Consider the following 57,671-nt stretch of genomic DNA (forward strand, 5'->3'; position numbering starts at 1 on the left):
TTTTTTCTATGAAGCTGCATAGTCGCAATATTAATGCCCTGCTTTCCAAGAAGGCTTGTAACCTCGGTAATATAGCCCGGCTGATCCACATTATGAACTATAAGGGTTGGACTCTCACCTGAGAAAGAAACATCCACCCCATCAAGATGGCACACTTCTATTCTTCCTCCACCAAGGGATGCCGCCACAACCTCAACAACAGCTCCGCTGGCACCAGTCATAATTATCTTTGCAGAGTTTGGATGAGCATCACCCAAATCAATAGCACTTATGGTAAAATCCAAGCCCTGCTCTTTTGCAATCTCAAAGCTCTCTGGAATTCTAATATCATCGACTTCCAGCCCCACAAGACCTGCAACCAAAGCTTTATCTGTACCATGGCCTTTACCTGTCTTTGCAAAGGAACCATGCAAATATATCTCTGCCTTCTTTATTTTCTCACCCATAAGCTTGTAGCATACGTTGCCAATTTTCGCTGCACCAGCTGTATGGGAGCTGGAAGGGCCAACCATAACAGGCCCAATAATATCAAATAAATTCATTTGTTTCTCCTGATATATGAATTAATAACATAGATTAATTCTACATCACAGTATTATACTGTCAACCATCCACTCTGATAATTAATCTACAAACAAAAAAGTAGACCATTCATAAAAAATGGTCCACTTCATAGTGTATGAACTATAACAACTCAAAGATTAATCACATTTTGTCAATGACGCTCCACCGCTATATGTATCTGCAAATTCATCCTCTGACCATGTGCCATAATACTCCATAACACTAGGATCTTCTTCGCTGGTTTGGTAGATATATTGTATACCTTTTGCAGATTCAGCCTTAACTCGGTAAATTCCCGTAGATACTTCTTCCATGGAATCAATCTTATCAGAGTGATCTACTTCAAATTTCCCATCATCGGTCATTGAACCATAATTAATTTCTGAGTCAGTAAATTGAACATAATATTCAGCAGGATATGCCTTATCTTCACCTGTCATTGAAATAGACTGCCATGTTCCACTTAATGAAGATGAATCTGTCGAGCTAGTGACTGTCTCCACTTCCTCAGAAATCTCGGTAGAGTTATCCGACTCAAGGATTTCATCTACTGGTTCTTCCTTGACACCACAGCCTACAGCACCTATTACCATCGCTGCAACAAGTAAAGTCATTATTTTTTTTCTCATTGTATTTCTCCTTCGTAAAACATAAGGTGGAGTTACATTGATTTGTCATAATCCCCGCAAGCTATTAATTATATGCTTACCACCGTACTACTCAAGATAATACACTAGAAGAATCTATTTTGCAACTCACATCCTTATTCAGCTTTCCTTGTCCGTGCCGAGCTTACCATGCTTTTCGTAGTTGGTGATACGTGAGGCTTTGTTGTTGTCGTCCACGAACACAACCTTTGGTTTGTGGCCTTTTGCTTCATCGACATCCACAGTGCAGTAGCACATGATTATAACATGGTCGTTTACTGATACACAGCGGGCTGCTGCACCGTTGAGACAGATTACTCCGCTTCCTCGTTCACCTGCAATAGTGTATGTCTCAAAACGATTTCCGTTTTCCACATCCACAATCTGAACCATCTCATATTCTAAGATGCCTGCTGCATCAAGAAGATCCTCATCGATGGTGATGCTTCCTACATAATCAAGCTCTGCCTGTGTTACTGTTGCTCTGTGTATTTTACCCTTAAGCATTGTTAAATTCATAATATTACGTCCTTCCTATTCAACAATAAAGTTATCAATTAATCTAACCTTTTCTCCAAAGTACACAGCAACAGCTGTAAGGATAGGTCCATCAATCTTGTCTACCTTCTGGAGCTCATTCCAGTCAACGATTTCTACGTAATCCACTCTTGCAAGAGGCTCAGACTCAATAATGTCTGTAACTGTATTGATTACCTTAGTTGCATCCTTCTCGCCAGAACGAACCATTTCCTCTCCCTTTGTAAGTGCCTGGTGAATGATGAGAGCCTTTGCTCTCTCTTCCTCTGAAAGATATGTATTACGTGAGCTCTTCGCAAGACCGCTTTCCTCACGAATGATTGGGCAGCCAACTATCTCGATGTTGAAGTTTAAGTCACGAACCATGCGCTTTACAATTGCAAGCTGCTGCGCATCCTTCTGTCCGAAATAAGCCTTATCTGCCTCTGTAATATTGAAAAGCTTGCTGACTACAGTACAAACACCATTAAAGTGAATTGGACGGCTCTTGCCGCAAAGCTCCTGTGATAAAGTATCCACCCCTACATATGAATGGAAACCATCAAGATACATTTCAGATGGTTCTGGATGGAAAATCAAATCTGTTCCAAGACCTTCGCATAATTCACAGTCAGCCTCGAAGTCTCTTGGATATGTAGCTAGATCCTCCTTTGGTCCAAACTGAATAGGATTTACAAAATCGGAAACTATTACTTTGTCGCACTCCCCACGTGCACGCTTTATAAGACTGGCATGTCCCTCATGTAAATACCCCATTGTTGGTACAAGACCAATTGTAAGTCCTGCCTTCTTCCATTCCCTAACATTATCCTTCACTTCTTTGATTGTTGTAGCTTTAATCATGATTATCTCCCTTTATAACATTACCTTTGAATCATCAATAGTAACCTTGAATTCTGTAGTTTTAGCGGCTTCACGAACAGCCTCCATAACCTCTGAATCGATCTTGAAATTGTGCTCTTCTGTTGGGAATGCCTTAGACTTAACCTCTGAATCATACTCCTTGAAGGCACGCTTCATTTCTTCTCCAATATTTGCAAAGTGCTTTACGAACTTTGGCTTGAAGCCTGAGAACATACCAAGCATATCCTGATATACAAGCACCTGTCCGTCACAGCCTGAACCTGCACCAATACCGATTGTAGGAATTGTAAGCTCCTGAGAAATAAGTGTTGCAAGCTCTTCTGGAACACACTCTAAAGTAACCATGAATGCCCCTGCTGCTTCTACAGCCTTTGCATCCTCAAGAATCTGAAGAGCACGCTCAACGTTCTTTCCCTGCACCTTAAAGCCACCAAAAGCATTAATTGACTGAGGTGTAAGACCGATGTGTGCAACAACTGGAATATCCGCATTTACGATAGCGCTAATCTGCTCACAAACAGAAGCTCCTCCCTCTAATTTAACAGCCTGTGCATGGCCTTCCTTAATAAGACGTCCTGCATTTTTAACTGCATCATAAACTGATGTCTGATAAGACATAAATGGCATATCTGCCACAAGAAATGTATCCTTAAGGCCTCTTGAAACACTTGCACAGTGATGAATAATATCATCCACTGTAACAGGAAGTGTATCGCTGTAGCCCATCATAGTCATTCCAAGGGAATCACCAATCAAAATAGCATTGATTCCTGCTTCCTCCATAAGGCATGCTGTTGAGTAATCATAACAAGTAAGCATGCTGATTTTTTCTCCGTCTCTCTTCATCTGCTGAAGAGTAGTAACTGTGTTTTTCATTATTCTTCTAAGTCCTCCTGGGTGTTTAATAAAGCTTCCAAATCACTGTAATCTCTGTTAGAATTCTTTCTCTTTGCAATCTCAACAGTTTTCCTTGAAAGAACTTGATAAATGTCTCTATCAATTCCATCAAAGGTATTTAAATGCTTTTGCACTGTTCCAACATCATTTCGCTCTATTGGACCAGTCAATGCATTTTCCGTACCCACAGCTAAAACCTTATTCACATTGCCTAGCAATAAAGGCGCTATTGCATCACTTAATTGCTCCTCTGAGAATCCGCATATACGAAGTTCATCCTCCGCTGCCTGAATAAGAGCAACTACAAGATTTGAACAAAGTACTGCTGCACCGTGGTAACGTGTTTTCACATCAGCATTAATCACTGTGTACTTCAAACCACTGGCTTCAAGTAAAGCCTTGATATCACTAATGTGACCTTTTTCTCCTTCGATTGTAAAAAGCGATTTTGGAAGTTCCTGGTATGATTTGTATCTATCTGATACAGCCAGTAATGGATGGACCGAGAAACCGAACGCGCCAGTTTCATCAATACCTTTAAAGATTTCTGAAGATAAAGAACCGCTGCAATGACATATCATTTTTCCAGCTATAGACATATGCTTAAGCTGCTCCCACACCACTGAAATTGCATCATCGGGAACAGTAATAAACACTGCATCACATTCTTTAATTAATGTCTCTAAATTTGAAAAATGTTTTGATTTGGTAAAATCCGCTGCCTCAGCGGCGGACGAAGATGTGCGACTATAAAAGCCTACAAGATTGTGCTGGGTAGTGGCAAAAAGCATTCCAAGGGAACAGCCTACTTTACCAGCGCCTACAAATCCAACCTTCATGGACACCACCTCCCTTTAATTAGCAAGGTGACACAGTCTCGTTCAAAAATGATACAAGCACTCCAACGGGTCTACAATTTTAAACTTAGAAATCATAAGGGTATAGTTTCTTTCGAATACCATCCGAGGGACACTATACCATTTGTGAGGCACTATGTAAAGACCTCCCAACTACATAAGTCTTTTTACTATTCACAGTCTATATGAACTCTAAACCTGAAGTAACCTCCTACTATGTAGGTATAGGTTCAATCACAAAATAATGATTCTCTAAATGCCGCATGTAGCTTTTCTTATTGTGGGCGTTCTTTCAATTCTTTGCACTTTGGAGCTACTGTATGTATTGCTCAGACACACTCTATTTTCGGTAATGCTCCCCCTCAGGGTATATAACTATCAGTTGCTGGAATTTGAAATGCGCTTAGTAAAATAAAAAGCAGGTTTTGCATGTATAGGCAGCAGCCGCTAGGACGGCGGCTGCAGTGGTCACTTGAGACACGATGTTGAATGTGCCACGGTGACTATACATTCAAAACCTGCTTTTTTAATTTTACTTAGCAAATGGAGTATGGAAGCAACTGATAGTTATATACCCTGAGGGGGAAGCATTATTTATACTTACAAGTGTCTGAGCTATACATACAGTAGCTCCAAAGTGCAAAACCAATGAAAGGACACCCACTAAAAGCTACATTTGCAGCATTAAGAGAATCTATTATTTTTGCTCAAATTCACCTATACCTACATAGTAGGAGGTTCCTTCAGCTGTTATATTATAAGAAGACTGTGAATAGTAAAAATGACTTCCTGTGGGCTGCTTTACGGTAAGCCCACAAGAAGTTATTTTTTTAGTATGCTACGTCAATTTCCATGGAGGTTTTGATTGGTTCGCCGCCTGCTAAGATATCGTAATCGATGAGGATTTTGATGGATGTGCTTTGCTGCATCACATCGTAGCGTTTGGTGAACACCTCCAGGTCCAGGGTTCCTACAGGAGTGCTGTAGGCATTTACAGTCTTTTTACCTGGGAAGAGCTCGAGCTTTGAACGAAGAGCTCCCTTCTGGGACATGGAAAGACTCCTTCTGTCGAAGGAAATGAGACAATCTATATCTCCATCCTCTGTAACACGTTTGTAGGAGATATATCTTTTGTCTTCACGATCCATAAGAACCCCAGCGTATTGTTCTTCGGTAGATTCCTGTTCTCCGCCCATCTTTTGTGTTGAGCGAAGATAAATCACACATTTTTGTCCTGCCATATTTTATCCTTTATTTTTGTTCTCTGATGACTTCACGCACAGCATTGATTTGATTAGAAAGATGTGTGTGAATAATGTTTTTAAGGAAGTCAACATCTCTTCTGTCGAAGCCGTCGATAATAGTTTTGTGCTCCTCAATAAGCTGAGAGTACACTGAAGGATTCTTTACATATTCATATCTGTAACGATACATCTGCTCACGAGCAGAGTTTATAATGTTTTCAAGCTTTGGGTTTGCAGCTGCTGCATAAATCACATCATGGAAGGCCTCATCAGCCTCTACAATACTTCTAACATCGTCTGTTCTTGTGGCAGCTTCAAAAGCCTTCATGGCTTCCTTAAGCTCTACAAATTGAGCATCTGTCATACGCTCACATGCACAGCTGACAGCAAGGGCATCAAGAGCATCTCGTACCTCAAGCACATCCTGTAAGTCCTTTTCTGTCATCTTTGCAACCTGGGCTCCCTTGCGAGGAATAGTTACAGCAAGCCCTTCCTGCTCTAACATTCTGATTGCCTCTCTGATTGGAGTACGGCTAACACCAAGCTTATTTGCTAGGTGCATCTCCATAAGTCTCTCCCCTGGTTTTAATTCCCCCTTAAGTATTGCCTCTCGAAGCGTGTTGAACACCACGTCTCGAAGTGGCAAATAATCGTCCATCTGTAGTGTAAGATTTTCGGTCATTACGTTCTCCTTTTCCGCTAGTTTTTGTTGTTAAACAAAGTAGTAAGATAAAGCTGCTTAACCATACCGCTTTGAGTTAAAGCCTCCTTTGCAGCGCGAGCTGTCTTATTATCTTCAAAAAATCCAAATACAGTTGGGCCACTACCACTCATCATGGCACCGACTGCCCCATTATCCATCATGTTCTGCTTGATATCAGCAATGATTGGATGCATAGGAATGGTAACCTCCTCTAATACATTACCCATATGACCACAAACAGCCTTTAAATCCTGGGCTGTAATATCTTTAATAAGCTGGTCGATGTCTGGATGCTTTACATTATCAAAGCATGCATCCAAAGACTCGTACACCTGCTTAGTGGATACCGAAATACCTGGTTTTGCAATTAAGACCGGGCATTTAATCATTGGTGGAAGAGGGCTTAATACCTCTCCAATACCCTCAGCTAAGGCTGTGCCACGCATAACACAATATGGCACGTCTGCTCCAAGCTTAACGCCACGAGTCATTAAATCATTTCTTGATAAACCTAGATTAAACAGTTTATTCACTGCAAACAGAACTGCTGCACCATCTGTAGAGCCACCGGCCATACCTGCAGCGACCGGGATGTGCTTTTCCAAGGAAATATGCACTCCCTCTTTTATTCCAAATTCTTCAATAAGAAGCTTTGCAGCCTTTATACAAAGATTATCATCATCTACTGGAAGGAACTTAAGATTGGTACTCATAGAAACTGTACCATCCTTCACCTTTTCAACAGTAAGCTTGTCGAAAAGATTGACAGTCTGCATAATCATGCGGACCTCGTGATATCCGTCCTCTCTAATGCCTGTAACATCAAGGCCTATGTTAATTTTTGCTAATGCTTTTACATCAATTTTATCCATATCTAATTCACTATTGCACTTTCTTGTACTTTGTATTCAATCTATATAAAATTTTAACAAAGTAACCACACATTTACAAGGATTTTGTATTAAAATAAATACAATCTTAAAGGTAAATTATTCTCAACAAGTTTCCGATAAAAAGAATAGGAAAAGGATTTCCATCTGGTTTAGTAATTTAGCCACAGAACAAGGAGGTTTTTATATGGATATTAATACTCTTGGAAATGTTACTTCTAACATTTCAACCACCTATACCAAACCAACAGAAACTGAAGAGCCTAAAAAGGAAGCAGCTGATACTGGGGCAGTTGCCTATGACAAGGATAAGGCTTCTAAATTCTCAGATACTGCTGCTGTGTATGAAAAATCTACTGAAGATACAGCTGTAAAATCTGACAAGTATTCGAAGGCAGATCGCACAGCTCTAATTCAGCAGCTTAAGGCTGACCAGGAAAAAATGATGAACAATCTTCTTGAAATCGTTCAGAAGACCATCGCTGGTCAAGGAAGCACCTTTGCTATAGCTTCTCAAGATGATATGTGGAAATTCCTTGCAGAAGGAAAATTCACAGCTGATCCTGACACTATTGCAAAAGCAAAAGAAGATATCTCCGAAGATGGATACTGGGGCGTTGAGAAAACCTCTGATCGTATCCTTGAATTTGCAAAAGCACTTTCTGGAGATGATCCTGAAAAAGCCGACGAACTTTTAGCAGCCTTCAAGAAGGGCTATGAGCAGGCAACTGGTACATGGGGAAAGAAGCTTCCTGAAATTTCTTCTCAGACCTATGATGCAGTTGTTAAAAAATTCGAGACTTGGAAAAACGGTGGCAAAGCTGATAACACAGAAGCTTCAGAAAAAGCTGAAGCTGCTGCAAAATCAGAAGGATAAGACTCCTTGAATATTGCTGACAAGTAAGTCAGCAACCTATATAGATTGCACCCAACCTGTTTTCAATAAACGGGCTGGGTGCTTTTTTGTTTTGGTTTTATTAATGTGTAAAACAGAAATTGAAATTGTAATTGAAATAATTAATAGTTACTTAACCTCTGTATAGATAGTCTTTCCAATGCTGCCACTTCCCTGGAAACCAACTTCAATAGACTGACCATCAGCTATTGTCTTGTTCCATTCTACAGGTGTGATTACATAATAATCACCTTCGGTTTTAACACTCATATTCCAGCTAGAATCGATTTTAACTTCGCTCTTCTTAAGCTTAAGTGTCCAACCGTTCACTGAATTACCAGTGTTGTTTGTAAGCTTAAGGCTTACATTATAGCCGCTACCCCAGCTGCTGATTGACTGGCTAACCTCAAGACCGCTGGCCTTTGTCTGCTCTTCCTTAGGCTGAGTCTCCTGCTTTGGCTCCTCCTTAGGCTGCTCCTGCTTAGGCTGTGTTTCTGGCTTAACTTCCTGCTTTGTTTCCTGCTTTGGCTGGCTCTCCTGCTTTGTAGCATTCTTAGAACCACCATTTACAGGCTCAAAAATCCATTCCTGGTTTGGATTACCATAGAATGACCACTGGCATACATTTGTACCATCTGTCTTACCGTGGTTGTATACATCGATGTACTTTGTCTCTGAAGAGCTCTTTGTACCGATTGTATATACACCGCTGTTCTTTGTATTCTTTACGATGAACTGCTGTGCATCGTGACCATAAGCTGTGTAAATCTGAAGATTTGCACCATCCTCATCCTTGCCGTTTGCTACGTCAAGCATGAAATTACCAAGGCCTGACTTAAGAGTGATGTAACCATTACCCTTATTTTCAACATACCACTTCTGGCCCTGTACACCTGTACCCTTGCTGATGATTACATTTGTTGCAGCCTTTGCGCTGTCACCTTCAACAGTAAGGTATCTCTGAGAGTTTGTGTTCTTAAGGTAGTACCAACCATCTGCAATAGTTGCTGTTGAGTTTTTATTTACGTTACCCTCTGTTGGCTGTGGCTGTGGAGCTGGCTCCTGTGAGCTACCGCTTCCCTCGCCTGCCTTCCAACGATCGAATGCAAATGTTCCACGGAATACAAAGCAAATATCCTTTGTTCCAGAAATTGAGCTGATGTTTCCTGTAAAGTCCTTGAAAGAACCGTTTGTGTTTGAAATATTGATAGTTCCAAGAAGCTTTCCAGACTGGTTACCTTCTCTTACTTCAATGCTTCCGTTTCCGCTACTCTGTACAGTTGCTGTAATAGCGTTTGCGCCCTTTGAGAACTTAACGCCCTTAACCTTTGTGAAATCACCGTTGCTGATATCAGATACCCATGCTGAGCCGTCTCCGTTACCCTTGCAAGTGATTCCTGCCTGAGTGAACATTGTCTCTGCCTGTACCCATGAATATGGATCAACAGAAGGATTCATTGGCACACCAGAAAGTGTCTGGTTAACTGTGCTGATTCTTCCGTTTGATACGTTAACTCTATCAATATGAGTTGTTCTATAACCTAAGTTCTGACGAACTACCTGTGACTCTACTGTGTGAGTATGGTATGCCATATAGTAGTTGCCCTTGAACTCGAAAATCTGGTGATGGTTGTTACCATCTGAACCTCTAAATGAAGAACCTGGGTTTGCCATGATTTCACCCTGGTGAGTGAATGGTCCCATAGGGTTCTTACTTGTCATAACCTGGATAGTTGCATTTCTAAATCCATTTCTGCAGTTCCAGTTTGAACAGTATGAATAGTAATAAGTGTTACCAATCTTGTTGATACCTGAATCCTCGAAAAGATATGGAGCATCAATCATAGCTGCCTGGCCAACTGTACTTGTCATATCGTTGCCAAGTCTGATAACACGTGCTGTCTGTGGATGTGCATCTCTTCCTGCTGGAACACCACCACCGAAGTAAAGGTATCCTGTTCCGTCGCTATCTACTAAAACAGCTGGATCGAAAAGCCATTCAACGTTACAGTTTGGTGTAGACTTTGTAATGAAAGCATGTCCAACTGGGTCACGCCATGGACCTGTTGGGCTATCTGCTGTAAGAACGCCGATTGAGCTTGCATTGTTTGCAAAGTATAAGAAGAACTTATCCTTGCCGTTGATTCTCTTCCAACATACTGTTGGAGCCCATGAGTTGCTTGCCCACTTTGCAGCACCATTTCTTCCTGCAATGTTGAAAGCACCATGGTCTGTCCAGTTAACCATATCCTTTGAAGAATAGCAATTTAACTGATTAATCTTTGCATAAGTGTTTTTGTTGTTACCAGCAAATTCCTGTGTGTCATTTGTGGTGTAAACATAAACTGTATCATTGTAAACCATAACACCAGGATCTGCTCCATAGCTCTGGGTTACTATAGGGTTGTTCTCATTGTCCCCCTTTACATAGCTTCCGTTAATAACAGAAGCTGCCTTTGCATCAACGCTAAGACTAAAAAGCATAGCACCTGTTAATGCAAGGCCAAAAAATTTCTTTATGTATTTATTCATGATTATCCTCACATGTTTTGTGTTCTTTAAAAACAGAGTCCAGTTTTGTAGCTCTCTAGCTAAAATAAAAGAGTGGCAAAACCGCATTTGACACTCTTTTATAGTTTACTTGAGGGATGAAGTATTATTTTTGTTTATAGTTTTTTTGATTACTGAAGCTTAGCGTCGATAGAACTTCCAATGCTTCCGCTACCCTGGAAACCGAACTCGATTGACTGACCATCTGCGATAGTCTTGTTCCAATCAACTGGTGTGATTACATAATAATCACCCTCAGACTTAACGTTCATGTTCCAGCTAGAATCGATTTTAACTTCGCTCTTCTTAACCTTAACTGTCCAGCCATTTACTGACTTTCCAGTCTTGTTCTCAAGCTTAATGTTAACGTTGTAGCCGCTTCCCCAGCTGTTGATTGACTGGCTAAGTGTAAGTCCGTCTGCTGCTGGCTTTGTCTCTTCCTTAGGCTGCTCTGTCTTTGGCTGTTCCTGCTTTGGCTGCTCTGTCTTAGGCTGCTCCTGCTTTGGCTGTGTCTGTGTAGTAGGCTTTGAGCTAGAGTTGTTTACTGGCTCAAAGATCCATTCCTGATTTGGGTTACCATAGTATGTCCACTGGCATACGTTTGTGCCATCTGTCTTACCGTGGTTGTAAACATCAACGTACTTTGTACCCTTAGAAGACTTTGTACCGATTGTGTAAACGCCGTTGTTCTTTGTATTCTTTACGATGAACTGCTGAGCGTCATGAGCATAAGCTGTGTAAATCTGAAGATTTGCACCATCCTCATCCTTGCCGTTTGCTACGTCAAGCATGAAATCGCCAAGACCAGACTTAAGTGTGATATAACCATTTCCCTTGTTCTCCACATACCACTTCTGGCCCTGTACGCCTGTACCCTTGCTGATGATAACGTTTGAAGCTGCCTTTGCGCTGTCACCTTCAACTGTAAGGTATTTCTGAGAGTTTGTATTCTTAAGATAGTACCAACCGTTAGCAATGTTTGCTGTAGAGTTGTTGTTTACATTCTCTGTGCTAGGCTTTGTCTCTGGCTTTGGCTGAGGCTGTGTCTGGCTTGAAGCGCCACCAAATGTCTCTGTGTAAGCCTGGATAGCCTTGTAGTAAGACTGCTTTGGATTACCTGGTGTAGAGAAAAGTAATGGCTTAGAGTTGTTGATCCATGTTGTCTGATCTGAAAGACCCCACCATGTGATACCAGTGATCTTTCCACCATTCTTCTTAGCACCGTTAACCTGCTTTAAGAGGTTGTATGTGTAGTTAGCCATATCAGCATCACCCTTGTTAGTGATGTCAAGCTCTGTAATCTGAACCTCAAAACCAGCTCTAAGGAATGCGTTAAGAGCTGCCATGTAGTAATCTACTGAAGGATAGTTTGTTCCAAGGTGTGACTGCATACCAACACCTGCACAAACCTTCTTGCCCTGGTTGATATAGTTAACAAGTGTAATAACCTTGTCTTTTTCAATGTAAGTATTGAAATCGTTATAGAAAAGCTTTACAGAATTTGTAAGCTTGAAGTACTCAAGTGTCTCATAAGCATAGTTGAATGCTTTCTTTACGTATGTAGCATTTGTCTTGTTGCTACCGTAAACTGCTTCCCATCCTGAGTTCTGTGCATGAAGAACTTCGTTACAAACATCCCAAGCATATACAACGCTACCATACTGGTTTGTGTATACGTGGTTCATAACTGTCTTAACATACATTTCAAGACGAGCGTCCATTGTCTGCTGGTTTACAAAACCCTGTCCGCCGCTGTAACCATTACGGAAGAACCATGATGGTGTCTGTGAGTGCCATACAAGTGTATGAGCTCTCATCTTAAGACCATTGTTGTAGCAGATCTTCATAACTTCATCAACTGTGTTGAAGTTAATCTGTGGTACGTACTGCTCTTTGTAATTGTCTGGGATATAATAGCCCTGATTTTTTGCCTGTGAAACTGAGATAAGTCTTGCTGAACCACCAAGTAAAGCATCTGGCTTCATCTCATTTTCGAGAGTAATAGAATTGTAGTGCTGCTTTAGAATTGAAAGCTGCTTTGCATCACGAAGCTGATACAAATTGATACATGTTCCTGAATAACCATACTTTGCACCGTATGTGTTCAGGAGAGTTTCATTAGCTGCCTTAGCATCTAATGTCGATACTGAGACGCACATTGTAAATGCGCACACGAGTACCAGGAGTTTTGAAACAAAACTCTTGAAGATGTTCTTTCTCATTTACAGTATTCCCCCTACTGAATTAGATTTTTTTCTAACTCCGCTCCCTCAAGTAATACAATTGTAACTTACTTAACATTTTTGTAATTTACAAATCTTGCGCTATTTTTAGCAAATCTTGTTCTATTTTGCACAAAAATAAAACTCATGGGGTTTTACGCCCATGAGTCAATAATATTATATATATTTTTCATGATGTTTTTATGCACAATTTATTAATTTTGTTTCATTTATGTATTTTCTACTATAAGAGTTTGAATAAAATATTCGTTCTTCATTTCTGTCATCTTATTAACATTAGGGTATCTACGCAATATCTCACTTACATTACTAAGCCCTATGCCTCTTCCCTCACCTTTTGTACTTACAGCATGTTTTTCCATTTCATTAATAGCAATGCCTTTATTTATGAAGGAATTCATAACCACTATAACTACTGAATTACTGTCTAACACCACATTAAACTTTATTTCCTTACTCTCAGTCTCCAATGCAGCTTCCACAGCATTATCAATATATATACCAAGTATTCTTGTTAAGTCGATTACACCCATAGAAATACTTGGAATGTCATCTACAATATCTACAAATATCTTTAACCCCATATTCATAGCATTTATCAGCTTCGCTGACAGCATTCCTTTAATGGCTGGCTCCTGAATTCTGGAAAGCTTGTGCAAATGATATTTATCCTGATTAATCTTTTCATTAGTAGGAAGGATTGTATCCTGATAATATTTGCGTAATCCATCCATATCATTATTATCAATATACCCAGATAACGTCAAAAGAACATTGGTGTAATCATGTTTGAAGGAACGAAGTTCTTCATACATATTCTCTATCTGACAAGTATACTCCACCAGATTTCGATGGTTTTCATCTTCATGTTTAGCTTTCTCACTTGCCTGTATACTTTTTGTTACAGCAATGAACACTACCATAATAATTACAGCTTGAATAAAATAAAGCAATCTGTACCAATTTTCAGTTTTAAGATCAAGTTGAAGATTACGTAGCTGCCACCCATTAATCAAAAAAATAAGTGTAGAAACTGCCAACATTAAGCTTGTAGATATAACAGCTTTTCTTGAATTGGTAAATTGCAGTGTATTGAAATAGAAAACAAATATTTTTCTAATTAATAGTGACACCAGTACGAGAAGTATGGTAGTCAAAATACAATCAAGCAATAAAATTTGTCGAGTTGCATTATAGTCTATTGAAAATAGAGCAAATATCATATTAACAAACTGGTTAGATAACACACCTAGCATATACGTTCCAGGAACCAACAGTATCGTTAATAAATCTCTTCTAAAGCAGAAAAAAAGAATCAAAAAACTGATTGGGAAAAAAATAACCACTTTTAACTCTGAGCAATTATCAGACATGGTCAATATAAATGCAATCATCATTAACACAATACTTAAGATTCTATTTTTAAATTCTATTTTCTTTGGCCATAATATATTTGCCGCCGCTGGCATCCATATGCTAGATATAATCAAATCAAAACTAATCATATCTTTCACCTTACTCCCTACTTTTCTCTAATGTATTCTACTCTATCATGTAATATTACTCAATACGAATAATCCGCCTTTTTATTCTCGAATGTTTCAAAATTGTTCATTTTATAATTAATTATTTACTTTTAAGACTAGATTAAGACATTTCATTACAATATTTTGCATAAACAGATATACCTAGTACAATAATACTCGTAACAAGCAATTATTATTTATCCAAGGGGGAATAAAAAATGAGAAATCAAATTAAAAACGAAATCAAGAAACTAGGAACTAACGCATGTCAAAACCAGAAAAAATGTGTAACATTATTTCATTCAGTTCCAATTCCAGAAACCTTAAAGAAGAGCAATTGTCAAAATACTCCTAAGTAAAAGAAGGCATCCTGATTACTCATCAGGATGCCCTCTTTTTATCCACATAATTTCCGTACATATTTGGACAGCCATTATACTTCCTATAGCGTTTATTCCAATGCTAAAATATGCTATTCCCATGCACGCCAACAATAAAATAATATACACTATTATCTGGACATAATATCCTTGCTCATGGTAGTTGTAATATACTCCTATACCAATAATGCTTAGTAAGATTATGCCTATGGATGCATAAAGAATACGTACAGGAATATCTATATGTAAAAATATAACTGGTGCGATAAAACAGGTAAATACAGAATAAAATGTACATATTACATTATTAGAAAAATGTCGCCCCTGTATAATCTTCCTTGATAGTAACACAAAGAATGTGCTTAACATCGATATTATTAGATTTCCTGTCAACACTCCCAATATAAATATTAACGTGGCTTTTAAAAACTCATTCAGGAATACTTCTATGCCATAGACAGTCAGCGTTCTATCATACTCAGAGTCCGTTTCATTTATAATAAATTTCGCTAAATATTCTGCTAAATTATGTTGCATTTTCACACCTCATATTTACATATTACTTTTGACTATATACCCTAAAACAAGTAAAATAGTCTTAAATTACACATTTACTAGTTATTGTAACTAAATACACGCAAGGAGTCTATATGCTAAACATTTATATTTGTGAAGATAATCCAGAACAGCGCAATTTGATAACCAATTATGTTAAAAATATTATTCTAATTGAAGACTATGATTTAAGTTTACAATTATCAACTGACAATCCCCACGAAGTTTTAAAAGCAATAGATGAAAATAAAAATGTTGGCCTTTATTTTTTGGATATTGATCTAAGCTCTGACATTAACGGTCTCACTTTGGCTCAACATATACGCCAGAAAGACCCACGAGGCTTTATTGTATTCGTCACTACACATTCAGAAATGTGCTATATGACTTTTACTTACAAGGTTGAGGCGATGGATTTTATTCCTAAGGACGACAAGGATAATCTTCATTCTCGTATACATCAGTGTATAAACAATGCGTATGCACGCTATTCTTCGTCAAACAATCATTCCAGCAAGATATTTGCTGCAAAGATTGGAGATAAAGAATACTGTATTCCACAGGATGACATTCTTTACATTGAGACGTCTCCTACTCCACATAAGATTATTTTACACACAGAAAATAGCTCTCTAGAATTTAAAGGAAAAATCAAAGAAGTTCATAATGCATTGGGTAATAAATTTGCCATTTGTCATAGATCAACTGTTGTAAATAGAAATCATATCAAAGAAATAGACTTAAAAGAACGAACTGTTACACTTAGCAACGGTGAAGTTTGCATCGTTTCGTCTAGATACATTCATTCTTTGTATAAATAATATGACATATCCTCAACAGCAAAAAACTCTTAAGTAATTTTTTTACTTAAGAGTTTTTTATACGCTTTTCTTTTCAAAATATCTCAATCCCGATTTCAGTCTTATTGACATGGGACATTCGCTTCCATTGGATAAAATCACCTGATTTTTATTATAATCAACGCTGGATATTTTTTCTTTGTTAATTATAAAGGATCTGTGGCATCGATAGAATTGTTCATCTAACTTACTTTCCACATCTTTCATATTTCCCGCAAACTCTATTTCACAATTTTCTCCATGTAAAAGAATTTTACGGCTAGCTTCAGATACTTCAAAGTATAATATATTATCCACTGGAACCATCTTGATTTTATCACCTAGCTTTACACTAAATGTTTTTTCATCATCTTCTGGATTCTGATTGCTTAGACAATCACAATTAAGGAGACAATTTTTAACTCTTGAATCCATATCTCGATAATTATCCTTGATGATGAAATCCATTGCTTCCACCCTATAATTAAAGGTCAGATAAGACATCTCCGAATGAGTGGTCACAAATATGATAAAACATCTTGGTTTGATTTTTCTAAGCTCGCTAGACAATTCAATTCCATTCATTTCTTGACCCAAATCTATATCTAGGAAAAAAATGCATTCATTATCGTCTTTACGAACCAGCTCCAATATTTTGTATGGATTATCCGTATCACATACCACAGTAAACCTTAATTCTTCTTCTTTAATGGCTTTATCTACACTTTTAACTAAGGCTTCTCTCTGATTTAATTCATCTTCACAAATGTATATGTTCAGCATATTATTTCTCCATACTTGTCAGCAAATATCTTCTCTGTCTTTTTGCATTTTTATAATATCATCTGACAAGTAATATATGGAGAAACTGTCCTGAATGGCTCATATTAGGTTCTGAACGTAACAATTAGCTATCTAGCGCTTAGAGTGTTGCCATCAGAATCAATAGTGATAGTGCTGCCCTCGTGGATATCTCCACCAAGGATGATTTTAGCAGCCATGGTTTCCACATTCTTTTGGATGAAACGCTTAAGTGGTCTAGCACCATATACTGGATTATAGCCCTGGTCAATTACAAACTGCTTTGCAGCATCTGTAAGCTCAACCTTAAGCTGTCTGTCAGCAAGTCTGTCGTTAAGCTCTACCATAATCAAGTCGACAATGCCACCAATGTTGCCCTTTGTAAGAGGCTTAAACATAATAATTTCGTCGAGACGATTTAGGAACTCTGGACGGAAGGAATTTCTCACCTCATTCATTACCATATCATTTGTGGCACTGGTTATCTCGCCAGTGTTCTCATCAATACCTTCAAGCAGATACTGAGAACCAAGGTTTGAAGTCATAATAATGATTGTGTTTTTGAAATCCACAGTACGTCCCTGAGAATCTGTAATTCGACCATCATCAAGTACCTGAAGCAATACATTGAATACATCAGGATGTGCCTTTTCAACCTCGTCGAAAAGAACAACTGAGTATGGCTTACGACGAACTGCTTCTGTAAGCTGTCCGCCCTCATCATAGCCTACATATCCTGGAGGCGCTCCAATAAGTCTAGATACACTAAACTTTTCCATGTACTCGGACATATCAAGTCGAACCATTGCGTTCTCATCGTCAAAAAGTGCCTGTGCCAAGGTCTTTGCCAACTCTGTCTTACCAACACCTGTTGGTCCTAAGAACAGGAATGAACCGATTGGCTTAGATGGGTCTTTGATACCGGCCTTTGAACGGATGATAGCTTCTGATACAAGCTTAACTGCATCATCCTGTCCCATAACTCTCTTGTGTAATTCCTCGTCCAAATGAAGCGTTTTGCTTCGCTCTGTCTCATTTAATTTAGCAACTGGGATGCCGGTCCATCTTGAGATGATTCGAGCAATCTCATCCTCAGAAACATTTTCATGAACAAGATTTGCATCACGGCTCTTTAGCTTTTCTTCTGCTTCTGCAAGCTGAGCTTCAAGCTGTGGCAGACGACCATACTGAAGCTTTGCTGCCTCCTCCAGATCATACTTTTGCTGAGCAATTTTTATCTGGCCCTGAACATCATCTAGCTCTTCTCGAACCTTAGTAACATCCTCTACCAGCTTCTTCTCATTATCCCATGCAGCCTTCTTTGTGTTGTAGTCATCGCGAAGCTCTGAAAGCTCCTTTTGAAGGTCAGCAAGTCTATCCTGTGAAAGCTTATCTGTTTCCTTCTTAAGGGCTGCCTCTTCAATTTCAAGCTGCATAACTCGTCTGTTCATTTCATCAAGCTCTGCAGGCATTGAATCAAGCTCAGTCTTAATAAGAGCGCAGGCCTCATCCACAAGATCGATAGCCTTATCAGGAAGGAATCTGTCTGAGATGTATCTATTTGAAAGTGTTGCTGCTGAAACAAGAGCCCCATCGGTAATTTTTACACCATGGAATACTTCGTAGCGTTCCTTCAATCCACGGAGAATTGAAATAGTATCTTCTACCGTTGGCTCATCAACCATAACAGGTTGGAAACGACGTTCAAGTGCAGCATCCTTTTCAATGTATTCTCTATACTCATCAAGAGTGGTGGCACCGATACAGTGAAGCTCACCGCGGGCAAGCATAGGCTTTAACATATTGCCTGCATCAAGGCCGCCATTGCCATTTTTTCCTGCGCCGATGATTGTATGAAGCTCATCAATGAAAAGAATAATCTCTCCATCCGAGTTTTTAATCTCATCAAGAACTGCCTTTAATCTTTCCTCAAATTCACCCTGATACTTGGCGCCTGCAATCATAGAACCAATCTCAAGAGAGAATACCTTTTTATTTTTAAGTGCATCTGGCACATCACCACGAACTATACGCTGAGCCAACCCCTCAACAACAGCCGTTTTACCAACACCAGGCTCACCAATAAGAACCGGATTGTTCTTGGTCTTACGGCTAAGTATACGGATGACATTTCTGATTTCCTCGTCACGACCGATAACAGGATCAAGTTTGTTTTCTCTAGCTCGCTCTACCAGGTCATAGCCATACTTTTCAAGGGTGTCATAGGTAGCCTCAGGATTATCCGTATTTACGGTTTGATTTCCACGAACTGTAGCAAGCACTGCAAGGAAGGAATCCCTTGTAATACCAAACTCTTTGAAGATGTTTTTAATTGGAGTGCTAGGCTTTTTAATCATAGCAAGCATCAAATGCTCCACTGAAACATAGCTGTCTCGCATAGCCTTAGCTTCGTCCTCAGCGTAAGTAAGAACATAATTCAAATGCTGACCTACCCTCAGCTCGCCACCTTGTACCTTTACTCTGGCACTTAGCGCTGCGTCTAACGCATTTACGAATTGATTAATATCAATGTTCATCTTGCTAATCAAGGATGGAATTAACCCATTTTCCTGACGCATTAACGCCATCAGCAAATGCTCCTGTTCCAACTCCTGATTGCCATACTCCATTGCTATCTTTTCACAGCCATTAATGGCCTCTATAGATTTCTGAGTAAATTTTTGGATGTTCATAAACTCTCCTTTCCCCTAGGCTTCCCCTTGAGGGGAAGCTGTCAGCAAAGCTGACTGATGAGGTGTTTCTCTAATAACTTCCTAACTTAATTATGTTATAAAACAAAAATTAGCACTCGTCAACACCGAGTGCTAATAATTTATATTTTTTTAAGAATTATTATATTAAACTGCTTCAGAGATATGCTTCTCCTTAACAATATTCTTGCAAGCCAAATATGTGACCGCAAAGTATCCACCATATATAACAAGAATAATTCCAATTGTAATATAACTATTTGTACTTATATGCAGATGCATGAAATCTTCAACCAGTTTGATGATTTTTGATACAGCATATAAAGAAGCAATTAATGCTGGAATCAATGGTGCAATAAAGAATATATCAATCTGTTTGAACAAAGTGTGGAATAATAATTTATTATCAACACCTAATTTCTGAAGCAATCCATATCTGAAAACATTGTCTGCTGTTTCTGCCAACTGATTTAATGAAAGGATTGCTGCACAAATTATAAAGAATATCAATCCTATATAAATAGAAAGAAGTATTACAACTGCTACCATACCATAATAGGTATCATATAGAACTGTTTTTTCTGTATAACGATAGCCTTCTGTTTCCCATTCTAATCCAATTGGAATCATCTTATTCAATACTTCCTCGGTATTGGTCTCAGGCTTATAGTTTACCAATAGATAATTTGCTTCTTTATTAAGGTTTGCTACCACACTATCTGGAACAATTATTGTTCCTCTGTCATTGTTTCCTATGGCTGTCATAAAGTATGTTTCTTGTAATACTTTATCAAATGCATTTGTTAATTCTTTTCCTCCAATTTCCAATGGACTATTGCTATTAACAAATTTAGAAATATACTTTATCGTTCCTTCATAGTTACAATTTACTGCATATTGATTATCGTAAAGAACTATTCCTTCTTTGCCTTGCATCTCCAAAGACTTATTGAAATCAGAAACAGAAATGATACTAACCTCACAATCAGGAATAACTTTGTCCATTCTCCATAGCTTTACATTTTGATTTTTAAATAAATCCTTATATTTTATATCACTATTATAACAACTAATCTGTGTGTACTTTTCAGCATAATTGTTAAAGTCTATATCACGTCCTGCAAAATATTCAATTACGTCTTTATCACCAGATATCTTTACTTGATCTTCAATCATAAGATCAAATGGAGTTGCTGACTGGGCTAACTCGTTTACTGTAATAGCTGTACTTATTCCGGCTGTTAATCCACATATAGCAATAGTTAGGATTCCACAAATAACCGCTAATATTAAATAGTTTGTTCTAATCTTACTTCCAATCTGCTGTGCTAAAAATACATTTAGCTTTCTATAATATAGCTTTTTGTTGGATTTCAAAATATTTAAAATTACAACCGCCGAAGAATAAAACAGTAATATCATTCCCATTGCCACAAGACATACCGCCAAGTGATATAGATAATTACCTTTCTTTGGCAACAATCCATATTTGTTAAATATCATTCCAGCAACCACAAATGATGCTATTGAAATCACAAATAAAAGCACCTGCAGATAGATATTATTAAATTGCAATACTTCGTTTTTACGTTCTGCTCTAATCAAATCAATTGGTTTTAAACTAGATATGCTTTTCACATTAAATAAAAGAATAATCAAGAATATAATTACAAAGCAAATTATAGTTTTACATATTGCTGATTTTGAAAAAACAAATGTATACTTCCCAACATCAATCGCAAAAAGTTTAAGAGCAATCACTCCCAGCCCCTGAGAAACTAATAGCCCAATAGCTAATCCGAAGACTAAGGAAATTGCGCCAACACAAAGTGTTTCCCCTGCAAACAATCTAGCAATCTGTCCCTTTTCCATTCCAAGGATGGTATATACTCCTAACTCTTTTTTTCTTCTTTTCAAAAGAAAACTATTTGCGTATACCATCAGGAAACCAAGAACAATTGCTATCACAACAGACAATACAGTAGTCATCTGGCCTAAAGACTCTGAAAAAATACGCTTGGTTGAGGATAACTGTGTGAAAGCCGGCTGATCCTTTATAGAATTAAATGCATAAAACATGCTTACGGATATCATAAGTGTTAAGAAATATATGGCATAATTCTTCACATTTTTCCTAACATTTCTAAATATTAATTTAAGCGATGTCATTTTCCTCACCTCCTAACACGGATACAATCTCCATTATCTCGTGAAAGAATGTTTTACGCTCCTTATTGCTTCTATGTATTTCTTTAAAAATCTTTCCATCCTTTATAAAGAGAATTCTCTTGCAATAACTTGCCGACATTGCATCATGTGTTACCATGAGTATTGTTGCTTGCTTCTTTTCATTTAATTCATCAAGCATTCCTAACAACATCTTTGATGATTTTGAATCTAAGGCTCCAGTTGGCTCATCTGCTAGAACCAACGATGGATTTGTAATCATGGCTCTGGCAGCAGCTACTCGCTGCTGCTGTCCGCCTGACATCTGATATGGATATTTATCTAATACCTCCGTGATATTCAATTCATTAGCGATCTTATCAATACGGTCTTCAATTTCAGAAGCATTAACCTTATTAATGGAAAGCGCCAATGCAATGTTTTCTCTTGCTGTTAATGTATCAAGCAAATTGAAATCCTGGAAAATAAAACCTAATTTATTCCTTCTAAATGTAGATAAGGCTTTTCCCTTCAAGGATGTAATATCTTCATCATCTACATATATATGACCGCTGGTTACGTTATCAATAGTTGAAATACTATTTAAAAGCGTTGTTTTGCCTGAACCAGAAGCCCCCATAATTCCAATAAACTCTCCTTCTTCCACATTGAAGCTTATATGGTCTACTGCCTTTGTAATGTTCCCATTTTTTCCATAATGCTTTTGAATGTCATCTACTTTTAAAATAACTTTTTCCATTCTGTCCTCACTTCCTTTGCTAAAACACTCTGTTTACATATACTATGCGGACTCCTGATAGAGTTCTTTGTATTTTCCATTCTTTTCTATCAACTCATTATGCTTACCAATTTCTACAATTTCGCCCTGATCTAAAACTACAATTAAATCTGCATCAATAATTGTTGAAAGTCTATGGGCGATAACAATCTGAGTTGTTCCCATTTGTTTTATTTCATCTGAAACGTTTCTCTCATTTATGTTATCCAACGAACTAGTCGCCTCATCAAGTAACAATATTTTTGGTTCTCCAATGATTGCTCTAGCTAAAGCTATACGTTGTCTTTGGCCACCAGAAATATTAAGTCCCATCTCAGATATTCCTGTTTGATATTTCATAGGCATGCTTTCAATTTCATCATCAATATTCGCTATTCTACATGCCTTTCTCACATCTTCTAATCCATAATTTTCTCTATTCATAACGATATTGTCATAGATTGTATTGCTGAATAGTACTATGTCTTGAGGAACAATTCCCATTTGTCTGCGTAAAGGTCTTTGTGCCCATTTATCTATCTCTTTTCCATCAAAGAATATATCTCCTTCAGATGGCTTGTATAAACCAACCAATAGCTTTGCTAATGTGCTCTTACCTGACCCAGATTTTCCAACAATTGCAACCTTCATGCCCTTATCGATATCTAAATTTATATTCTTAAGAATTACTGGTGAATCTTTTGTATATTTAAAACAAACGTTTTTAAGCTTAATATTTCCTTCGATTCTTTCTTCTCTTGGGATATCCTCTACTACCTCTTCTTTGCACTTCATGATATCCACCAAGCGTTCAAAAATAATGTTGCTGTTAATCATACTCTGCCACATATTTAGAACCGATGATGATACCCCGAAGAAAGTAGCTCCTAAGGAATAGATTGCCACTATAGCTCCCATCGTGAGTCTATTCTGTTCTACAAGATATATTCCCCAAAATAGTAGAAATGCTGGCGATGCAAATTGTAGTAAAGAATTAATAGTTCCTATAAGGTTAGATACTTTTTCATTTTCCCAGTTCTTATCATAATATTTCTTATAGGCACTGCTCCATGTGTCAAAAATGTCATCCTCTATTGCACACATTTTTATTCCCATCATGGCGTAAACAGTTTCCATTTGAATGCTTTCAACCTTGCTCTTGCTTGCAACAATGGAACGATTATTCTCTACAATAATATCTTTAGTTACACCAATGAAAACAACATTAATGACAAATAATATTGCAGCCGCAATTCCTAATTCTTTTGATAAGGATAAAATATAAGTAAAGATAACAATACCTGCTCCACAATCTAAAAAAGATGTTATAAATTGATTGGCAAATATATCCTTTATTCTTAAGCTACCATTTAATGAATAAATAATATCTCCACTACTTCTAAGTGCAAAAAACTTAAATGGTATTCTCAATAAATGCATAAAAATATTAGTATTAATTGATTTATCAATCACTACTCGCAGCTTTGCAAGGCTAAAATTTCTAATAAGGCTAACTATAAAATACATAATACTTAGCACTGCAAAACCTATAAACAATGCATTTCCTGTATTTATCCCTTTTTGCATCATTAAATCGTCTATTATACGTTGTATAATAATCGGAACTCCCAAGGTAAATGCGTAAACGATTAATGATAAAAATAGAATCCTGACGTATAATTCTTTATTTTCAAAGATATACCTAAGAAAATATTTCCACGGTTGTGTCTTTTTTTTGTTAGGATGAAAATGCTCTCCTGGACGAGGCGTAATCGCATAACCTGAATAGCCAGCCTCCAGTTCGCTTAATGACAAATGATATCTTCCTATCGCCGGATCAACAACTGTCGCTTTACCATTTTTCATTTTTTCCAAAACGATAAAATGCTTGTTTTTCCATAGAATAATGGATGGATTATCAAGTGCATCAAGTTCATGCACAGGGATTTTATAACTCTTTACAATAAATCCCTTTTTTTCCAACAATTGCTTTATTTGTAAAAAAGAACTTCCATCTCGTCCTACTTCTAAATCTTTACGTAATTCTTCCATGGGAATACTATTCTTATAGTATCGATTTATCATACATACGCATGTCAAACCACATTCAGTTTTTTGCGATTGTGCCACAAAAGGCACTCTCCTTTCATGCTTTATCACACTCATTTATAACTCCAATCTTTATAACAGTGATTTGTTGTTAAGTAAGACTTAAAATATCAATCAATTCTTCATCTGCGATTAAGGATAAACCTACTCCACTAAGCCCGGTCATTAAACTCCAGTCTTCTTTGAGTATTAGCTTATTCCAATATCTATACAAATACCTATTCAAAAAGTTTTGCTCGGTATTTACACATTTTTCAAAAAGATCTTTATCTTTTAAGACTCTTGCACTCTGTTTAAGGAGTAATATACTGCCCATATCACCATGACAAATACTACTATCATTTCCAAACCCAGTTCTTTTAAGCTGGGCACATAACGTATTTATTTCATCGAGAAGCATATCATCCTTCCACTTTAAGTCCTTTAATATGAGCTTTTCTAATAGTAAGCCCCCAATTCCATTACACCAGGAATAATAGTGAGCTCCTTTTCTAAATCTCCATTTTCCTGTTTCTTTATCAAAACCATTTTCCCTCTCATAGCGTAGTGCTTTGTTAATACAATCTTTCAGCACATCATTTTTTGTAATATCGTATAAACGAGCCATTTGAGAGATAACACCAGCATTTCCGTGTGCATAGCCTATATTATCTATAAACCAGGTATTTTTATCGTCATCTACCTCCTGGGCACACTCTACAAGCATATTTCCCAAATATTCTAAGAAACACGAAATAGAATTTTTCTTCCCCCTAAACCCTAATTTGTATGCCGCTATATATACACCAAGTATTCCAGTCATTCCGGAAAGAAAATCAATTTGGTTTTCATTCTTAATGTATTCTTTTAACGGACATATATTGTTTTCTAATATATTTTCAATAACTTCTGCATTTAATTTGGAACTAAAACCGTTTTTATAAACATATAACGCCATATACAACTCAGACGCTATTCCTGTAAAAGCTCCCCAACCTTCATAATCTTCAGGAACTTCATGTTCCAACAAATGCTTTAGAACTGGACCGAAAGTTTTTTCAGCCATTCCTAGATACTCTTTTTTTCTAGTCTTTTTATATAATTCGTAATAAAAATAAGCCAAGCCTCCATTACCACGATAAATAGAAAGACCTATTGGAGTGATTCTATAATAATCATTTCCAAATCCCATCATTCCAATCCACATAGAATGATTTTCATTTTCTATAGCCTTATTAATACTTCTTTGACCACATAAGTTTGCTATCTTTTCTGCCGTAGCAATATTACCTTCATGTATTTCTATTTCCTTATCATTTTCAACAAAAACTGTTTTTGTTTTTTCAGGTAAATCAGTTTTTATCTTGCATCCCAGAAAGCTTTGATTAATAAGTGCTAGTTGACGTTGGCAATCTGTTAAATCCATAGTTTTTACTTTCTTTTCTAAAGTATCAACAACAGTCTGCCCTTTATTTATTTGATGAAATGCCTTCCCATCATTTGTATATAATTTATCCTTATTAGCCACAACAAAAAATATTGGTATATCGCCTCTATTTAACTCATTGTACTCATATTGATATACATTCTTATATTTCCATTCATCCTTTTGAACTAGAAACATTCCTAATCTGCATAAATAAATATTTCTATCCCATTTATTGTGTAAAAGATCTGGATGAAAACCTGTTTCGATTAGCTGATTATACACATTGGTATTTTTAATAATCGCACGGCTTTCTATATCACCAAAAACCGATTTAATTTCAGCTATATAAGCTTCTTTATTACACTCTATCCAGTTATATACTTGCTGAAACCCATCTCTTATTACCTCTAAATAATCTGTGCAGCCCACAGGCTTTCCATTGATTACTGGATGATTTTTGTTTGGAAGGATTTCCTTATTTACAAACTCAATTCTTACATCAGTAGACCCTACATTTCTCAAAACTTGAGTCTTGAAAGGTGAAAATTGTTTACAAGCTCTACCTATTCCACCAACTTCCATAACTTCATTGGTTTTCATATTAGGCAGCAAAGTCGGTAACAAGGCTGTTCCAATTACAGACTCTTCAATCTTTTTGCTCACCTCAAAGATAATGTTTTCTTGTAGTTCATTCTCAAAAGAAACATGCAATAATGTCTCCATATCAATTAAAACTGGCGTATTTCCGTCAGCTATTACATTTTCGCTATGGAAATCTTTAGCATTAAACGTATAAAGCACGCATAATAATTGACCAATTTTATAATAAAACTCGTTTATCTCCTGGTCAGATTTGCATTCATTATTATCAATCTGTTTCATAAATCCTGCATTTCCAACATCCCAAATTTTATATGTAAAATCTGCTTTATATTCTGGACAGTTCTCCTTTAACCATTTTTGAAATTTAATAAAAGATTTCTCTATTTTCATGCTTCGTGGCTTGTAGTAAACGTTTCCATTATTAAACGTTAATTTCACTACACTTCTACCACCATTATGAGTATCCCCCTGGCCAATTTCTAATTCTTCCAATGTATCAAAATTGAAATCAATAGTTCTATTTTTTGCACATTCAATATTCTCAAAAATCTCGCCAATATAAACGTATATATCTCGAACTCTTATATCTAATAAACGTATAAGTTCAGGATAGATACTATATATTTCTTTTAAATATTCAGGATTTCTTAGTAGTTGCTTGCAATAGTACTCATTTTTTTCTTCAGAGTTATTTCCTTTTAATAGATTTTCCTCCTCAGCAATTCCTGTTTCCTGTACTAGGGTTCTATATCCCATGTTCATAAGCTTAAAATAAATATTTTTGAATAGCTTCTCAGTAAATTGCTTTTTATCCTTTATGAATTCAGCACTATTAATCAATTCAACATATTTTTCGTAGTATCCAGCCACTATAGGTTCAAAGAAATACAACCACTGACAATACTTTTGCAAAACATCATCTAGTTTCTGCATCTCGCTAGGAATATGGTTAAATTTTCCAAAATATAACGCATTTATGTCTTGTGCGTTCTCCTTTTCGCGGCATTCAATCACTTCTTCTACAGTCTTATCTAAAATGGTAGTGATAATTCGATTGTAGTCCTCATCATTTTTTATCTCAGGAAAAAAAGATCTCCAAAATGCCGCTACTTTTTCTCGTTCCTCATTTACAACTTGTTTCATTAAATTAAAGACCTCCAAACCATTTATCTCATTACATTTAGTCTTTTAGAGATATTAATAATTTTTTTTAGGTGGACAACAAGCACTTGCCATTGTTAACGCATCATCGCAACATCTTCCAGCTAAGGTAAGTCGTAATGCTGTAACTACTCCTCCACCTGAAGTACCAACCAAATCCTGATCATCAATCTCATAAGCTACTGCTCTATTATCTTCTTTTCTGTTAAATGGATTTCTCCAAGTCTTCTTGTTCATGTTTTCTCCTTAATTTATAAACAACTGCTGCAGTGCTCACACACTGCAGCACATTAAAAACTATTATTATTGTTCCTTATTTATTTTTTAGCCGCATGAAACATGGCTTGATGTGCACTCGTAAGAAATTGTAAATCCTCTTCCGCACTTACCAGCAAGTGTTAACTGAATTGCTGTACCAGCTCCTGCTCCTGACTTACCTGCGAGATCCTGCTCGTTAATCTCACGTGCTACTGCCATTTCCTCTGTTCTTTCGATTGGGTTTCTTTCTGTCTTCTTGTTCATAATATTTTTCCTTTCTTAAATAAAATTTGTTTTAATTTGTTTACTAATCGACTACATTTAATTGTTCTTATCTAATTACTTATTAGCCGCATGAAACATGGCTTGATGTGCACTCATAAGAAAATGTAAATGCGCCGCCACACTTACCTGCAAGTGTTAACTGGATTGCTGTACCAGCTCCTGCTCCTGACTTGCCTGCAAGATCCTGCTCGTTGATCTCGTTCTGTACTGCCATAGTATCTTCTGGTCTTTCGATTGGGTTTCTTTCTGTCATTTTGCTCATAATTTTTTTCCTTTCTTAAATAAAATATTTTTTTTGTTTTTTCTAAATTGCAATTTATTAATTTGTGTTTCTGTAACTGTTACAAGAAGAATTCTAGCACCTATTATCTTTAATTCTTAAAACATGCATAAAACGATAAAAATCTGCATTTTTCGTTCCAACCAGATACGTTTATGCGAAAAATACACAGTAATTTCATAAATTAAGGGTACACTAACGAAATATAGTCAATAAACATTGATAACAAAGGAGGAGGATTATGAGGAAAAGATTCGCTTTTGCAGTAGCTTTACTACTAACAACTGTTACGGTTATCAGCCCTTTGGGTACCGTGAATGCTCAAGCCAAGGGCAGTATTGAGCAGCTTGTTTCAGAAATGCCACTAGAACAGAAGGTGGCGCAAATGATTATGCCTTCTTTTAGATATTGGGGCACCGGGGATAATAAGAAGGGTGTTACTGAATTAAATGACCTACAAAAGGCAACACTGACAAAATACAACTTTGGTGGTGTTATTCTTTTTGCACAGAACACTCAGGAAGCTACACAGACCACAGAGCTTGTTAATGAAATGCAAAAAGCCAATCTTCAAGGCGGCGCAAAGTCATCACTACTTATTTCCATCGATCAGGAAGGTGGCTACATTACTCGACTTCAGACTGGAACACAAATGCCTGGCAACATGGCTATCGGTGCTACAGGTAATCCTGAAAACGCCTACCGTGCTGCTAATGTCATTGGAAAAGAGCTTGCTATACAAGGAATAAACGTGGATTTTGCTCCTGTAATGGATGTTAATAACAATCCTGGAAATCCTATTATCGGAGTTCGTTCATTCTCCGATAACCCAAATACAGTTGCAAAGTTTGGACTTAAATATATAGAAGGTCTTCACAGAAATGGCGTAATGACTGCCCTTAAACATTTTCCAGGTCATGGAGATACTGCCACAGACAGTCATACTGGCTTACCTCTGATTAACAAGACCTATGACGAACTGAAGCAAATGGAGCTTATTCCTTACGCTGCAGTTGCAAAGAAATCAGATTTTGTAATGACAGCACATATCCAGTATCCAAAGATTGAAACTGGAACATATACTTCGAAACTTACAGGCGAACAGATTAATTTACCTGCCACTCTTTCAAAAACAATTCTTACAGGAATCCTGAGAAAGGATTTATGCTTTGATGGAGTTATTATTACTGACGCCTTAGATATGGATGCAATTGCAAAGCATTTTGACAAGATGGATGCAACAAAGCTTGCTATCAATGCTGGTGCAAATATGCTTTTGATTCCTCTGGATTTGTCCACTGAAGAAGGATTAAGGAATCTGGACACTTACATTAACAATATAGTAGCCGCAATTAATGCTGGAGAAATATCAATAGATGCTGTAAATGATTCAGTTACAAGAATTTTAGAAATGAAGGCAAAGTATGGTTTATTAGTAGATGATACTTTAAACACTGTAAGCAAGTGGTCACGAATTCAGCCTTCAGCAATGGCTGCTGAAAATATTGTTGGCTGTAAAGCACATCATGATACTGAATGGGATATTGCACTTGAGGCCATTACCTCAGTGAAAAATGATAAGGCATTTCCTATAGCATCAGATAAAAAGGTGGTAATCCTATATCCATCTGATAGCCAACAAAAGTCCTTTGATTTTGCAATGAATAAGCTAAAGGAAAGTGGGGTTAAGATTAACAAGAAAAATATAACTACAGTTTATGTTGAAGATTATGACAAATTTAACGTAGCTCAAAATATTGCTGGTGCAGATGTGGTTATCTGCCTTTCCGCAATTTACTCGGCAGAAATAGATAATAAAGCTTTTGTAACAAATGTTATTTCTGAAGCACATAAAATTAATGCAAAGGCAATTGTGTTAAGCGCACATTTACCTTATGACACTGCTTTGTATCCAGATGCTGATGGCATTGTAGCCTGCTACAACGCTAGAGGAATGACAGAGCTTCCAAGCTACAAGCCAAATACAAAACAATATGGACCTAATCTTCCTGCTGCAATCTATGTATTGTTTGGTGGCGCCGGGGCGAAGGGAAAATTACCTGTACAAGTAAAATAATTTTTTAGCTTTACAACGCCTTTTCATAGCAATACATAGGTTGCTCGAAGATTTCACATTCGCCAACCTTTTCAAAATCAAATGACGAATAACATTTCAAAGCCTTCACATTATTTCTGTTTACCAGAAAGTGGAGGCTTTTGAAACCTCTTCTTTTAATTTCCTTCATACCATATATCACCATTTCTTTTGCGATTCCCTGTCCTTGTAGACTGGTGTCTACCGCAAGACGTGATAGCTCTGCACCTGGTAGAAGTTCGTCTGTCCAGTATGGCAAAGATGTTACTTCCTCATCGTCATCAATAGTGATAGCAGCAATAATCTTTCCATCATCCTTCATAACAAAAAGAGAATCTCTGGATAAATCAAAATCTATTTCTTCCATCTCAGGATAATATTCATTCCAAGGACAATACTCTCTTCCTAATTGAGATTTATATAGTTTTAAAATTTCATTTTTATCTGCCTGTGTGGCTAGCATTATTTCTCGCACGTAAATCCTCCCATAGTTCTGTACCTCATTACACCTGATTTCTATAAAATATAGATTAACCTTTTATAGTTTGTCAACACAATATAATCATTGTCTTTTATGTGAGAAATATAGTAATATCGTTAGCATAGGAATTCATGAAAATGCCGTTTTTATGATGAAAAAATAGGATGTAAAAAACCTTTTACATCCCCATTTTACGCCATTGTAAAAGACTTTTGATGGCAAATACATCTTGCTTTGACTACTATTGAGACAACAACAGGGAGGACACAAATGGAACTAGGAAAAAGAATTAAGGATTACAGAAATTCACTCAATTGGAATCAGGACGAACTTGCTGAGAAGATGTTTGTATCACGACAAACAATTTCTAATTGGGAAAACGAAAAGAGTTATCCTGATATCCAGAGCTTACTTTTACTTAGTACTCTATTTGATGTCTCTATTGATCAATTAGTCAAAGGAGATGTGGAAAAGATGCAAAAGATTATTAACGAACAAGATGTAACTCTAATGAAGTTCTACGGAAAAGCAATGTTACTGTGCTTACTTATTTTAGCCTTAACCGGTGGGCCATTATATCTATTAATTGGTGCCTGGGCATTTATTCCTGGGGGATTACTTATGATAGTAACATTTTATTTTGCTACAAAGCTTAACCAGATTGAAAAGGAAAACGATGTAAGTACTTATAAAGAAATTGTTTCCTTTATGAATGGAAAGACACTTGATGATACTGCAAAGCAGCAGGAAATCGGAAAACGTCCATATCAAACTGTAGTTGTAACATTAGCTTCCGCTTTGGTAGCAGGTGTAGTAAGTTTTTCAGTAGTATTTGTATGTAAAAGATTTTTAGGATTATAAATTTATATAAGAAAAGGAGAATAATAAAAATGAAAAATACAATGAATAAAATTAACGGATACGAAGTAATGGCATTTATCGGTATTGTAATGGTTTTAGCAATTAATCATATTGTTCACAGAGAATACTATATTGGTTTAGCTCACGGAGCTGGCATATTCATGTTCTTCTATGGACTTTTTGCAAACATAGTTGTCAATATGAGAAATAATAAGAAAGAAGCATCTGAAGAGTAGAATTCTTTATATCCCAAACAAGGCTGCCTTATAGGCAGCCTTGTTTCATATTTAGCATCCATTTCCATTAATGTCGCAGCTGGATGTTTTCTCCTTATCTAAGTAGATGATAGAAATCCCTTTGTCTCTAAGATACTTCTCCCAATCAAGATCTACAGTTAAGTCTTCAAAAACAATTGCAGGGATACCAACATATCCATTTGCTTTTGTATTATCAAAAGCTAGATTAGTATCTCTCAATTTCAGGAATGCTTTTAAATTAGCCATACTTTTATGGATATCAATGTATTCATATTCAATATTATTCTTTGTAAGATTATGCTCAAAATTGATGCAATCAGGACAAAGACTACTTCCATATACTTTAATCATGGGCTTTTTACCTCCTATGTGTCGATTAGAACTATTGCTACATCATTTACATTTGTTCCTGTAGCTCCAGTCATAATCAAGCCATCTGTTACTTTAAGCGCATTGTAGGCATCATTATCTTGTAGAACATCATAAATATTTATACCGTTATCTTCAAGCGCTTTATATGTATCTGAATCAACATATCCACCTGCAGCATCTGTTGGACCATCCGTTCCATCGCTACCCACAGAAGCAATTGCTACATTGGGAAGATTTGAAATATATGAGGCAGCACTAAGAGCCAGTTCCTGGTTTCTTCCTCCTTTGCCATTTCCGGTCAAATGTACAACAGTCTCACCTCCAGCAATAAAAGCCAGCTTTTCTGTGGTTTTACAGTGAGTTTTAGCAATACTTGCGAGAAAACAACCGGCATCCCTAGCCTCACAAACCAATTCATCAGTCAGGATAGTTGTTTTATAGCCTAGTTCTTCACATACTTTAGAAGCAGCTACACATAGTTCTCTAACAGAACCAGTAATATAAGTTTCTACGTTATCAAGTTACTTAGGTGTTTCCTCATTTAACAGAGTTTTGGCTTTATCGGACAGCTTGAGACTATACTTTTTAACAATTCTATTTGCATCTGCGCAAGTTGAAGTATCAGGATAGGCAGGACCGCTTGCAATCATATCAAGTGGATCACCTACAATATCGCTAAGGACAATGCTAAAGACCTTTGCAGGAGCGCATTTCAGAGCAAATCTTCCCCCCTTTACCTGACTGAGTCTTTTTCTTATTGTGTTTATTTCCACAATGTTAGCACCGCTAGCTAGTAGCTGTTTAGTTATATCTTGGAGCTCGTCAGCATCGATAAGGGGAAGCTCAAATAAAGCACTACCGCCACCGGAAATCAAAAAGAGTACTGTGTCATCCGCTGTAAGGTCTTTTACTAATTCGATTGCACGCCCTGTTGCCCTAAAGCTATTTTCATCAGGGATAGGATGTCCCGCTTCTATGCATTCGATACCATCAATGGACCCTTTTACATGGTCATATTTTGTAATTACTATTCCGTAATCTACATACCCCAAAGCATTTGTTGCAGCCTTGGCCATCTGCCACGCAGCTTTTCCTATTGCAACTAACACATTCTTTCCTTTTGATGGAGTATAGCTTTCTAAAGCTTTCATTACAGCCTCATCAGGAAGCACTGCCTTTATTGAGTTTTCTACTATGTAATCAATATCTTTTCTAAGCTTTTGATTCATTGAAGTTCCTTTTGAGCATCATCTTCTGTGTATGCTAGATATTCTACCTCACCGATGATTCTGTCTGCTGTCTCTTCATCTCGCCCTATAACTTTATGTCTCCATCATTTATATGCTGTATTCCAGTACCACACAATGGACATTTTTCAGTTGCTTCTGTCGATTCAAGTATCGGTGCAATTACCAATAGAGCTTCCAATAATCTACTGTCATAATATATGCCGAGATTACTATCCAAGCTTATAGAAGTCTGATTATCTGTTACATCGTAACAAGATTTATTAATAATAAATGATTCGTGATAGCCCTGAATATTATCACCATACACTACACTAAGCTCACAGTTATCTATATTATTTCCATTAGTCGATACTGTCATCAATATTCCCCAACCATTTATTTCAAAAGTAACATATTCTTCATTTATTCCAACAAAAGTACCCCTATAGTCTATATAGTCTTTTATATTGAAACTTGTCTTATCATCGTTATAATACTTTTCAGCCGCAGCATCTTTTTCTACCGCAACTGTATTTCCAACGACAGTTTCCTGTTCAAATGTTTCCTTTGTTTGATTCTGCTCACCGCAGCCCAATAAACTCAGACACAATAATATTGATAATAGTATACCCATGCTGCGTAAGTTCTTTTTTATCATATTTCAGCCTCCTTCAGGATGTTTTTCAAGGTTATATTCTTTCTTAAGTATGTCTGCTCTATTCAAGCTTGTCTATAGTTATTCCCTCTCCCCCCAGTTCTACTTATTATGAACAATTAATGCTCATGCCTGTAGAATCATCATTTGATGATGCTTCATTATTTTTATAGTTGTTGTAAATTTCAGCTATTTCTTCCCTTGAAAAATCTGGAAAGCAAGAATAAAGGGTTTCTAAATCCATCCCTGTGCTCACAAAGTTTTCTACTGTCATTTGGTCTTTTTTGTTCATATCCAGCTTCCTTTCCAACGTATGGATTAACTTGATGTGGATTTTCTTTTTCAAAAATCAGGTTGCCATCGTAATCTAGTTCATAGTAATTATCCATGAAGTCATATAGGCATATCTTATCTTCTTTCATTTCAAAGGCTGGTTCTGTTCCAGCATACCTTACCCATATATCTCTACCAGAAAAGTTCCATTTAATATCTAAGTCTTTTGAAATTCGATAGATATTCATTTCTTTTCTATTTTGTATAAGCATATTTATAAATATACTAGCGGCTCACTTTCAAACCATCGTTTATTGTAATTTTATCAGTTTTTGTTGTAGGAAGATAGAAAAATAGCCCCAGGGAGAAGTATAAAGCCCTGGAGCCTAGTATTATAAAATTTTAATCTATAAACCTTATTGGCGCCTTTACGATTTTATTACCGCGTAATTATTTTGCAATAGGGTGGGCCGGCACTTAGAGTAGTATTAGATTCTCTTATAGAAAAAGCTCGACAAACTGCGATTCTTTATTTCATCTTTTTCCAACAGTATTTTTTTAGGAAATCACTAATTTCAGTAACGTCTGCACTTTCATAGAAAGCAACAAGTTTCTTTTTAAACTCTGGAACGTAATTTTCCGGAATGACAATTAAACCGAAGCCATGACTTATCATATAGTGATTAGCAAATATTACTGAAGCTCGCTTGTTTCCATCCACAAATATCTGAGTTCTCATGCAATACATACATAATTCAATAGCAATATCTAACGGATTCATACCACTTTTAAGAATATCATTTATTCTTTCAATTACCTGTGATTCTATTGGTAATGGCGGTACATATTTAGTTCCACCAATAGAAACTGGTACTCCCCTTATTCTTCCACCATCATGGAAAAATCCTTCATTTACAAGCTTTGCTATATGACACAATAAATAATAGTTACTATCAGCCTGAATCACGTCATTATCAAGAATAAATTCCCACGCATGCTTTAAATTAAGAATTTTTTGTACATCGTCAGCTGTCATACCATTGACGGTACCATTCTCAATAATCTCTTCCGTCTGAGGAAATGTTGTTGCAACACCTTCCAATACAGCCTGATCATATATGTTGGACTTCATATTTGCTCGTGCAAAATCAAGATTTGAAATCACTTCAGGCGAAAGGTCATTCTGAGTATACCCATTTGCAGCTAGCTCTTTATCAACTCTTCGAATCTGCTTCTTGAGTTCTCTAGCTTCTTTTGTATTACGAAGCAATAACTGATACAAATCATCAGAATAAACATCGACATACGTAGAGGTTAATCTGCCATTTACTCTTTTACGAATATATAAGTATTTGCCACTACTATTTTCTTTTACTTCAGGCGAACCATCGTAAGGAATCAAATTCAATCGTGCCTGATAATCCGCTCTTTCCTGTAACAACTTTTGAATTACATTAAAATTGCTATCCATCTAAAAATCTCCTTTAGGGAACTTTTATATCTAGATAGTAGCAAAAAGTTCCCTAAAGCACAATACATTTTAGGGAACTTTTATACTCTAATGTAGCTATAAAGTTCCCTAAAATATATCCTTAATATAGCACCAGGAATATAACCGTAAGAAAAAACCAACCTCACTGAGGTTGGTTCGACAAACCTAAATTATCTTTCAAAGCATGCTTTAACAACTGGTTCTATCGTGGTTAAATCCTAGCTTTGAATAATCTATTCCACCTCTCAAATGGAAGATAGAAGCTTTATCAAATACTTCCGCTGGCAGCTGATTCTTCATGCCATTCTTTATAGTGTCCGTATTCGTCTTGTCTGTTGGATCTGCAAGTCCCACAGTAGCAATTACTATCGTGTGCCTATTGCTATCCTTCATACCTTTAAATGTCTTTTTCATCCCCAGTACTCCGCCAGCATATAATGCACCAACATAAATAATTGTCTCATATAAATTGACGTCATCCACTTCCTCATAGGATTTCAACTCAAATCCAAGACGATTTGATAATTCTTCAGCATATCGCTTTGCTGTACCATATTGAGAACCATATATTACTATATTCATACTATCTACTCCCCGAGAAATTCCGATTTGTGCGATTAACTTCTGGTATAACGCTCCCTTTCCCTATGGAAAAGAACTTTAAACTGGAATATAAAAATCAAACAAAATCGCCAATCTTACCTAGCATCTTGCCAATGCTATGATACCTGCCTGAATAGACAACCGGATCCAGCACTGTAAGATCAATATCAAATATATCTTCACATACAAGGTTTTTATCCATCTGTATATTGCGGATATAACAGAAAAAGGTAGTTGAGTCCCCAGTCTCAACCATTCTTGCAACCTCGCATTCATACACCCATCGGCTTTCATTCAATACAGGAACATCCAATACATCTCCTCTCACAACCTCGTAGGAGACATCATCCTTAGCGCCATCTTTAGCATGTTTAGAGCCAAAGTAATCCATAAGAGGAAGCATATCTGTGCTAACGAGATTGGCGCTAAATATTCCCGTTCTTAGCACGTTTTTCTTGGTCATCTTAGTTCCAGCCATGCTAATAACAAATAAATACTGGTCACCTTCCTCATGGGTTGCACTTGCCCAGGTGATGGGCGCAAAGTTTGCAGTCCCATCCTCATTATTGGTGCCTATAATAAAAGAAGGCTGAACACACATAGAATATTTTGGATCAACAGATTGTCTTTTTGCCATTTTTTCTCCTTAGATAGTAGGTTTTACTGGAATATAATTCACCTCTAATCTTCTATCAATAAGAGGATTATTTAATCTCATATTTATTATTTTTACTCTGCGACTTGTTATTTCTGTGTTTCATCAGGGTAATCCCAGAAACCACCGGTATGGAAGTTTTCATTCCCCAACGTTTTTGCTGTCAGTTTGAAGATAACGCAGCCATCCGGGCACACAACAGTCTTGGAATATTTCCCATCCCCACCAACTTTGGCAAGATCTCCGCCGCTTCTAACAGCTTCCATCAAAGGAAACAACATCAGCATTGTCTTTGAGCAGATTCCGTAACCATCCTGATTAACCGGACATCCATAGGTGCATTTATAAACATCACCGATTTCTTCACCATTACGGCAATACCTTTCTGTATGATCTCCATGCAAAAAGCCTGTTACTTCTACCGTAAATTCATATTCTTCGTCATACCACTTTTTCATAGATGTTCGCCTCCATTCGTCAATTATCACTAGAATATTACTTTCCATTTCTTTAGTAGCTGGAACGTTTTACTGAAATATATTTTTCCGAGAGGACAATTTACTATCATCTCGACAAACTTGAATCTGTTTCATACATAAGGAACTCGAAGGTTCTCAACCTTCCAAATAACAAACCATTTGTAAATCATAAGGCTCGTCATCTGCTATTCTTTTTATAGGGAAGTCTGTCAGTCTGCTGCCCATCGCTTTATAAAATGCAATGGTTTCTTCTGAAGAACATGCAGAAATATATAACGCCTGAGCTCCTGCTTTTTGGGCCTCTTCCTTGCCCTTGCAAAATAATTGTCTTCCTATACCTAGACCCCTGAATTCTGCAGATACCTGCATCATATCCAGAATCATATATGGGCCTTCGAGTTGTTTCAGTAACCCGATAAAGCCGACGACTTTATCTTCATCCAAAGCCAAATATGTAATGTAATCATCTCCGCTGATTGTTTCGGCAATAGATTGTCTTTTCCCTGAATCCCAATCTTCCGTATACACACAATCTACAAGAATATACTCTCCGTCCTGATTTCGGTATACTTTTTTAACTTCCTGTTTTCTTTGATAGTGATCTAACGAATCCGGATGAAAATTGTCTTTTGATAATAATTCAATTCTGATCAAACAATACTGCTCCTTTTCTCAAATGCTATTTCCTAAGCACCCCAGCAAATTCCGATTGTATGCGCTCTTTAGCCTATATGCCAATAACAAACCACTAATCCCAAGCAAACCAAAGATGGAATAAAAAGAATCCTTCGCATCTTCTTACTTCCTAGTTGAATGTATAAATACCCTAAAAGGTTTGCAATAAAAAGAGGGAATAATCCCATAGTTAATGCCATTCCGCCTCGTTCCCAATCTTTCATTGGTAACATTGCATCCGGATAAGCTACCACATCACTTCCAGAAACAAACAAATAACCAAAATAAAGCAGACAAGCGCAAGCACATAAATTCAGTATAATTAACATCAAATTAGTTATCTTTTTCAAAATCCATTTCTCCTAAAACCATTTTTATCTACTATATCTCATTTCTGGGTATCAAGAAAGCCTTGCATTTAGACAAATCCAATTTAGTTATTTGAGTTCATTCTATCCTAACCTCCTGAAATTTTTCATGAATATCTATGCTTTTAATATCATAACAATCAATTGCTTTTAGATGTGTATAATAACATTGTAACGCTTTTAAATTTGTAAAGTATTCTATTCCCGCAAGGCTCTCTAAATCATCATATTCAACTTTATCCCAACTACCATCTGCAATATCCCCATGAATACTTATAAAATCAACAGCTTCTATTTCATCCTTTGATAATTTCCCATCTTTATTTAAATCTATCCATTTCAAAATATAATTTTGAAAAGATTTATCCGGAAAATTCTCACTGTTAATAATTATTTTCATATAAATCAACTCCCTCCCTAATCTTCATCAGGAAATCTTTGAAGGTATGTCAACTTATCACCGCCAATAATTACATTCCGCCATTCGGTCATTAATTATCTTTCAATTTTAATCTCTTTTATTCATTCCCCTAACTTGATGTACATATTCCTTTTCCACCAACCCCACAATTGGCAGATGGCTCTTTATCTAAAAACATTGATGCCTCCTTTACGATTTTATTACAGCGTTATTATTCAATGGGGGGCGTAGGCAGCTAGAATTATTTACATATTCATATATACAATATTTTACTATGATTACAGCTTTACATTTAATATAACTTATCATATCCCTTATAGCATTTACCCTGTCAGTACTATGTATCTGTGATAATGCAGTTATGCTCGTGTACCTGATGAAATTTATTCTTATTTCTTTAATCTTTTTTGGCGGTGTTCGAATAATACTTGATGCCGCAACCCACCACACCAAGTGTCAGGGAACACTTACAAATATACGCGAGTATAAATATAAGGCCAGGACATATTATGACCTGACCTTTGAAACTGATTCAGAAATTAATATTTCCAAAAAATATATTGCTTCTCGTATACATCCATCAAAGAAATATAAAGTATATGCTTGGCTTATTATGCATAATCATTGGCGTGGGCGGATTTATTAGTTTCTTTTCAAACTAGTATCCTCTCAACCTCCCTAACAGCAGCTTCATATCTCTCCTGATAAGAGCCGCTGATAGTAACCACCTGCTTGCCGTGAGAAAGAATTAAGTCCTTTATTTGATTGCTATATGTTACTCTGTCATCGCGGATAACTTCGCTTCTATCTCCGTCCTGAACAAAAGGAACATCAGGCTCTAGGAACAGAATCAAGTCATAGGAATTCACAGCGTCTATTGCATCAGATAAGGCTTTGTTCTTTGCAATTTCAGGGTCCTGAAGAAAGTTCATATAAAACTGTGTCACAAGTGTATCAGTATCCTCGAATAAAACCTTATTGCTATACTCTATGGCTTTTATTTCATTAAGCTTATGTTGCAAAAGAATCTCTGTGAAGTCTGCTGAGATCATCATTAAATCTGTACCGCTACGCTCAGAAATATCTCGTCCAGCCTCATCAATATAGTTAGTTCCAAAACGATTTGCCAAATTGATAGTTAAGGTGGATTTGCCAGTGCTTTCTCCGCCCATCAATAAAACCTTTTTTACATAATATGGTTTTACCACATTTGGCAGCCAATCCCAATGCTTATAAGGATTCTTTCTAATCTCGGTGGAGCTTATTTCGTTTCGTGGAAAGACATGGAATTCACTGTCTGGATAACACTTATTCCAAAAGCTATTTTCATCATAATCGCTTCCACAAAAAACAATGTCTATAGGCTTTCCAATCTGTTCCTTTACCTTCTTTGCATCCTCGTCCCAGCATTCCTCGCCATATTCTTCCTTGGTAACTGCCTCATCAGAAATAGTGATAAGCTTCACGTTTCCAATGTGTTTTGTTAGCTGGTAGAGCCATCTATATCGCATTCGATAATCAACTTCATCACGATTATTTCCAACGCTTAAAACGATATACAATTCCTCACACATATTCGCAGCCTGGATGATGCAATCTACGTGCCCCAAGTGCAACGGATTAAAGGAGCCCCCATACATTCCAACCTTATATCTCATTTTTCTTTGCCTCCTTATACCAACGGAAAAACATTATGAATGCGTTTACTAAATATACTGACCACATTGCCAAGGTGGCTACTGTCTCTCCGCCTTGCATGAAGTTTACAGCCCACATAAATACGGTTACGATATCCACCACAATCCATAATATCCACTGCTCGGTTAGGCGCTTGATAGAAAGGATTTGTGCCACCACAGAAACCACAGTACTCATACTGTCAACGTAAGGAAGATTGCCTCCTAATTTCTTAAGAACCATTCCATATCCAAAGATACCTATTCCAGTAATCACATATAAAATAATGCTCTTAGAAAAATTGAGGCGTTCCTTGATTACCTCTCCAGTTTCTGAATTCATATACTTACGCCATGCAACAAAGCCAACGAAGTTCAAAGGCAGATAATACAAAACATTAAGCATTACCTCGCCATAATACTTTGCTCCATAAGCAACTATTGCATAAAGTATTGTGTTGAAAAATCCAAAGATGAAGGATGAGCGCTTGCCCTTTCCAGTAAGAATTACGCACCATACACCAGTCAAGGCTGCAAACACGCTTATCAGTGAATCCTTCCAATAAATGGACAAGCCTAATATCACCGCTGTGGCTATAGCAAGCCAAGCCACATCAAACTTCTTCCATCCTGATAATTCTTCTTTTAAATAATTCTTTATTGCTGTCATATCTTACCTTCCTATGCCTTGAATCTATATTCGGTACTTCTTCGTCCGCCCTTGAACCTAGAAGTTTTTTCATTCCCGGTTTCTTCCACCTTATTGCTTACCATGTCTCTGAAGCTTTTCTTGTAGAGTGGCTTTCCCAAAACTGCTTCGTATACTCTCTGCAATTCTGAAAGAGTGAAAGTCTCATCCACCAGACAGAAGGCCTGATTGTTGTAATAGATTTGTTCTCTAAGTCGCTTAACAGCCTCGATTAATATCTCTACATGGTCGAAAGCCAGACTCTCTTCACTAACCAGTGTTGGAATGAAGTTTTCGTATTTCACCGCACCATTTACAAACTCTTCTTTTTTAAGATCATAAAGGATTTGCACATCCTTATCCTCATTAGAAATCTCTATTGCATTGTCAGTGAATTTCAAATCAAACCATGCCGCATCATCAGCATCATCATATCCCTTTACATCATCAAGAGATGGCACCAAGGCCAAGTATGCTATGCTCATTACCCAGGTTCTAGGATCTCTGCCAGGCTTGGTAAAAGTGTAAATCTGATCCAAGTATACGCCGCTTAATCCAGTTTCTTCTTGAAGCTCTCTGGCTGCGGCTTGGTATGCAGATTCATTTTCTTCAACGAAGCCTCCTGGCAAAGCCCAGCATCCTATATATGGATGATTGCCTCTTTTTATTAAGAGAAGCTTTAGGGAAGAATAATCCTCGTTCATTCCAAGTAATAATATATCTGTTGTCACTGATGGTCGCTTGTAATCGCCAGGATTATATTGTGCCAAGAACTCTTTTTCAGTTAAGCCATCTTTATTTTTTCGTTCCATATATAGCTCCCCTCTTTCTATTTCTCGTGATCAATTCTCCACTGTAAAGTACGCTTGAGATACTCAACGTATTCTGCATCCTTGCACATGCCCTTGCCTTCAACATCACTAATCTTTGCAACAGGATGTCCGTTGCACTCTGTTGTCTTCATTACGATGTTGAGAGCTGGCACCTTTGTGTCATTGCTGATGTAAGTACCAATACCGAAAGCAACATTGATTCTACTGTTGAAGTGATAGAAAAGCTTTGATGCTCTATCGAAATCTAAGCTATCAGAGAAAAGTAACGTCTTTGTCTTTGGATCAATACCAAGGCTCTCGTAGTGTTTAATCATCTTCTCGCCCCACTCATATGGGTCTCCTGAGTCATGACGAACACCATTAAACATGGTTGCAAAGGTAAGCTGGAAATCCTTCAAGAATACATCTGTTGTAACTGTGTCAGTAAGGGCAATACCATTAAGGACTGAGTATTCCTTAATCCATGCATCAAGGGCATACCAGTTTGAATAAGCTGCGTTATGCTTGTTGTCGCCCTGGCCTACGCACATGATATATTCATGTGCCATTGTACCTACTGGCTTGATGCCAAACTTCTTTGCAAGATATACGTTTGAAGTACCAACAAAGTTTGAGCTGTTTCTTTTTGAAGCCTGGATAAGCTTTTCAATGGCAAGCTCCTGTGCCTCTGCTGAAAGTCTACGTCTAAGACCAAACTCAGAAAATGTTCCTAGATAAATCTGCTGCTCATCAAGACGTTTGCACTTTTCTTCAAGACGCTCCTTAAATGACTCAAAGATTTCATCATAGTCATAAGCCATTTTGAAATATACTTCGTTTACAATGGCAAGAGTTGGAATCTCGTACATTGAAGAGTTGAGCCATGTACCCTTTGCTTCCACTGAAAGACCGCAGTCAGCATTGTCTGTAATCTCAAAATCCTCGAAGCGTGGATGCCAAAGTCTGAGGAAATCGATGTAATCTGGCTTTAACCATTTGATGCTTCTGAGATAGCTAAGCTCATCTTCCTTAAAGGTAAGTGTGCAATATGCCTTAATCTGCTCCTTGATTTCGTCTACCATTTCCTTTGTGAAGTGCACATCCTTGTTGCGGCACTTAAAGGTCCATGTAGTGGTGTATGATGGAAACTGGTGATACATAACCTGTCCCATTGAAAATTTATAAAGATCTGTTTCTAATAAGCTGTTGATAATCTGTGGTAATTTCATTGTTCTAATCTCCTTTTATCCATTCTTAGTTCTCAATCTTAATGTGGCATGCCTTCATGGCTTCAAGTGCTGTAGCGTGTGCTGCTGGTGTAACTCCGGCACAGCCCTTAGCATCAACATAAATCTTCTTGTTTGGAATCATTGCTTTTGTAAGAAGAACATTTGAGATGACGCAAATGTCTGTGCATACTCCGATGAATTCCACCTCGTCAATATTGTCTTCGTTTTCTGCCATAAGCTCTGCCAATTCTTTTGAACCAAAAGTTTCTTTATCAATAATGTAGTCAGCATTTTCATCTGCATTAAGTTCTGGAATAATCTGCCATCCTTCAGTTCCCTTGATGCAATGTGGAACTGGGAGATTTGCTCCCTCTTCTGTTTCCATGTAATCATCACCATGTGTGTCTCTTGTAAAGATAATGGTGTTGCCAGCTGCCTTTGCAGCTTCAATCTTTTCCTTTACATAAGGAACAATTGCGATGCCTTCCTCGTTTCTTAATGCCCCTGTAATGAAATCCTTTTGCATATCAATTACTACCAATACTTTGCTCATATCTATATCCTCCTGTGTGTTTCGGTTTTATTAAGTATTATTTCAATACTTAACTTATGAATACATGATACCACTTATAAGTATTATGTCAATACTTATTTTAAAAAATATTTTAGTAAATGAAACAATAAAGGGGGTTCCGTATAAAAAAGTGTACATTCTACCTAGTTTTTAGTATCCTTGAATGTATGCTTAAACTTGAGACCGAAAGGAGATATAATATGACATTTATAGAAGCATTACGCTCGTCACATACTAAGATTTTTAATTTCACAGGCAGAGCTAGAAGAAAAGAATATTTTTACACCATGCTTTGCTATGCCATCTTAATTACAATTGCCAGCTTTATCCTAAATAAACGAGGTATGTATGACTACGATGGTTTCTTTGTAAATACCAATGGTTTTGTAATACAACTAGTAATTCTTTTACCAACACTTTCACTCTGTTTCCGCAGATTACAGGATGTAGGTGTTCCAGGCTTTTTATATCTTTTACCATTCGCATCCTTTCTCTTCTTATTTATAGATGAATATGGATGGTATCTTGTAACTTTTTCGCATATTGCCTTTTATGTTATGTATCTTTATGGAATAACTATAGTTTCTAATCCTAAGTCTAATAGGTACGGCGATAGTCCAAAGACATATGAAAACGAGGTAGAGTCTTTGGAATATGCTATAAAGAATAGAAAACGTATAGCAATAATCGGCACAGTGATTATTATCCTAATATATGGAATCGCATTATATTTCGAAATAAAAAATTTATTGAATCTTTATAATTTTAATGGTGAAAAGGGGCAGTTAGTGCAGCTTGCTATAAGCGTCTCTATACCAATGTCACTTTTATTATGTTTACTGCTAGATTATTCAAAAAAGAGAATAGCTAGCTTTGCTATTCTCTTGGTGAATATTGTTAATGGTGGTTACGGACTTTACATATTTATAAAGAATTACAATCATAATTTTGGCGCAGAAGGCTTTCTTCATTATTGGGGGCCAAAATTCGTTCTGAATCAAGCCCTTGAATATGCATCTATTATTCTGCTTGCAGCCATATTGATATCAGAGGTGCTTGGAAAGAGAAAAATAATCAATTTCCTCCTACCAACACTTTTATTATTGGTCATAATAAAACAAACCAATTACAGCTACATAATTTTAAGAGGCGAAATCAGTAATGAACGAGACATAGCACTCTTATTGAAGCAAGAGTTCATGTCTATGGTACAGTTCACTGTTTTCAACACTTCCGCTTTAGCAGTAATTATTCATAACCGAGTTATGCTTAATTCTTTGAAAAATCAATTGCGACTCACCACTTCACAACATGGGTAATGTACCACATTACCCATCTACACGTCCTCATAACAATCTCTATTTTTCTGCACAATTTTGGAAAAGATGCTCACAGTGTTACATGATATAATGCATCTGTTATTTTTTTGGTTTTTTTCGAAGGAGTGCAGTATGAAAATAGTATTAGCCGGCGCTTATGGAAATTTAGGCGCAGACGTTTTTAAAGAACTTCTAAAGAATGGTCATGAAGTTGTAGCACTTGATATGATGCAGCGTGACCTTGAATTATCTGGAAACTACACCTACAAGCAGGTGGATGTCACAAAGCCTGAGACTTTAAAGGGCACTTGTGACAATGCTGATGTAGTTATCACCACAGTTGGTCTCACAAAGGCTTCTGCCACAGTTACCAACTATGAAATCGACTACCAGGGAAATCTTAATCTTCTTAATGAAGCAAAGGCTGCAGGCGTTAAGCAGTTTGTTTACGTTTCAGTAATTAAAGCTGACGTTGCAGAGGATGTTCCTATGGTTCACTCAAAGTATCTCTTTGAACAGGAGCTTAAGAAAAGCGGACTTAAATATGTAATTTTACGTCCAACAGGATACTTCTACGACATTGTAAAGGTATTCCGTCCAATGATTGAAAAGGGCTCTGTTTCACTTCTTGGCAAAGACCCAATTTATGCAAATGTTATCTCTACAGAGGATTTTGCAGACTTCATCGTAAAGCATATGTTAGATGAAAATGCCATGTATGAAATCGGTGGCAAGGAAACATATTCTTACGAGGAAATCGCAAACATGTGCTTTGAAGCTGCTGGTAAAGAGCCTGTTATTAAGCGTGCTCCAGTATGGCTCTTCGATGTTTTAGCTTTTGCAAACAAGCTCAAGAAAAACGGTAAAGAAGCTATCATTCGTTTTTCAAAGCATACCCTTTCTCAGGATATGGTTGGCGAAATCAAATACGGCGAAATGAGCTTCGCTCAGTATGTTAAGAACAACTTCAGTAAGTAATAGAAAGGTTATGTAATATGTTTTGGAATTTATTATTAGTAATTTTTATTGTATGCGCCCTTCTTTGCGCTGTTGGATTTTATAGATTTGTTTATTTCCTTTCAATTGGTTATGGTTTTGCCATCGCCGGAGGCGGAATAGCAATTTTTGTTCTTGCTCTTAAGAATGGCATGGAAGGAAATCTTCTTTGGCTTTTAGCTATACAGACTCTCCTTTTCATTATATACGGAGCAAGATTATCAGGCTTTCTTCTTTATCGAGAGATTAAGAACGCAGCCTACAGAAAAACCCTTAGAGAAGCAACTGGAAACGACAAGAAGCTTCCTATATTTGTAAGCCTTTGCATTTGGCTTTTTGTTTCTGTTTTATATACAGCACAGGTTAGTCCTCTTCTTTTCAGATTCTTTAACGAATCAACAGACTGCATTGTGCCTGTAATCGGTATCGTAATTTCAATTTTAGGTCTCATCCTTGAGTCTACTGCTGACAAGCAAAAGTCAGAGCAGAAAAAAAACAACCCAGACAAGGTTGCAACAGCTGGCCTTTACAAAATCGTTAGATGTCCAAACTACTTTGGAGAAATCGTATTCTGGACAGGCATCTTCGTGGCAGGCCTTACCACATACACAGGTATTGGCCAGTGGCTTACAGCCATCTTTGCATACATTGCAATTATCTACATTATGTTTAACGGGGCACAGCGCCTCGAGAAGCGTCAAATGGAACGTTATGGAAATGACGCCGCATTCAAAGCTTACACTGACAAGACACCAATCATCATTCCATTCCTTCCTATCTACCATTTGAACAAGCAGTAACAGTTCGGAGGAAACATGAAGGATATATCGTTATTTATGGGATTGATGGATTTTATTCCAGTCATCTTATTTGCTATCACTACTATCATGCTTATGCGTGATTTTTATTACAAAATGAGCAAGGGTGCTTTCGCACTCTTCTCAATGGGCACCTTAGATATCGTTTGTGCCGGAGGCCTCAAGGCCCTTTACAAGGTTTTATATGGTGCAGGGATCTGTGATTTCCAGGCTCTTAGCCAAATGTTTTTCCCATTACAGTCAATTGGCTTTTTAGTAACAGGCGTAGCCTGCATCGCCATGATTTACCACAAGCAGGGAAACACACTTTATTCAGCAGTACCACCTATCTTTGCAGGCACATTCGTATTTGTATTTTCTATGTGCTTTGGCCTTGGAATGATTTGCTATTCCCTTTGCGTTTTGGCAAAAAGACTTAATAAGAAGTTCACAATCGTAGCTTTCCTTCTTAACTTTATTCTTTGCCTTGGAATGGGTTACCTTTCTTCAAAGGATTTTGCACAGGCATCCATCAACTGGGCCGCACAGTGCATCAACATCGTATCCCAGGGCTGTCTTTTACTTGGTGTAGTTTCACTTCACAAAGCAGGCCTTGCAGATTTAGTTATTGAAAGATAGGGGGACGTTATGAATTCACTTACAGATTTACTTAATATCGTAAATACGAATTACAAGCTTACTCCACTTGACACCTCCAAATATGAAGGCATAAAAGTAAGTGGAATGAAGTTTGATATCAAAGCCTTTAAAGCTGAAGGTCTTGGTCACGTATCAATTATGAGTGCAAGAGGCTTCTTCGGATTGATGAAGATGGACACTCTTATCATCAACCCAACCGAGCTTGATTTACCTTTATACTCCTATGACAGAATCCTTGCCATGGGAAACGACACACTAATCATCGAGCTCTACAACACAATGAATGAAGACGCTGACCTTAGCAGCCTCGACACCCTCAAGTCAGCACACAGCCATCTTCCACTTCGTGATCCTGGCACACATTGGTACGACAACATCAAGCTTCCATGTAGCCTTTCCTTCAAAGGCAAAAAAGCTACATCACCAGAGTTTGACGCTCTCACAACTGAGCACCTAAAAAGCTTCCTTGCCACACCTAACCTTCAGGTAACCGACAACGAAGCCAAAAAAGAAAAAGCACTATTCTACATCAATGGGCTCCTGGAACACGGCGGTCCATCCACAGACGTCTTCGTGAAGGCCCTTGGCCCTGGCGCCACCGCCACCCTCTTCCACGACGTACTGTTTGGCATCTAACCGCCACCCTCCACATTCACTTTTTATTGTGACAGCCGGGGGCAGCTCCCTCTATGTAGGTATAGGTGAATTAGAGCAAAATAATAGATTCTCTTAATGCTGCATGTAGCTTTTTGTGAGTGTACTTTCATTGGTTTTGCACTTTGTAGCTACTGTATGTATGGCTCAGACACTTGTAGGTTCTATTAATACTCCCCATCAGGGGATATAACTATCAGTTGCTTCCATACTCCGTTTGCTAAGTAAAATTAAAAAAGCAGGTTTTGTATGTATAGTCACCGTGGCACATTCAACATCGTGTCTCAAGTGACCACTGCAGCCGCCTTCCTGGCGGCTGCTGCCTATACATGCAAAACCTGCTTTTTATTTTACTAAGCTCACTACAAACTCCAACAACTGATATTTATATCCCCTGATGGGGAGTATTACATAAGTTAGATGCTACCAGCACAGGGCGTCGTCGAAGTCTTCGAGGGATGGATCCAGGGGCTCTTCCTTGAGGATGGTGCGCATGTAGCGGTTGACCTCGGTGCGCATGTCACGACGAGTGCCATCTAGGGGTACCATAAGATTGTGGTTTACCCATATCCAGTGAATGCCACGCTTGCGGGCTTCTTCCTCGAAGAGGCCGTGGTAGCCAGCCATGGATTTGCAGCCAATGTGGACGTACATGATAACCATGTCTACGTTCATCTGCTCGCAGATTCTGAAGAGGTCTTCTACGCCTGTTTCGTAGCCTCCGTTGGAGCGGCTTCTCATAATCATGTTTTCGTAGAGGTAGCCAAGGTCTAAGAGGGCCTGTCGCTTGTCTGTGGTGCTGACCATCTCTGTGGATACGCAGCAAAGCATATCGTTGATAGGTACAATTCCCCAGCAGTTCATAAGCCAGTTAGGAAAGGCTGTGTAATAGGCAGCCTGTACCCCCCATAGAATGGCACGGTGTCTGTATTCCTTGCAAGCCATCTCCTTGTTGCGATAAGCCTTGGTGGCAAGGGCTGTGATTTTCTTGCTGGTCTCTAAGAATATTGGCGAACGACCGCCGGCAGCCATGTACTCACCATATCTGTAGAAGCCAAGGGTGGCTCCTAAAAGCTGTGGGTATGGAGACTTGTTGATTTCTAGCCACTCAAGAAACTCCTTGGTTTCCTGATTGAATCTGTCCATGTTTTCAAAAAGATAATCCCAGTCGTACTTTTCTCCAGTATTATCTTCTATAAATCTGATTGCATTGTAAATTTCGTCAGCAGCATAATCCTGCACACTCTCCTGTCGATGACGGATAGGTGATGCCAGCTGGAAGGTAGGGATTCCCATGCTTCGAGCCATAAGGCCACCTCCCATAAGACTTCCGTCACAGGTGGTGTTGCACTGGATGGCACAGGCTCCAATCTTTGGTAAATCATCCTCTAAGGCAGCACCAAGCTCTGCCGCAGGCATAGGACATACATCACCAGGTACACCATATTCCTGAGTCTTGTCTACGTAATGCATAACGCCATCCTGGCACATGAACGAGCTGGTGTAGATGGCTGGTACTTCGTAGCAAACCCACTTAAGATTTCTGAAGCCACCCATTAATGTGCTCATCATATTTTCATCGAAGACAACCATCTTTTTGCTGAGCTCGGTGTCATTTCCGATTTCTGGATCTGCCTTGAAAATCTCGGTGAGGGAGATGGTCATATCTATAATAATTAGACCTATTCCTTCGTGTGCTAGTCTTAGAGCTGTTCCTCTCAGGCCCTCTGTGTGTCGGTCCATAAAATCTGGCACTGCCAGATAATTGCTCATCCAACGATATCTGAAAAAGCCTTTGAAATTGTTGGGCTTCATCATAAATTTTGCAAGGGTGAAAAGATAATAAAGCCATCTGGTATAGTCATACCAAGTATCTCTAAAGCCTCGCCATTCTCGACGCCTGCGAGGTCGTTTTCCATTGTAGAGAGTGGTTCCTAATGGTTCACTTCCAAAAGCCTTACCCATTATGATATCCTCCCTTCTTTGTTTTTATCATTAATCTTTTTGATTTCTACACGCTCAACAAACGCTTGGATTCGAGTGCGTAGCTGACCTGATGAACGAACTGCATAAGGTCTGTCCACTGATAAAACTGGATAGCCATATTCCTCGTCCATAATATGAAAGGCTGCTGCACGTTCGTAGCCCCAATAATCGCAGAACTTTATCTGTTCGTATATCAAGCCGTCAGCCTTATATTCCTTTGCTAGCTGGTCAACATATTCCCTACGTTCAATAACCTTATCCTGATTGAAGAATCGAGGACACTTGCCCCACTCCAAGTATGTACGACAAATAGTAGTCAGGGCATCCTCATCATCCCTAAGGTTTATTTCCTGTCGTCCTGGTAAGGAGCCGAAGCAAAATCTGTCAGCAACAATTAATGCTCCACATTCCTCTGCCAACTGGATGAATTCTGGATCGTCAATTTCTGAGCCTACCATCACCGCTCTGATTCGATACTTATCTGCTGGGTCTGGCTCTCGTGTTTTAAGCTCCTCCAGAGTTTCTTCCAGCTTTTCTTTGATAAGATACTTAGGGCAAACATAGCTTGCCAAGCAAAAAACTGCAAACTCATAGCCTGTGATTCTAGGGGAAGCTTCCTTACGATAATCACCTATTGCTGAAATCAAACGACTGATTTCGTTTTGTTCTTCAACAGCTTTTCTAAGAGCTGTATCAGAAATATCGATTCCAAAGTGCTGCTGAAGTGGCTCTAGCACTCGAATACGCATCTGCTTCACATAGTGCTTCAAAGCAGTTTCATCAGACTTCATTGGCACATCTGCATAAGTCACGAAAAAAGTGTCTTTGTTAATAAGATGCTGATGCTCGATATTTTCCACGCAACGATTCATCTGGGCACAGGCATCTGGTGCCAGTATACAATCCAAGAAGTTGTAGCCTCCTTCGATGGCTCTCTCCAGATAGGCCCTGCAGGCCTCACATAAAGTGGAGCTCATATAATAGGTACCCATTTCAATGGAGCCTGTGCGAGGTGCACGAAGACGTGTAGAAAAACAGCCTGGCAGATTCAACAGTGGTTCTGGAATTTGGAAACAAACATGGCCTATAGCTATATTTCCATCCTCCTGCCCCTTTCTGCACAGGTCGTTATAAGAATCCTGTAATAGCTTTTCAAAATAATAAAGGTGCTTTAAATCTTTCAATTGAGTTTATCCCCCAATAATTCTATCTATATAATGTGTTGTAAACAGCCTGATTTCGATTGCCGACAACATATTAATTGTAGCAATAATGTGCATAACAGACAATGTTATCTTTTAGTATAATTCCATAAAGAATAACTAAATATAGTAATTCGACTACACACTATACACAAAATGTGCTATTATGACATAAATAGGGGGACGATGTATATGGTAATTAATGATATTCGTTTCAGAACTCACTTGAATTATCAAATTCAAGCTCAAAGTGAGGCTCTTAAAGAAGATAAACTTGATATTTCTGAGGTTCAGGATATAGATTTGCGCCGTTGTTATTTTGCTGATTTCAAGAAAGCAATGGAATATATTCGTGAACACAATCCTGACTATAGCTTCAGCGATTTTACAATCGAAGCCGTTAAGCCTGCTCCTGCAGATTTTTCCGAAGATAAAAAATACAATTTTGTGGAGCTTACAGACTACGCAAAGCACACAGCTATCACCATTGGAAATATGGCTCTTTTCAGTGAACTTCAAAAAATATCAAGCGCTGAGGAGAAATTTAACTATAAGGTCGCTTCTCATCACGAAAAAAAGGCTACCATCAAATCCTTCGAGGATTACAACAACTACACCATTAAGCAGCAGCCAAACACCTTTGAAGAATTGGGAAGCTGTGTCATTGGCGGCGGCAATTTAGATCCTATAAAGCTGACAGCCACCTTCCATGAAAGCAGCACTGACAATAAGCCTATTATTTCAATACGTGCTTTTTCACTCAGCAACAACACTTATCTTGATAACAGAGATATTGTAGATTTAGATAGTATTTATAAGCCAAACGCTTCTCTTATGGAGACCTTTGCATACATGAGCTATGCAGATCACAAAAAGAATAAATTCAATTATTCCTTTGATAAGCTGCTTTTCAGCGGTTCTTACGAGGTAGATTCTTTAGATGATATGTACGAGCTTCACTACGATTTAAAGACCTTTGACTACTTGAATCAAAACTAGTGATGTGCAAAATAATTATAATTTAATATTATTTTGCGAAAATTATGTCAATTATAACGATTGAACTTTTTGACCTTCCCTTGTATTATATGTAGCGTTGTTAAAAACGGTTAGCAAAAAGGAAGGTTACACAATGCTTAATATTTTGATTCTTACAGTATTTTCAGCTGTTACATTATTTTTCGCTTATTACATTGCAAGCAGCGCTAGCTATGCAAAGAGATCTGCAAAGCTCGACGATGCACATTGCCTCGTTCGTGCAGTTGGTGCTATTATCCTCAGCATCACAGTTATAGCTGCTCTTTGGATTGAAGCTGCTTTCTATTATTTTGTATAAGAAGTCATATTTTTCTATGTCTAGCTTTAGGCTTATTTCATCACAATAAGCTCGTAGTCACGAGTTCCAACTCCAATTTTTTCTGCATGCTCAAGAGTCTCAGCCCACGAAACATTAGGATTACTGTTGTGCCAATGATCACCGTGGTCATGGAAGTGTTCCTTTGCCATATTGTCACCAAGCTGGCTGTTTCTGATTGGCTCGGCCTTTTGACAAAGGTCAACACAAGCCTGATCAAGAGCAACTGGATCAAAGGATGCAAGCATTCCTATATTTGGAAGGATAGGTGCATCGTTTTCACCATGGCAATCACAGTTTGGCGATACATCAGTAATAAGACTGATGTGGAATTGAGGTCTGCCAGACACAACTGCTGCTGTGTATTCAGCCATTTTTCTTCCAAGCATCTGAGGAGCATCACCATTATTGTTTTCAATAGCATCAAAAGCACAAGCGCCGATACAACGGCCACAGCCCTTACACTTTTCTGGGTCAATCCAAGCTTTTTTTCCTTCGTAGCTGATGGCATCTGAGCCACATTCCTTTGCACATCTCTTACAACCACGACACATATCGGTAATAACGTGAGGCTGTCCACTGTTGTGCTGCTGCATCTTTCCTGCACGACTGCCGCATCCCATTCCAATATTTTTAATAGCTCCACCAAAGCCAGCCTGTTCATGTCCCTTAAAATGACTGAGTGAAATGAAAATATCTGCATCCATTATGGCACGACCAATATAAGCCTCTTTGCAATACTCACCATTTGGAACAGGAACAATAATATCATCGGTGCCCCTAAGACCATCACCAATAAGGATTTGACAGCCTGTGGTAATTGTATTAAAGCCATTTATATTTGCACAATCCAAATGCTCTAAAGCATGCTTTCTGCTACCTGGATAAAGGGTATTACAGTCTGTTAAAAATGGAAGGCCTCCACATTCCTTTACCACATCAGCAACAGCCTTTGCATAATTAGGTCTAAGATAAGCAAGATTTCCAAGCTCACCAAAATGCATTTTTATAGCGACAAATTTACCGTCCATATCTATAGTGCCAATGCCGGCCTGTCGAATAAGCTTCTGAAGCTTTGCAGGAAGACTCACACCAAGAACCGTTCTAAAGTCGGTAAAATATACCTTTGATTTTTCCATTAGTATAGGCTCCTTTCCCATTACATTCTTTTCCTTCAACAAAATGATCTGCCAGAATCTTTTTTTCTTAATGGGGCTCTTCGCTCTCTGTCAGCAAGAATCTATGACTTCTTGCTGGCAGAACAAGATACTCCCAACATAGATTTATAGACTTAGAATACAATAAAAGACATTGATTATCTACATTTTGACAGAAATAGGTAAAATATAAGCATTTACACTAGTTTTCATAGTGTTAAAATCAGTAAAAATATACTATGGTTGCTTGCTAGCTGAGCAGGAAATCTCCATAAGAAATCTATGACTTCTTGCTGGCAATTCCTTGTTCTGCCAGCAAGAAGTCATAAAATTTAAGGAGCACTTATGTATGAACAAGAATGATTTTGCAATAACTCCACCTATGGGTTGGAACAGCTACGATTATTACGACACCACTGTCACTGAGGACCAGGTAAAAGCTAACGCGGATTTTATGGCCGCCAACCTTAAGAAATATGGCTACGAATACGTAGTTGTGGATATTGAATGGTATTCAAATGATGCGGCCACACAACGAGACAGATTTCAATATATTCCGTTTGGAGATGATGAAATCGATGAATATGGAAGATTCATCCCAAGTCCCACAAGATTTCCTTCTTCAAAAAATGGTGCAGGCTTTAAGCCACTGGCCGACTACTGTCACAATCTAGGGCTTAAGTTTGGTATTCATATAATGAGGGGTATTCCTAGAACCGCAGCAGAACGTCATCTTCCAATCTATGGCTCTAAGTTTACAGCTAATCAGGCGGCTAACCCATCCAGCATATGTGGCTGGAATCCAGATATGTACGGAGTCTGGGATGATGAAGCAGGCCAGGCCTACTATAATTCAATCATCAAACTTTATTCAGAATGGGGTGTTGATTTCATAAAGTGTGATGATATCTGTGATTCTTGGATGTACAAGCCAGAAGATTTTAGTGGTTGGTACGAAACAAGAATGCTTCATAAGGCTATTATGAATTCTGGGCGTGAAATTGTTTTCAGCCTTTCACCAGGACCAGCCCATATAGACAAAGCCTTCCATTATCAGGAAAATGCAAATATGTGGCGCATCACTGATGATTTTTGGGATAAGTGGGAGTTGCTTAAGAATATGTTCTGGCGTTGTGAAATGTGGCAGGAGCATGTAAAGGCTGGAAACTTCCCTGACTGTGATATGCTTCCAATTGGAAAGGTAGGCGCGGGCTTTAACTCAACCCGTGAAAGCAACTTCACCTATGAAGAATGCAAGACGATGATGACTCTTTGGTGCATCTTCCGCTCACCACTAATGATTGGCGGAGAGCTAACAATGATGTCAAAAGATAATCTCAGTCTACTTACAAATGAAAAACTACTCCAGTTTTTGGAGGATGGCTGGGTTCCATCTCAGATAATGCGCGATGACAATCAGGCTATTTGGAAAACCGATAATAAAGCTACAGGAAAGAAGGCGGTGGCTTTCTTTAATCTTTCTGATAGTGAAAGGGTTATAATATTGCATGATAATAATGGGGCGACTGTTGATAATCTCTTCACTGCTGCTGATAATTGCGAGAAAACTGTTAAATGCTACTTCACCGCATTTGATATTTGGTCATACGATGTTGGTAAACATTACACTGCTGTTGATATATGGTCAGGTGAGCCTGTTACTTTGGATTCGAATACAGAAATATGCTTAAAGCCTCATCAGGTAAAAGCATATGTCATTGAAAAATAGATACTCTGGCTGATTCTATAAACAATCTGTAGAGGATTCTATAGCAGATTCTGTGAATACATTTATAAAAGATGCATTCTAGGTGAGATTTTTTTGTAAATTGGTCATGATTACGGAATACAATGCGATTTTCTTCTAATTTTCCGTAGTCACTAAACATTGATAAGAGGCTGATTACGGAAAAAGCTGTATAAAATACTATTTTTTCCGTAGTCAAAATGCCAATCGAGACTTATTATCTTGTTGCCACTTACTGATATGCTTGTCTTCCTACGGAAAAAACATATCTATTTTGCTGCTGTTCCGTAATTGAACTTGATTTACCAATTTCGACTACGGAAAAACTTAGTCATAATCAAGTTTTTTCCGTATAAGCACGCAATTTACCAAAAATCACTAGTACAACACAGAGATTTTAACCTTACATAACTTCAAATAAAATACAGCAGTTCTAAACTTACAGTACTTCAAAAAACATAAAATGCAGCAGTTCTAAACTTACAGTACTTCAAAAACCATGAAATACAGCAGTTTTAGCTTTACAATACTTCAGGAATCTTAAAATACATAGGCTTTACAGCTTCATGAAACATAAAATAAAGGTCTTTTATCTGACAATTTATAAACTAAATATAAAATATTTATAAATTATTAGCACTCGCTATTGACGAGTGCTAATTTTAGGTATATAACGTAGTTACAACAAGGGAACAAATAAAAGCAAATGGTTCCTAAACCAACCTGACTGATAGGTGCAGTCAGAACCCCGGGATATGTGTTATGAATATACAATAGAATATTCATAATGCTCAAGAAGTGCTCATTTGCAAAGCAAATACTTAAATGACACTTCTTCAAATCACAAGTTAAAGCTTTATATAAAAGGAGGAGTGACTTATGTTAATGCCTAGTATTTTATCAAATGATTTTATGGATGATTTCTTTGGAGTACCACGTATGACAGGTTTTGGTCACAACTACGATAGAGATTTCTCTAGAATGATGACCACAGATGTCAAAGAAAACGACAATGGTTACACAGTAGATATGAACCTTCCAGGATTTGCAAAAGAAGATATTAAGGCTGAACTTAATGACGGCTATCTCACCATCAAAGCTGAGACAAATCAAAACAATGATGAGAAGGATGAGGATGGCAAGTACATCCGCC

At 37.6% G+C, this 57,671-nt stretch carries 58 protein-coding genes (2 of these 58 only partly in view); 15 read left to right on the plus strand and 43 right to left on the minus strand.

Annotation, left to right across the window (positions count from 1 at the left end; translation table 11 throughout):
* The 9 genes from sdaAB to ispE all read right to left on the minus strand — a co-directional run.
* Positions 1-542: the 5' portion of an L-serine ammonia-lyase, iron-sulfur-dependent subunit beta gene (gene sdaAB / locus BLR54_RS05690; RefSeq protein WP_090417951.1), read on the minus strand. Its footprint begins 118 nt before the window's first position; the window shows 542 of its 660 coding nt (coding positions 1-542); its start codon is at positions 540-542; its stop codon lies beyond the left edge, outside the window.
* A gap of 159 nt (positions 543-701) precedes the next feature.
* Complete coding sequence (locus BLR54_RS05695; protein WP_090417953.1) at positions 702-1,193, minus strand: hypothetical protein; 492 nt, start codon at positions 1,191-1,193, stop codon at positions 702-704.
* Between the two features lie 138 nt (positions 1,194-1,331).
* The gene (gene panD, locus BLR54_RS05700) at positions 1,332-1,730 is read right to left on the minus strand and encodes an aspartate 1-decarboxylase (protein WP_090417956.1); all 399 of its coding nucleotides are present in this window, start codon (positions 1,728-1,730) and stop codon (positions 1,332-1,334) included.
* A 15-nt stretch (positions 1,731-1,745) separates the two neighbouring features.
* On the minus strand, positions 1,746-2,591 hold the full coding sequence (panC, locus tag BLR54_RS05705) for a pantoate--beta-alanine ligase (protein WP_090417958.1): 846 nt from the start codon (positions 2,589-2,591) through the stop codon (positions 1,746-1,748).
* 12 nt (positions 2,592-2,603) lie between these two features.
* On the minus strand, positions 2,604-3,488 hold the full coding sequence (gene panB, locus BLR54_RS05710) for a 3-methyl-2-oxobutanoate hydroxymethyltransferase (protein ID WP_090417961.1): 885 nt from the start codon (positions 3,486-3,488) through the stop codon (positions 2,604-2,606).
* The gene (locus BLR54_RS05715; RefSeq protein WP_090417964.1) at positions 3,488-4,348 is read right to left on the minus strand and encodes a Rossmann-like and DUF2520 domain-containing protein; all 861 of its coding nucleotides are present in this window, start codon (positions 4,346-4,348) and stop codon (positions 3,488-3,490) included. The genes panB and BLR54_RS05715 overlap by 1 nt, the downstream gene beginning before the upstream one ends.
* 848 nt (positions 4,349-5,196) lie before the next feature.
* Positions 5,197-5,607 (minus strand): YwiB family protein, encoded by a 411-nt coding sequence (locus BLR54_RS05720; protein ID WP_090417967.1) that lies wholly within the window; start codon positions 5,605-5,607, stop codon positions 5,197-5,199.
* A 10-nt stretch (positions 5,608-5,617) separates the two neighbouring features.
* Positions 5,618-6,292 carry a GntR family transcriptional regulator gene (locus tag BLR54_RS05725; protein WP_090417970.1) on the minus strand — a complete coding sequence of 225 codons (675 nt, stop codon included), beginning with the start codon at positions 6,290-6,292 and terminating at the stop codon, positions 5,618-5,620.
* 17 nt (positions 6,293-6,309) lie between these two features.
* A complete protein-coding gene (gene ispE / locus BLR54_RS05730; protein ID WP_090417973.1) occupies positions 6,310-7,185 on the minus strand; it encodes a 4-(cytidine 5'-diphospho)-2-C-methyl-D-erythritol kinase in 876 nt (291 codons plus the stop codon).
* Positions 7,186-7,390: 205 nt separating this feature from the next.
* Here ispE and BLR54_RS05735 point away from each other — a divergent pair, with 205 nt between their 5' ends.
* Positions 7,391-8,080 carry a hypothetical protein gene (locus tag BLR54_RS05735; protein WP_090417976.1) on the plus strand — a complete coding sequence of 230 codons (690 nt, stop codon included), beginning with the start codon at positions 7,391-7,393 and terminating at the stop codon, positions 8,078-8,080.
* Positions 8,081-8,227: 147 nt separating this feature from the next.
* Here BLR54_RS05735 and BLR54_RS05740 read toward each other — a convergent pair whose 3' ends face one another.
* The 3 genes from BLR54_RS05740 to BLR54_RS14915 all read right to left on the minus strand — a co-directional run bounded on the left by BLR54_RS05740 (position 8,228) and on the right by BLR54_RS14915 (position 13,934).
* Positions 8,228-10,630, minus strand: a complete 2,403-nt coding sequence (locus tag BLR54_RS05740; RefSeq protein WP_090417979.1) for a family 43 glycosylhydrolase — start codon at positions 10,628-10,630, stop codon at positions 8,228-8,230.
* A gap of 149 nt (positions 10,631-10,779) precedes the next feature.
* Positions 10,780-12,870 (minus strand): endo-1,4-beta-xylanase, encoded by a 2,091-nt coding sequence (locus tag BLR54_RS05745; protein ID WP_090417982.1) that lies wholly within the window; start codon positions 12,868-12,870, stop codon positions 10,780-10,782.
* A gap of 230 nt (positions 12,871-13,100) precedes the next feature.
* Positions 13,101-13,934: a sensor histidine kinase gene (locus BLR54_RS14915; RefSeq protein ID WP_176761861.1), complete on the minus strand. Its 834-nt coding sequence runs from the start codon at positions 13,932-13,934 to the stop codon at positions 13,101-13,103.
* Positions 13,935-14,635: 701 nt separating this feature from the next.
* On the opposite strand from BLR54_RS14915, the gene BLR54_RS14920 reads away from it, so the two are divergent.
* Complete coding sequence (locus BLR54_RS14920) at positions 14,636-14,776, plus strand: hypothetical protein (RefSeq protein ID WP_176761862.1); 141 nt, start codon at positions 14,636-14,638, stop codon at positions 14,774-14,776.
* Positions 14,777-14,791: 15 nt separating this feature from the next.
* Here BLR54_RS14920 and BLR54_RS05755 read toward each other — a convergent pair whose 3' ends face one another.
* Positions 14,792-15,334: an accessory gene regulator B family protein gene (locus tag BLR54_RS05755; RefSeq protein ID WP_090417987.1), complete on the minus strand. Its 543-nt coding sequence runs from the start codon at positions 15,332-15,334 to the stop codon at positions 14,792-14,794.
* Between the two features lie 113 nt (positions 15,335-15,447).
* Here BLR54_RS05755 and BLR54_RS05760 point away from each other — a divergent pair, with 113 nt between their 5' ends.
* The gene (locus tag BLR54_RS05760) at positions 15,448-16,173 is read left to right on the plus strand and encodes a LytR/AlgR family response regulator transcription factor (RefSeq protein ID WP_090417990.1); all 726 of its coding nucleotides are present in this window, start codon (positions 15,448-15,450) and stop codon (positions 16,171-16,173) included.
* A 57-nt stretch (positions 16,174-16,230) separates the two neighbouring features.
* On the opposite strand, the gene BLR54_RS05765 is transcribed toward BLR54_RS05760, so the two are convergent.
* The 9 genes from BLR54_RS05765 to slmA (BLR54_RS05805) form a co-directional block, all read right to left on the minus strand.
* Positions 16,231-16,974: a LytR/AlgR family response regulator transcription factor gene (locus BLR54_RS05765; RefSeq protein ID WP_090417993.1), complete on the minus strand. Its 744-nt coding sequence runs from the start codon at positions 16,972-16,974 to the stop codon at positions 16,231-16,233.
* Between the two features lie 128 nt (positions 16,975-17,102).
* Positions 17,103-19,685 carry an ATP-dependent chaperone ClpB gene (gene clpB, locus BLR54_RS05770; protein WP_090417996.1) on the minus strand — a complete coding sequence of 861 codons (2,583 nt, stop codon included), beginning with the start codon at positions 19,683-19,685 and terminating at the stop codon, positions 17,103-17,105.
* A 165-nt stretch (positions 19,686-19,850) separates the two neighbouring features.
* On the minus strand, positions 19,851-21,872 hold the full coding sequence (locus tag BLR54_RS05775) for an ABC transporter permease (protein ID WP_090417999.1): 2,022 nt from the start codon (positions 21,870-21,872) through the stop codon (positions 19,851-19,853).
* The gene (locus BLR54_RS05780; protein WP_090418002.1) at positions 21,859-22,629 is read right to left on the minus strand and encodes an ABC transporter ATP-binding protein; all 771 of its coding nucleotides are present in this window, start codon (positions 22,627-22,629) and stop codon (positions 21,859-21,861) included. The genes BLR54_RS05775 and BLR54_RS05780 overlap by 14 nt, the downstream gene beginning before the upstream one ends.
* Positions 22,630-22,671: 42 nt before the next feature.
* Positions 22,672-24,813: a peptidase domain-containing ABC transporter gene (locus BLR54_RS05785; RefSeq protein WP_090418005.1), complete on the minus strand. Its 2,142-nt coding sequence runs from the start codon at positions 24,811-24,813 to the stop codon at positions 22,672-22,674.
* A 34-nt stretch (positions 24,814-24,847) separates the two neighbouring features.
* Entirely contained in the window at positions 24,848-27,910 is a 3,063-nt protein-coding gene (gene lanM, locus BLR54_RS05790; protein WP_090418008.1) for a type 2 lanthipeptide synthetase LanM, read from the minus strand.
* Positions 27,911-27,964: 54 nt separating this feature from the next.
* Positions 27,965-28,165 carry a hypothetical protein gene (locus BLR54_RS05795; RefSeq protein ID WP_090418011.1) on the minus strand — a complete coding sequence of 67 codons (201 nt, stop codon included), beginning with the start codon at positions 28,163-28,165 and terminating at the stop codon, positions 27,965-27,967.
* Positions 28,166-28,252: 87 nt separating this feature from the next.
* Positions 28,253-28,450, minus strand: coding sequence for a salivaricin M family lantibiotic (gene slmA, locus BLR54_RS05800; protein ID WP_090418014.1), 198 nt, complete (start codon positions 28,448-28,450; stop codon positions 28,253-28,255).
* An 82-nt stretch (positions 28,451-28,532) separates the two neighbouring features.
* Entirely contained in the window at positions 28,533-28,724 is a 192-nt protein-coding gene (slmA, locus tag BLR54_RS05805) for a salivaricin M family lantibiotic (RefSeq protein ID WP_090418504.1), read from the minus strand.
* Between the two features lie 268 nt (positions 28,725-28,992).
* Between slmA (BLR54_RS05805) and BLR54_RS05810 the strand changes: the two genes are divergently transcribed.
* On the plus strand, positions 28,993-30,828 hold the full coding sequence (locus BLR54_RS05810; RefSeq protein WP_090418018.1) for a glycoside hydrolase family 3 protein: 1,836 nt from the start codon (positions 28,993-28,995) through the stop codon (positions 30,826-30,828).
* Positions 30,829-30,838: 10 nt separating this feature from the next.
* Here the strand turns inward: BLR54_RS05810 and BLR54_RS05815 are convergent, their stop codons facing one another.
* Positions 30,839-31,321, minus strand: coding sequence for a GNAT family N-acetyltransferase (locus tag BLR54_RS05815; RefSeq protein ID WP_176761864.1), 483 nt, complete (start codon positions 31,319-31,321; stop codon positions 30,839-30,841).
* Positions 31,322-31,597: 276 nt separating this feature from the next.
* On the opposite strand from BLR54_RS05815, the gene BLR54_RS05820 reads away from it, so the two are divergent.
* Together BLR54_RS05820 and BLR54_RS05825 are read left to right on the plus strand one after the other, a co-directional pair.
* The gene (locus tag BLR54_RS05820; RefSeq protein ID WP_090418024.1) at positions 31,598-32,188 is read left to right on the plus strand and encodes a helix-turn-helix domain-containing protein; all 591 of its coding nucleotides are present in this window, start codon (positions 31,598-31,600) and stop codon (positions 32,186-32,188) included.
* A 29-nt stretch (positions 32,189-32,217) separates the two neighbouring features.
* On the plus strand, positions 32,218-32,424 hold the full coding sequence (locus tag BLR54_RS05825) for a hypothetical protein (protein WP_090418026.1): 207 nt from the start codon (positions 32,218-32,220) through the stop codon (positions 32,422-32,424).
* Between the two features lie 51 nt (positions 32,425-32,475).
* On the opposite strand, the gene BLR54_RS05830 is transcribed toward BLR54_RS05825, so the two are convergent.
* The 17 genes from BLR54_RS05830 to BLR54_RS05905 all read right to left on the minus strand — a co-directional run bounded on the left by BLR54_RS05830 (position 32,476) and on the right by BLR54_RS05905 (position 44,625).
* Positions 32,476-32,796 carry a glutaredoxin domain-containing protein gene (locus BLR54_RS05830; RefSeq protein WP_090418029.1) on the minus strand — a complete coding sequence of 107 codons (321 nt, stop codon included), beginning with the start codon at positions 32,794-32,796 and terminating at the stop codon, positions 32,476-32,478.
* Positions 32,797-32,810: 14 nt separating this feature from the next.
* Complete coding sequence (locus tag BLR54_RS15200; protein WP_330388147.1) at positions 32,811-33,230, minus strand: MOFRL family protein; 420 nt, start codon at positions 33,228-33,230, stop codon at positions 32,811-32,813.
* Positions 33,231-33,338: 108 nt separating this feature from the next.
* A complete protein-coding gene (locus BLR54_RS15205) occupies positions 33,339-34,046 on the minus strand; it encodes a glycerate kinase type-2 family protein (protein WP_330388148.1) in 708 nt (235 codons plus the stop codon).
* An 85-nt stretch (positions 34,047-34,131) separates the two neighbouring features.
* Entirely contained in the window at positions 34,132-34,704 is a 573-nt protein-coding gene (locus BLR54_RS05840; protein WP_090418032.1) for a hypothetical protein, read from the minus strand.
* A 182-nt stretch (positions 34,705-34,886) separates the two neighbouring features.
* Positions 34,887-35,246, minus strand: coding sequence for a hypothetical protein (locus tag BLR54_RS05845; RefSeq protein ID WP_143008402.1), 360 nt, complete (start codon positions 35,244-35,246; stop codon positions 34,887-34,889).
* 257 nt (positions 35,247-35,503) lie between these two features.
* Positions 35,504-36,445 carry a Fic family protein gene (locus BLR54_RS05850; RefSeq protein WP_090418038.1) on the minus strand — a complete coding sequence of 314 codons (942 nt, stop codon included), beginning with the start codon at positions 36,443-36,445 and terminating at the stop codon, positions 35,504-35,506.
* A 210-nt stretch (positions 36,446-36,655) separates the two neighbouring features.
* The gene (locus tag BLR54_RS05855; RefSeq protein WP_090418041.1) at positions 36,656-37,048 is read right to left on the minus strand and encodes a flavodoxin domain-containing protein; all 393 of its coding nucleotides are present in this window, start codon (positions 37,046-37,048) and stop codon (positions 36,656-36,658) included.
* Positions 37,049-37,145: 97 nt separating this feature from the next.
* The gene (locus tag BLR54_RS05860) at positions 37,146-37,706 is read right to left on the minus strand and encodes a flavin reductase family protein (RefSeq protein ID WP_074892110.1); all 561 of its coding nucleotides are present in this window, start codon (positions 37,704-37,706) and stop codon (positions 37,146-37,148) included.
* Positions 37,707-37,813: 107 nt separating this feature from the next.
* The gene (locus BLR54_RS05865; RefSeq protein ID WP_090418044.1) at positions 37,814-38,182 is read right to left on the minus strand and encodes a TIGR04076 family protein; all 369 of its coding nucleotides are present in this window, start codon (positions 38,180-38,182) and stop codon (positions 37,814-37,816) included.
* Positions 38,183-38,338: 156 nt separating this feature from the next.
* Positions 38,339-38,857 carry a GNAT family N-acetyltransferase gene (locus BLR54_RS05870; RefSeq protein ID WP_090418047.1) on the minus strand — a complete coding sequence of 173 codons (519 nt, stop codon included), beginning with the start codon at positions 38,855-38,857 and terminating at the stop codon, positions 38,339-38,341.
* Between the two features lie 68 nt (positions 38,858-38,925).
* On the minus strand, positions 38,926-39,228 hold the full coding sequence (locus BLR54_RS05875; RefSeq protein ID WP_090418051.1) for a hypothetical protein: 303 nt from the start codon (positions 39,226-39,228) through the stop codon (positions 38,926-38,928).
* 97 nt (positions 39,229-39,325) lie between these two features.
* Complete coding sequence (locus BLR54_RS05880) at positions 39,326-39,646, minus strand: hypothetical protein (RefSeq protein WP_090418054.1); 321 nt, start codon at positions 39,644-39,646, stop codon at positions 39,326-39,328.
* Between the two features lie 674 nt (positions 39,647-40,320).
* Positions 40,321-41,325: an AAA family ATPase gene (locus BLR54_RS05885; RefSeq protein WP_090418057.1), complete on the minus strand. Its 1,005-nt coding sequence runs from the start codon at positions 41,323-41,325 to the stop codon at positions 40,321-40,323.
* Positions 41,315-42,013, minus strand: coding sequence for a nicotinamide riboside transporter PnuC (gene pnuC, locus BLR54_RS05890; RefSeq protein WP_090418060.1), 699 nt, complete (start codon positions 42,011-42,013; stop codon positions 41,315-41,317). The genes BLR54_RS05885 and pnuC overlap by 11 nt, the downstream gene beginning before the upstream one ends.
* A gap of 11 nt (positions 42,014-42,024) precedes the next feature.
* On the minus strand, positions 42,025-42,843 hold the full coding sequence (locus tag BLR54_RS05895) for an NUDIX hydrolase (RefSeq protein WP_090418063.1): 819 nt from the start codon (positions 42,841-42,843) through the stop codon (positions 42,025-42,027).
* Between the two features lie 17 nt (positions 42,844-42,860).
* The gene (gene pncB, locus BLR54_RS05900; protein WP_090418066.1) at positions 42,861-44,072 is read right to left on the minus strand and encodes a nicotinate phosphoribosyltransferase; all 1,212 of its coding nucleotides are present in this window, start codon (positions 44,070-44,072) and stop codon (positions 42,861-42,863) included.
* A 25-nt stretch (positions 44,073-44,097) separates the two neighbouring features.
* Positions 44,098-44,625, minus strand: a complete 528-nt coding sequence (locus tag BLR54_RS05905; protein ID WP_090418070.1) for a cysteine hydrolase family protein — start codon at positions 44,623-44,625, stop codon at positions 44,098-44,100.
* A 221-nt stretch (positions 44,626-44,846) separates the two neighbouring features.
* Here BLR54_RS05905 and BLR54_RS05910 point away from each other — a divergent pair, with 221 nt between their 5' ends.
* The 5 genes from BLR54_RS05910 (at position 44,847) to BLR54_RS05930 (ending at position 49,054) form a co-directional block, all read left to right on the plus strand.
* On the plus strand, positions 44,847-45,965 hold the full coding sequence (locus BLR54_RS05910; RefSeq protein WP_176761865.1) for a DUF805 domain-containing protein: 1,119 nt from the start codon (positions 44,847-44,849) through the stop codon (positions 45,963-45,965).
* A gap of 132 nt (positions 45,966-46,097) precedes the next feature.
* Entirely contained in the window at positions 46,098-46,943 is an 846-nt protein-coding gene (locus tag BLR54_RS05915) for an SDR family oxidoreductase (RefSeq protein WP_090418078.1), read from the plus strand.
* A 17-nt stretch (positions 46,944-46,960) separates the two neighbouring features.
* On the plus strand, positions 46,961-47,761 hold the full coding sequence (locus BLR54_RS05920; protein ID WP_090418081.1) for a DUF1295 domain-containing protein: 801 nt from the start codon (positions 46,961-46,963) through the stop codon (positions 47,759-47,761).
* A gap of 15 nt (positions 47,762-47,776) precedes the next feature.
* Positions 47,777-48,397, plus strand: coding sequence for a hypothetical protein (locus BLR54_RS05925; RefSeq protein ID WP_090418083.1), 621 nt, complete (start codon positions 47,777-47,779; stop codon positions 48,395-48,397).
* Positions 48,398-48,406: 9 nt separating this feature from the next.
* A complete protein-coding gene (locus BLR54_RS05930; RefSeq protein WP_090418086.1) occupies positions 48,407-49,054 on the plus strand; it encodes a hypothetical protein in 648 nt (215 codons plus the stop codon).
* Positions 49,055-49,495: 441 nt separating this feature from the next.
* Here BLR54_RS05930 and BLR54_RS05935 read toward each other — a convergent pair whose 3' ends face one another.
* A complete protein-coding gene (locus BLR54_RS05935) occupies positions 49,496-51,037 on the minus strand; it encodes a 2-hydroxyacyl-CoA dehydratase family protein (RefSeq protein WP_090418089.1) in 1,542 nt (513 codons plus the stop codon).
* On the minus strand, positions 51,037-52,242 hold the full coding sequence (locus BLR54_RS05940) for a 2-hydroxyacyl-CoA dehydratase family protein (RefSeq protein WP_090418092.1): 1,206 nt from the start codon (positions 52,240-52,242) through the stop codon (positions 51,037-51,039). The genes BLR54_RS05935 and BLR54_RS05940 overlap by 1 nt, the downstream gene beginning before the upstream one ends.
* A gap of 210 nt (positions 52,243-52,452) precedes the next feature.
* Between BLR54_RS05940 and BLR54_RS05945 the strand changes: the two genes are divergently transcribed.
* Both BLR54_RS05945 and BLR54_RS05950 read left to right on the plus strand, forming a co-directional pair.
* Complete coding sequence (locus BLR54_RS05945) at positions 52,453-53,259, plus strand: hypothetical protein (protein ID WP_090418094.1); 807 nt, start codon at positions 52,453-52,455, stop codon at positions 53,257-53,259.
* A gap of 133 nt (positions 53,260-53,392) precedes the next feature.
* Entirely contained in the window at positions 53,393-53,596 is a 204-nt protein-coding gene (locus tag BLR54_RS05950; protein WP_090418097.1) for a hypothetical protein, read from the plus strand.
* Positions 53,597-53,628: 32 nt separating this feature from the next.
* On the opposite strand, the gene BLR54_RS05955 is transcribed toward BLR54_RS05950, so the two are convergent.
* Entirely contained in the window at positions 53,629-54,753 is a 1,125-nt protein-coding gene (locus BLR54_RS05955) for a DUF362 domain-containing protein (protein ID WP_090418506.1), read from the minus strand.
* Between the two features lie 367 nt (positions 54,754-55,120).
* Here BLR54_RS05955 and BLR54_RS05960 point away from each other — a divergent pair, with 367 nt between their 5' ends.
* Positions 55,121-56,500, plus strand: a complete 1,380-nt coding sequence (locus BLR54_RS05960) for a glycoside hydrolase family 27 protein (protein WP_090418100.1) — start codon at positions 55,121-55,123, stop codon at positions 56,498-56,500.
* An 897-nt stretch (positions 56,501-57,397) separates the two neighbouring features.
* A protein-coding gene (locus BLR54_RS05965) for an Hsp20/alpha crystallin family protein (protein WP_090418103.1) crosses the window boundary here: on the plus strand, positions 57,398-57,671 show its 5' portion. Its footprint extends 167 nt past the window's final position; 274 of the gene's 441 nt are visible here — the first part of the coding sequence; the start codon lies at positions 57,398-57,400; the stop codon falls past the right edge of the window.

Source organism: Pseudobutyrivibrio sp. YE44, from assembly GCF_900104335.1.
In the GTDB taxonomy this organism is placed as follows: domain Bacteria; phylum Bacillota; class Clostridia; order Lachnospirales; family Lachnospiraceae; genus Pseudobutyrivibrio.

What these genes read in the sequence shown, in the direction of transcription:
- BLR54_RS05695 (WP_090417953.1), bottom strand. Translation starts at nt 1,193, where the DNA reads ATGAGAAAAAAAATAATGACTTTACTTGTTGCAGCGATGGTAATAGGT.
- panD (WP_090417956.1), bottom strand. Translation starts at nt 1,730, where the DNA reads ATGAATTTAACAATGCTTAAGGGTAAAATACACAGAGCAACAGTAACA.
- panC (WP_090417958.1), bottom strand. Translation starts at nt 2,591, where the DNA reads ATGATTAAAGCTACAACAATCAAAGAAGTGAAGGATAATGTTAGGGAA.
- panB (WP_090417961.1), bottom strand. Translation starts at nt 3,488, where the DNA reads ATGAAAAACACAGTTACTACTCTTCAGCAGATGAAGAGAGACGGAGAA.
- BLR54_RS05715 (WP_090417964.1), bottom strand. Translation starts at nt 4,348, where the DNA reads ATGAAGGTTGGATTTGTAGGCGCTGGTAAAGTAGGCTGTTCCCTTGGA.
- BLR54_RS05720 (WP_090417967.1), bottom strand. Translation starts at nt 5,607, where the DNA reads ATGGCAGGACAAAAATGTGTGATTTATCTTCGCTCAACACAAAAGATG.
- BLR54_RS05725 (WP_090417970.1), bottom strand. Translation starts at nt 6,292, where the DNA reads ATGACCGAAAATCTTACACTACAGATGGACGATTATTTGCCACTTCGA.
- ispE (WP_090417973.1), bottom strand. Translation starts at nt 7,185, where the DNA reads ATGGATAAAATTGATGTAAAAGCATTAGCAAAAATTAACATAGGCCTT.
- BLR54_RS05735 (WP_090417976.1), top strand. Translation starts at nt 7,391, where the DNA reads ATGGATATTAATACTCTTGGAAATGTTACTTCTAACATTTCAACCACC.
- BLR54_RS05740 (WP_090417979.1), bottom strand. Translation starts at nt 10,630, where the DNA reads ATGAATAAATACATAAAGAAATTTTTTGGCCTTGCATTAACAGGTGCT.
- BLR54_RS05745 (WP_090417982.1), bottom strand. Translation starts at nt 12,870, where the DNA reads ATGAGAAAGAACATCTTCAAGAGTTTTGTTTCAAAACTCCTGGTACTC.
- BLR54_RS14915 (WP_176761861.1), bottom strand. Translation starts at nt 13,934, where the DNA reads ATGTTGGCAGTTTCTACACTTATTTTTTTGATTAATGGGTGGCAGCTA.
- BLR54_RS14920 (WP_176761862.1), top strand. Translation starts at nt 14,636, where the DNA reads ATGAGAAATCAAATTAAAAACGAAATCAAGAAACTAGGAACTAACGCA.
- BLR54_RS05755 (WP_090417987.1), bottom strand. Translation starts at nt 15,334, where the DNA reads ATGCAACATAATTTAGCAGAATATTTAGCGAAATTTATTATAAATGAA.
- BLR54_RS05760 (WP_090417990.1), top strand. Translation starts at nt 15,448, where the DNA reads ATGCTAAACATTTATATTTGTGAAGATAATCCAGAACAGCGCAATTTG.
- BLR54_RS05765 (WP_090417993.1), bottom strand. Translation starts at nt 16,974, where the DNA reads ATGCTGAACATATACATTTGTGAAGATGAATTAAATCAGAGAGAAGCC.
- clpB (WP_090417996.1), bottom strand. Translation starts at nt 19,685, where the DNA reads ATGAACATCCAAAAATTTACTCAGAAATCTATAGAGGCCATTAATGGC.
- BLR54_RS05775 (WP_090417999.1), bottom strand. Translation starts at nt 21,872, where the DNA reads ATGACATCGCTTAAATTAATATTTAGAAATGTTAGGAAAAATGTGAAG.
- BLR54_RS05780 (WP_090418002.1), bottom strand. Translation starts at nt 22,629, where the DNA reads ATGGAAAAAGTTATTTTAAAAGTAGATGACATTCAAAAGCATTATGGA.
- BLR54_RS05785 (WP_090418005.1), bottom strand. Translation starts at nt 24,813, where the DNA reads ATGAGTGTGATAAAGCATGAAAGGAGAGTGCCTTTTGTGGCACAATCG.
- lanM (WP_090418008.1), bottom strand. Translation starts at nt 27,910, where the DNA reads ATGAAACAAGTTGTAAATGAGGAACGAGAAAAAGTAGCGGCATTTTGG.
- BLR54_RS05795 (WP_090418011.1), bottom strand. Translation starts at nt 28,165, where the DNA reads ATGAACAAGAAGACTTGGAGAAATCCATTTAACAGAAAAGAAGATAAT.
- slmA (WP_090418014.1), bottom strand. Translation starts at nt 28,450, where the DNA reads ATGAACAAGAAGACAGAAAGAAACCCAATCGAAAGAACAGAGGAAATG.
- slmA (WP_090418504.1), bottom strand. Translation starts at nt 28,724, where the DNA reads ATGACAGAAAGAAACCCAATCGAAAGACCAGAAGATACTATGGCAGTA.
- BLR54_RS05810 (WP_090418018.1), top strand. Translation starts at nt 28,993, where the DNA reads ATGAGGAAAAGATTCGCTTTTGCAGTAGCTTTACTACTAACAACTGTT.
- BLR54_RS05820 (WP_090418024.1), top strand. Translation starts at nt 31,598, where the DNA reads ATGGAACTAGGAAAAAGAATTAAGGATTACAGAAATTCACTCAATTGG.
- BLR54_RS05825 (WP_090418026.1), top strand. Translation starts at nt 32,218, where the DNA reads ATGAAAAATACAATGAATAAAATTAACGGATACGAAGTAATGGCATTT.
- BLR54_RS05830 (WP_090418029.1), bottom strand. Translation starts at nt 32,796, where the DNA reads ATGATTAAAGTATATGGAAGTAGTCTTTGTCCTGATTGCATCAATTTT.
- BLR54_RS15205 (WP_330388148.1), bottom strand. Translation starts at nt 34,046, where the DNA reads ATGAATCAAAAGCTTAGAAAAGATATTGATTACATAGTAGAAAACTCA.
- BLR54_RS05840 (WP_090418032.1), bottom strand. Translation starts at nt 34,704, where the DNA reads ATGATAAAAAAGAACTTACGCAGCATGGGTATACTATTATCAATATTA.
- BLR54_RS05845 (WP_143008402.1), bottom strand. Translation starts at nt 35,246, where the DNA reads ATGCTTATACAAAATAGAAAAGAAATGAATATCTATCGAATTTCAAAA.
- BLR54_RS05850 (WP_090418038.1), bottom strand. Translation starts at nt 36,445, where the DNA reads ATGGATAGCAATTTTAATGTAATTCAAAAGTTGTTACAGGAAAGAGCG.
- BLR54_RS05855 (WP_090418041.1), bottom strand. Translation starts at nt 37,048, where the DNA reads ATGAATATAGTAATATATGGTTCTCAATATGGTACAGCAAAGCGATAT.
- BLR54_RS05860 (WP_074892110.1), bottom strand. Translation starts at nt 37,706, where the DNA reads ATGGCAAAAAGACAATCTGTTGATCCAAAATATTCTATGTGTGTTCAG.
- BLR54_RS05865 (WP_090418044.1), bottom strand. Translation starts at nt 38,182, where the DNA reads ATGAAAAAGTGGTATGACGAAGAATATGAATTTACGGTAGAAGTAACA.
- BLR54_RS05880 (WP_090418054.1), bottom strand. Translation starts at nt 39,646, where the DNA reads ATGAAAATAATTATTAACAGTGAGAATTTTCCGGATAAATCTTTTCAA.
- BLR54_RS05885 (WP_090418057.1), bottom strand. Translation starts at nt 41,325, where the DNA reads ATGAGATATAAGGTTGGAATGTATGGGGGCTCCTTTAATCCGTTGCAC.
- pnuC (WP_090418060.1), bottom strand. Translation starts at nt 42,013, where the DNA reads ATGACAGCAATAAAGAATTATTTAAAAGAAGAATTATCAGGATGGAAG.
- BLR54_RS05895 (WP_090418063.1), bottom strand. Translation starts at nt 42,843, where the DNA reads ATGGAACGAAAAAATAAAGATGGCTTAACTGAAAAAGAGTTCTTGGCA.
- pncB (WP_090418066.1), bottom strand. Translation starts at nt 44,072, where the DNA reads ATGAAATTACCACAGATTATCAACAGCTTATTAGAAACAGATCTTTAT.
- BLR54_RS05905 (WP_090418070.1), bottom strand. Translation starts at nt 44,625, where the DNA reads ATGAGCAAAGTATTGGTAGTAATTGATATGCAAAAGGATTTCATTACA.
- BLR54_RS05910 (WP_176761865.1), top strand. Translation starts at nt 44,847, where the DNA reads ATGACATTTATAGAAGCATTACGCTCGTCACATACTAAGATTTTTAAT.
- BLR54_RS05915 (WP_090418078.1), top strand. Translation starts at nt 46,098, where the DNA reads ATGAAAATAGTATTAGCCGGCGCTTATGGAAATTTAGGCGCAGACGTT.
- BLR54_RS05920 (WP_090418081.1), top strand. Translation starts at nt 46,961, where the DNA reads ATGTTTTGGAATTTATTATTAGTAATTTTTATTGTATGCGCCCTTCTT.
- BLR54_RS05925 (WP_090418083.1), top strand. Translation starts at nt 47,777, where the DNA reads ATGAAGGATATATCGTTATTTATGGGATTGATGGATTTTATTCCAGTC.
- BLR54_RS05930 (WP_090418086.1), top strand. Translation starts at nt 48,407, where the DNA reads ATGAATTCACTTACAGATTTACTTAATATCGTAAATACGAATTACAAG.
- BLR54_RS05935 (WP_090418089.1), bottom strand. Translation starts at nt 51,037, where the DNA reads ATGGGTAAGGCTTTTGGAAGTGAACCATTAGGAACCACTCTCTACAAT.
- BLR54_RS05945 (WP_090418094.1), top strand. Translation starts at nt 52,453, where the DNA reads ATGGTAATTAATGATATTCGTTTCAGAACTCACTTGAATTATCAAATT.
- BLR54_RS05950 (WP_090418097.1), top strand. Translation starts at nt 53,393, where the DNA reads ATGCTTAATATTTTGATTCTTACAGTATTTTCAGCTGTTACATTATTT.
- BLR54_RS05955 (WP_090418506.1), bottom strand. Translation starts at nt 54,753, where the DNA reads ATGGAAAAATCAAAGGTATATTTTACCGACTTTAGAACGGTTCTTGGT.
- BLR54_RS05960 (WP_090418100.1), top strand. Translation starts at nt 55,121, where the DNA reads ATGAACAAGAATGATTTTGCAATAACTCCACCTATGGGTTGGAACAGC.